This window comes from Methylobacterium sp. 1973 (assembly GCF_040545035.1).
Classification (GTDB): domain Bacteria; phylum Pseudomonadota; class Alphaproteobacteria; order Rhizobiales; family Beijerinckiaceae; genus Methylobacterium; species Methylobacterium fujisawaense.
The window spans coordinates 1-56,792 of the sequence record NZ_JBEPLA010000017.1 but is presented as its reverse complement, the minus strand read 5'-3'; the positions used below and the strand labels follow the sequence as shown (position 1 = coordinate 56,792).

At 70.5% G+C, this 56,792-nt stretch carries 47 protein-coding genes (1 of these 47 running past the window's edge); 19 read left to right on the top strand and 28 right to left on the bottom strand.

What is annotated here, in order from left to right; translation table 11 throughout:
* From ABIC70_RS24965 to ABIC70_RS24950, 4 genes are all read right to left on the bottom strand, one after another.
* On the bottom strand, positions 1–1,122 hold the 5' portion of the coding sequence (locus ABIC70_RS24965) for an acyl-CoA dehydrogenase family protein (protein ID WP_274926550.1). The gene continues 561 nt to the left of window position 1, outside the view; only the first 1,122 of its 1,683 coding nucleotides appear in the window; its start codon is at positions 1,120–1,122; its stop codon lies off the left edge, out of view.
* 233 nt (positions 1,123–1,355) lie between these two features.
* Entirely contained in the window at positions 1,356–1,562 is a 207-nt protein-coding gene (locus tag ABIC70_RS24960) for a hypothetical protein (protein ID WP_043357188.1), read from the bottom strand.
* 128 nt (positions 1,563–1,690) lie between these two features.
* Entirely contained in the window at positions 1,691–3,256 is a 1,566-nt protein-coding gene (locus ABIC70_RS24955; RefSeq protein WP_354441704.1) for an FAD-dependent oxidoreductase, read from the bottom strand.
* Positions 3,257–3,341: 85 nt separating this feature from the next.
* Positions 3,342–4,250, bottom strand: coding sequence for a DMT family transporter (locus tag ABIC70_RS24950; RefSeq protein WP_354441702.1), 909 nt, complete (start codon positions 4,248–4,250; stop codon positions 3,342–3,344).
* A gap of 230 nt (positions 4,251–4,480) precedes the next feature.
* Between ABIC70_RS24950 and ABIC70_RS24945 the strand changes: the two genes are divergently transcribed.
* Complete coding sequence (locus ABIC70_RS24945) at positions 4,481–5,353, top strand: YihY/virulence factor BrkB family protein (protein WP_043384854.1); 873 nt, start codon at positions 4,481–4,483, stop codon at positions 5,351–5,353.
* Positions 5,332–6,204 carry an alpha/beta fold hydrolase gene (locus ABIC70_RS24940; RefSeq protein WP_043759626.1) on the top strand — a complete coding sequence of 291 codons (873 nt, stop codon included), beginning with the start codon at positions 5,332–5,334 and terminating at the stop codon, positions 6,202–6,204. Before ABIC70_RS24945 ends, ABIC70_RS24940 begins: the two co-directional genes overlap by 22 nt.
* Before the next feature lie 60 nt (positions 6,205–6,264).
* Here ABIC70_RS24940 and ABIC70_RS24935 read toward each other — a convergent pair whose 3' ends face one another.
* Positions 6,265–8,040 carry a glucan ABC transporter ATP-binding protein/ permease gene (locus ABIC70_RS24935; RefSeq protein ID WP_354441700.1) on the bottom strand — a complete coding sequence of 592 codons (1,776 nt, stop codon included), beginning with the start codon at positions 8,038–8,040 and terminating at the stop codon, positions 6,265–6,267.
* 283 nt (positions 8,041–8,323) lie between these two features.
* Here ABIC70_RS24935 and ABIC70_RS24930 point away from each other — a divergent pair, with 283 nt between their 5' ends.
* Positions 8,324–9,097, top strand: coding sequence for a motility protein A (locus ABIC70_RS24930; protein WP_043384792.1), 774 nt, complete (start codon positions 8,324–8,326; stop codon positions 9,095–9,097).
* A 42-nt stretch (positions 9,098–9,139) separates the two neighbouring features.
* Positions 9,140–9,973, top strand: a complete 834-nt coding sequence (locus tag ABIC70_RS24925) for an OmpA/MotB family protein (RefSeq protein ID WP_354441697.1) — start codon at positions 9,140–9,142, stop codon at positions 9,971–9,973.
* A 36-nt stretch (positions 9,974–10,009) separates the two neighbouring features.
* Here the strand turns inward: ABIC70_RS24925 and ABIC70_RS24920 are convergent, their stop codons facing one another.
* On the bottom strand, positions 10,010–10,504 hold the full coding sequence (locus ABIC70_RS24920; protein ID WP_053611312.1) for a CAP domain-containing protein: 495 nt from the start codon (positions 10,502–10,504) through the stop codon (positions 10,010–10,012).
* A gap of 204 nt (positions 10,505–10,708) precedes the next feature.
* Here ABIC70_RS24920 and ABIC70_RS24915 point away from each other — a divergent pair, with 204 nt between their 5' ends.
* A complete protein-coding gene (locus ABIC70_RS24915; RefSeq protein ID WP_043759623.1) occupies positions 10,709–11,731 on the top strand; it encodes a diguanylate cyclase domain-containing protein in 1,023 nt (340 codons plus the stop codon).
* On the opposite strand, the gene ABIC70_RS24910 is transcribed toward ABIC70_RS24915, so the two are convergent.
* Entirely contained in the window at positions 11,732–14,464 is a 2,733-nt protein-coding gene (locus tag ABIC70_RS24910) for a DUF3772 domain-containing protein (protein ID WP_053611313.1), read from the bottom strand.
* A 509-nt stretch (positions 14,465–14,973) separates the two neighbouring features.
* Between ABIC70_RS24910 and ABIC70_RS24905 the strand changes: the two genes are divergently transcribed.
* A complete protein-coding gene (locus ABIC70_RS24905) occupies positions 14,974–15,522 on the top strand; it encodes an HNH endonuclease (protein ID WP_043346385.1) in 549 nt (182 codons plus the stop codon).
* Positions 15,523–15,538: 16 nt separating this feature from the next.
* Here the strand turns inward: ABIC70_RS24905 and ABIC70_RS24900 are convergent, their stop codons facing one another.
* The 3 genes from ABIC70_RS24900 to ABIC70_RS24890 all read right to left on the bottom strand — a co-directional run bounded on the left by ABIC70_RS24900 (position 15,539) and on the right by ABIC70_RS24890 (position 17,900).
* The gene (locus ABIC70_RS24900; RefSeq protein WP_274926553.1) at positions 15,539–15,775 is read right to left on the bottom strand and encodes a hypothetical protein; all 237 of its coding nucleotides are present in this window, start codon (positions 15,773–15,775) and stop codon (positions 15,539–15,541) included.
* Positions 15,775–16,674, bottom strand: coding sequence for an outer membrane protein (locus ABIC70_RS24895; protein WP_043384804.1), 900 nt, complete (start codon positions 16,672–16,674; stop codon positions 15,775–15,777). Before ABIC70_RS24895 ends, ABIC70_RS24900 begins: the two co-directional genes overlap by 1 nt.
* A gap of 251 nt (positions 16,675–16,925) precedes the next feature.
* Positions 16,926–17,900 (bottom strand): outer membrane protein, encoded by a 975-nt coding sequence (locus tag ABIC70_RS24890; protein ID WP_043346381.1) that lies wholly within the window; start codon positions 17,898–17,900, stop codon positions 16,926–16,928.
* A 277-nt stretch (positions 17,901–18,177) separates the two neighbouring features.
* Here ABIC70_RS24890 and ABIC70_RS24885 point away from each other — a divergent pair, with 277 nt between their 5' ends.
* On the top strand, positions 18,178–18,516 hold the full coding sequence (locus tag ABIC70_RS24885; RefSeq protein WP_043384808.1) for an MmcQ/YjbR family DNA-binding protein: 339 nt from the start codon (positions 18,178–18,180) through the stop codon (positions 18,514–18,516).
* 4 nt (positions 18,517–18,520) lie between these two features.
* On the opposite strand, the gene glmM is transcribed toward ABIC70_RS24885, so the two are convergent.
* From glmM to pal, 6 genes are all read right to left on the bottom strand, one after another.
* Complete coding sequence (gene glmM / locus ABIC70_RS24880; RefSeq protein WP_043384857.1) at positions 18,521–19,861, bottom strand: phosphoglucosamine mutase; 1,341 nt, start codon at positions 19,859–19,861, stop codon at positions 18,521–18,523.
* A gap of 133 nt (positions 19,862–19,994) precedes the next feature.
* Positions 19,995–20,741: a sulfite exporter TauE/SafE family protein gene (locus tag ABIC70_RS24875; RefSeq protein WP_043346365.1), complete on the bottom strand. Its 747-nt coding sequence runs from the start codon at positions 20,739–20,741 to the stop codon at positions 19,995–19,997.
* 223 nt (positions 20,742–20,964) lie between these two features.
* Positions 20,965–22,887: an ATP-dependent zinc metalloprotease FtsH gene (gene ftsH, locus ABIC70_RS24870; RefSeq protein ID WP_043346363.1), complete on the bottom strand. Its 1,923-nt coding sequence runs from the start codon at positions 22,885–22,887 to the stop codon at positions 20,965–20,967.
* Positions 22,888–22,890: 3 nt separating this feature from the next.
* Positions 22,891–24,063 carry a tRNA lysidine(34) synthetase TilS gene (gene tilS, locus ABIC70_RS24865; protein WP_348273026.1) on the bottom strand — a complete coding sequence of 391 codons (1,173 nt, stop codon included), beginning with the start codon at positions 24,061–24,063 and terminating at the stop codon, positions 22,891–22,893.
* Entirely contained in the window at positions 24,051–25,037 is a 987-nt protein-coding gene (gene ybgF / locus ABIC70_RS24860) for a tol-pal system protein YbgF (protein ID WP_043346361.1), read from the bottom strand. The genes tilS and ybgF overlap by 13 nt, the downstream gene beginning before the upstream one ends.
* A gap of 112 nt (positions 25,038–25,149) precedes the next feature.
* On the bottom strand, positions 25,150–25,644 hold the full coding sequence (pal, locus tag ABIC70_RS24855; protein WP_043346359.1) for a peptidoglycan-associated lipoprotein Pal: 495 nt from the start codon (positions 25,642–25,644) through the stop codon (positions 25,150–25,152).
* A gap of 352 nt (positions 25,645–25,996) precedes the next feature.
* On the opposite strand from pal, the gene ABIC70_RS24850 reads away from it, so the two are divergent.
* A complete protein-coding gene (locus ABIC70_RS24850) occupies positions 25,997–26,401 on the top strand; it encodes a response regulator (protein ID WP_043759618.1) in 405 nt (134 codons plus the stop codon).
* A gap of 69 nt (positions 26,402–26,470) precedes the next feature.
* On the opposite strand, the gene ABIC70_RS24845 is transcribed toward ABIC70_RS24850, so the two are convergent.
* The gene (locus tag ABIC70_RS24845) at positions 26,471–27,505 is read right to left on the bottom strand and encodes a WcbI family polysaccharide biosynthesis putative acetyltransferase (protein WP_043384815.1); all 1,035 of its coding nucleotides are present in this window, start codon (positions 27,503–27,505) and stop codon (positions 26,471–26,473) included.
* Between the two features lie 74 nt (positions 27,506–27,579).
* Between ABIC70_RS24845 and ABIC70_RS24840 the strand changes: the two genes are divergently transcribed.
* The 3 genes from ABIC70_RS24840 (at position 27,580) to ABIC70_RS24830 (ending at position 30,370) form a co-directional block, all read left to right on the top strand.
* Positions 27,580–28,647, top strand: a complete 1,068-nt coding sequence (locus ABIC70_RS24840) for a GSCFA domain-containing protein (protein ID WP_043346353.1) — start codon at positions 27,580–27,582, stop codon at positions 28,645–28,647.
* Between the two features lie 115 nt (positions 28,648–28,762).
* Positions 28,763–29,362, top strand: coding sequence for a nitroreductase family protein (locus ABIC70_RS24835; RefSeq protein WP_043346351.1), 600 nt, complete (start codon positions 28,763–28,765; stop codon positions 29,360–29,362).
* Between the two features lie 156 nt (positions 29,363–29,518).
* Complete coding sequence (locus tag ABIC70_RS24830) at positions 29,519–30,370, top strand: SHOCT domain-containing protein (protein ID WP_354441691.1); 852 nt, start codon at positions 29,519–29,521, stop codon at positions 30,368–30,370.
* Positions 30,371–30,493: 123 nt separating this feature from the next.
* Here the strand turns inward: ABIC70_RS24830 and ABIC70_RS24825 are convergent, their stop codons facing one another.
* Complete coding sequence (locus tag ABIC70_RS24825; RefSeq protein ID WP_043759616.1) at positions 30,494–31,519, bottom strand: KpsF/GutQ family sugar-phosphate isomerase; 1,026 nt, start codon at positions 31,517–31,519, stop codon at positions 30,494–30,496.
* A gap of 228 nt (positions 31,520–31,747) precedes the next feature.
* Here ABIC70_RS24825 and ABIC70_RS24820 point away from each other — a divergent pair, with 228 nt between their 5' ends.
* Positions 31,748–33,181, top strand: a complete 1,434-nt coding sequence (locus tag ABIC70_RS24820) for an FAD-linked oxidase C-terminal domain-containing protein (RefSeq protein WP_043759615.1) — start codon at positions 31,748–31,750, stop codon at positions 33,179–33,181.
* Between the two features lie 142 nt (positions 33,182–33,323).
* Here the strand turns inward: ABIC70_RS24820 and ABIC70_RS24815 are convergent, their stop codons facing one another.
* The 4 genes from ABIC70_RS24815 to ABIC70_RS24800 all read right to left on the bottom strand — a co-directional run bounded on the left by ABIC70_RS24815 (position 33,324) and on the right by ABIC70_RS24800 (position 37,341).
* Entirely contained in the window at positions 33,324–33,863 is a 540-nt protein-coding gene (locus ABIC70_RS24815) for a Ros/MucR family transcriptional regulator (RefSeq protein ID WP_043346338.1), read from the bottom strand.
* 393 nt (positions 33,864–34,256) lie between these two features.
* Positions 34,257–35,471 carry an ABC transporter permease gene (locus ABIC70_RS24810; protein WP_354441690.1) on the bottom strand — a complete coding sequence of 405 codons (1,215 nt, stop codon included), beginning with the start codon at positions 35,469–35,471 and terminating at the stop codon, positions 34,257–34,259.
* A 130-nt stretch (positions 35,472–35,601) separates the two neighbouring features.
* A complete protein-coding gene (locus ABIC70_RS24805) occupies positions 35,602–36,090 on the bottom strand; it encodes a DUF4112 domain-containing protein (RefSeq protein WP_043346332.1) in 489 nt (162 codons plus the stop codon).
* An 81-nt stretch (positions 36,091–36,171) separates the two neighbouring features.
* Positions 36,172–37,341 (bottom strand): aminotransferase, encoded by a 1,170-nt coding sequence (locus tag ABIC70_RS24800; RefSeq protein WP_354441754.1) that lies wholly within the window; start codon positions 37,339–37,341, stop codon positions 36,172–36,174.
* A 341-nt stretch (positions 37,342–37,682) separates the two neighbouring features.
* On the opposite strand from ABIC70_RS24800, the gene ABIC70_RS24795 reads away from it, so the two are divergent.
* From ABIC70_RS24795 to zwf, 6 genes are all read left to right on the top strand, one after another.
* Positions 37,683–37,859 carry a hypothetical protein gene (locus tag ABIC70_RS24795; protein WP_236952745.1) on the top strand — a complete coding sequence of 59 codons (177 nt, stop codon included), beginning with the start codon at positions 37,683–37,685 and terminating at the stop codon, positions 37,857–37,859.
* A 322-nt stretch (positions 37,860–38,181) separates the two neighbouring features.
* Positions 38,182–39,576, top strand: a complete 1,395-nt coding sequence (locus tag ABIC70_RS24790; RefSeq protein WP_043384823.1) for an MdtA/MuxA family multidrug efflux RND transporter periplasmic adaptor subunit — start codon at positions 38,182–38,184, stop codon at positions 39,574–39,576.
* A gap of 274 nt (positions 39,577–39,850) precedes the next feature.
* Positions 39,851–42,976 (top strand): MdtB/MuxB family multidrug efflux RND transporter permease subunit, encoded by a 3,126-nt coding sequence (locus ABIC70_RS24785; protein WP_182592656.1) that lies wholly within the window; start codon positions 39,851–39,853, stop codon positions 42,974–42,976.
* Complete coding sequence (locus tag ABIC70_RS24780) at positions 42,973–46,440, top strand: efflux RND transporter permease subunit (RefSeq protein WP_354441687.1); 3,468 nt, start codon at positions 42,973–42,975, stop codon at positions 46,438–46,440. Before ABIC70_RS24785 ends, ABIC70_RS24780 begins: the two co-directional genes overlap by 4 nt.
* A 215-nt stretch (positions 46,441–46,655) precedes the next feature.
* Positions 46,656–48,182, top strand: a complete 1,527-nt coding sequence (locus tag ABIC70_RS24775; RefSeq protein WP_075381027.1) for an efflux transporter outer membrane subunit — start codon at positions 46,656–46,658, stop codon at positions 48,180–48,182.
* A 292-nt stretch (positions 48,183–48,474) separates the two neighbouring features.
* Entirely contained in the window at positions 48,475–50,001 is a 1,527-nt protein-coding gene (zwf, locus tag ABIC70_RS24770) for a glucose-6-phosphate dehydrogenase (RefSeq protein ID WP_043346314.1), read from the top strand.
* A 429-nt stretch (positions 50,002–50,430) separates the two neighbouring features.
* Here the strand turns inward: zwf and rnhA are convergent, their stop codons facing one another.
* The 4 genes from rnhA to ABIC70_RS24750 form a co-directional block, all read right to left on the bottom strand.
* Positions 50,431–50,916 carry a ribonuclease HI gene (rnhA, locus tag ABIC70_RS24765; protein ID WP_179697439.1) on the bottom strand — a complete coding sequence of 162 codons (486 nt, stop codon included), beginning with the start codon at positions 50,914–50,916 and terminating at the stop codon, positions 50,431–50,433.
* A 7-nt stretch (positions 50,917–50,923) separates the two neighbouring features.
* Positions 50,924–51,889, bottom strand: a complete 966-nt coding sequence (thrB, locus tag ABIC70_RS24760; protein WP_053611322.1) for a homoserine kinase — start codon at positions 51,887–51,889, stop codon at positions 50,924–50,926.
* A 102-nt stretch (positions 51,890–51,991) separates the two neighbouring features.
* Positions 51,992–52,993, bottom strand: a complete 1,002-nt coding sequence (ispH, locus tag ABIC70_RS24755; RefSeq protein WP_043346311.1) for a 4-hydroxy-3-methylbut-2-enyl diphosphate reductase — start codon at positions 52,991–52,993, stop codon at positions 51,992–51,994.
* A gap of 224 nt (positions 52,994–53,217) precedes the next feature.
* Positions 53,218–54,063, bottom strand: a complete 846-nt coding sequence (locus tag ABIC70_RS24750) for a C40 family peptidase (protein ID WP_354441683.1) — start codon at positions 54,061–54,063, stop codon at positions 53,218–53,220.
* Between the two features lie 316 nt (positions 54,064–54,379).
* Between ABIC70_RS24750 and ABIC70_RS24745 the strand changes: the two genes are divergently transcribed.
* Entirely contained in the window at positions 54,380–54,712 is a 333-nt protein-coding gene (locus tag ABIC70_RS24745) for a hypothetical protein (RefSeq protein WP_236952744.1), read from the top strand.
* A gap of 21 nt (positions 54,713–54,733) precedes the next feature.
* On the opposite strand, the gene ABIC70_RS24740 is transcribed toward ABIC70_RS24745, so the two are convergent.
* Both ABIC70_RS24740 and ABIC70_RS24735 read right to left on the bottom strand, forming a co-directional pair.
* Positions 54,734–55,420 (bottom strand): SDR family oxidoreductase, encoded by a 687-nt coding sequence (locus tag ABIC70_RS24740; protein WP_287089567.1) that lies wholly within the window; start codon positions 55,418–55,420, stop codon positions 54,734–54,736.
* A gap of 259 nt (positions 55,421–55,679) precedes the next feature.
* A complete protein-coding gene (locus ABIC70_RS24735; protein WP_354441680.1) occupies positions 55,680–56,495 on the bottom strand; it encodes a DUF3658 domain-containing protein in 816 nt (271 codons plus the stop codon).
* Between the last annotated feature and the right edge of the window lie 297 nt (positions 56,496–56,792).

The window sequence follows — 56,792 nt, the reverse complement described above, 5'->3', positions numbered from 1 at the left end:
GCCCGACAGGCCCTGGACCGGGAACGGCTCCGCGTCGGTGCCCCGGGGCTTCTCGGCGATCAGCATGGAGAGGCCCTTGTGGCCCTTCTCCTCGGGCTTGGTGCGGACGAGCACCGTCATGATGTCGGCGCGGACCGGGTGGGTGATCCAGGTCTTGTTGCCGGTGATCTTCCAGCTGTCGCCGTCCTTCACCGCCCGCGTGCGGAGCGAGGCGAGGTCGGAGCCGGTATTCGGCTCGGTGAAGACGGCCGTGGGCAGGATGTCGCCGCTGGCGATCTTGGGCAGGAAGCGCTGCTTCTGCTCCTCGGTGCCGCCGCACAGGATCAGCTCAGCGGCGATCTCCGAGCGGGTGCCGAGCGAGCCGACGCCGATATAGGCGCGCGACAGCTCCTCCGAGACCACGCACATGGCGGTCTTCGGCAGGCCCATGCCGCCGTATTCCTCCGGGATCGTCAGGCCGAAGACGCCGAGCTCGGCCATCTTGGTGACGATCTCCATCGGGATGTAGGCGTTCTTCAGGTGCCACTCGTGCGCCTGATCGACCACCTCGGCCTTGCCGAAGCGGCGCATCTCGGAGCGGATCGCCTCCATGTCCTCGTCGAGGCCCGAGGCGCCGACCGTGGCCGAGCCGCTGCCGTCGCGCATCCGCGCCACCAGGGCGGCGCGGTTCTCGGGGGTGTTCCCCTCGGCGATCAGGGTCTCGACGGCGTCGGTGCGGTACTGCGCCACCTCCTTGGCGGAGAGGCCGAGCGAGCCGGTGAGGCGGACCATCTCGCCCTGGCTCATCGGGATGCCGGAGAACAGCTGGTCGAGATACTCGCCGGCGCCGATCCGGACGAGGAGCGACTCGGTCTCGCCGAACCGGCCCTCGGCCTGGAGGCGCTCGGCGTAGCCGCCGAGTTCGGCGACCGCCTCCGCGTAGGTCGCGAGCCATGCGAGCCCATGGGCGGCATGCTGCTCGCCCTCGAGCTTGGCCGCGTCGATCCGCCCGTCCGTTCCGAGGATCCGCGTGCGGACCCGGCGGGTCGCCTCCGCGACGAGGGCCTTGACGCTCTCACCGGCGGCCCTGGCGAGGGTGGCGATATCCTGCGGCTCGGTCTGGATGGCGGGGGATGCGGACATGGTTTCCTGCTCGCGTGGCGTCTTCTTGGATCGGGTCTTTTAACCTGTCGCGGGCCGGAGCCGAAGCAGATTTCGTTTGGCTCGCCTTGAACTCAAGTTGAATGCCGGAGCTCACGGGCCGATGCGCAGCCCATGAAAGTCAAGGCCGGGCCGGTGCGGCGATACGCGTCGGTCCCGACACTGATGATCCGTCCGCCGCCCTGCCGAAAGCTGTTCGCCAGACCGTGCCCGGCTCAGCGCCTCTGCTCGCAGCGCGTCTTCACGTAGGCCCCGTCCTCGCCCTTGAAGCCTGTACTGGCTGCCAGCACCGGGCCCTGAACGAGGCATTCCTGGAGCGTGTGGGCCGGCCCGGTGACCACGTCGAGGGCGGTCTCGCGGGAGCAGTCCGGGGCCTGGACGGAGGCGGCGCAGATGAGCGCGACGACGATGATCTGGTTCATGGGGCCTCCCGTATGGGCCCGACTCTCGAGACGGCGGGCGGCGTCTACCGAAAGATGGGCCGCCGGAACTGGTTCCATCGGCCCGGACGCCCGTCCTCGCGAGCGGAGCATAGCGATGACGGAGCGGGTCACACCAGCGCGGTGAGATCCGCACCCGACTCGATTGCCTCCGGGCTGGGCACGCGTCCCTCGCCCAGCAGGTGCAGGAACGCCGTGAAGGCCGGGTTGCGGCCGATGCTGCAGGCGGCCACGGCCCGGTCTTGGCGGACATAATAGGCGATGAAGTCCAGCGCCGCCGGATCGCCCTGCAGGATGATCCGATCGAAATCCGGCGCGTAGCCGCCGTAATCCAGGCGCTTGTCGCCCTGGTTGCTCCAGAAGAACGGCGCGCCCGCGAAGGCGCCGCTGGCGCCCAGCATCGCCCGGGCGACGTGGGTGCCGTGCTGCTGCGCCAGACGCCAGTGCTCGATCCGGGCGGTGACGCCGCTGCCGCGCTCCGGGAAGGCCGCGATGTCGCCGGCGATCCAGACGTTGTCGGCGAGCTTCAGATCGGCGCCGACCGGGAGGCCGCCGGTCTCGTCCGGCTCCACCCCGGCGACGATCCCGGTCTCCGGCGCGGCGCCGGCGCCGATCAGCACGAGATCGGCCGGCAGCCGCGTGCCGTCCGCGGTCTCGACGGCCTCGACGGAGCCGGTGCCGGCGATCCGCGCGACCTTGCCGGTCACGAAGGTCACGCCGTTGCCGGCGTGGTAGCGCTTCAGCGCCGCGCCCACGGCCTCGCCGAAGCGCTTGGCGAAGGGGATCTCCTCCCGCGCCAGCACCGTCACCGACAGGCCGCGCTTGGTCAGGAAGGCCGCGGCCTCCAGGCCGATGAAACCCGCGCCGATCACCACCACGCGCTTGGCCTGCTCCGCCGCGGCGCTGAGCCGCACCGCATCGTCGAGGCTGCGGAGCGTCATCACGCCGTCGAGATCGCGGCCGTCGAAGTCTGGCACCACCGCGCGGCTGCCGGTGGCGATCAGCAGCGCGTCGCCGGTGAGCACCCGGCTGTCCGCCAGGGTGACGCTGAGGCGCGCCGGATCGATCCGGACCGCCTCGGCCTCGATCCGCTCGACCTGGTGGGCGGCGGAGAAATCCGGCTCCAGCAGGGTCTTCTCCGCCGGGGTGGGCTTGGCCAGGAACTGCTTGGACAGCTTGGTCCGGTCGTAGGGCGGGTGCCCCTCGCGGCCGACCATCGTGATCGCGCCCGCAAAACCCTCGCGCCGGAGCGTGGTGATGCAGGCGGCCGCCGCCGCCCCGGTGCCGACGATCAGGACCTGTCCGAGGGGCGTCCGGGCGTGCCGGGCCGGAGCGGGCTCGGGGGTCAGCGTCGCCACCGCCTCGCCGCCCTCGATCCGGACGGGATAGCGGGTCAGCGCGTCCAGCGCCGGCGGCTCCTCCAGGCTGCCGTCGGCGAGGGCGAAGGCCGCCTTGTGCCAGGGGCAGTAGAGCCGGCCGCCGCAGATCTCGCCCTTGGCGAGCGGCGCCCCGAGATGCGGGCACTTGGCCTGGAAGGCGCGCACGCCGTCGGCGTCGCGCACGAACAGCACCGCGTCGTCGCCCGCCTTGCCCTCGGCCTTGCCGCCGAGCGGGATCGCGTCGAGGGCGAGGCGGATCTCGCGGGGCTTGCCCGAATCCAGGTGTTCTTGGTCCATCCTCGCCTCGCCCGGTGCCGGCCCGTGCGCACCAAACCGCGAAGCCCCGAAGGGTTTCCGCGCCTTCCGTCGCAGGCCCGGCGCCTCAGCCCCGGCTCGCCACCGCCACGCCGAGGGCGGCGAGCGCCATGCCGGCGCCCTGCAGCGGGGTCAGCACCTCGCCGAACAGCAGGTAGCCGAGCACGGCCGCGACCGGGGGCACCAGGAAGAACAGGGCGGCGACGCCCGCCACTGCCCCCCGCCGGATCAGCACCAGCAGCAGCAGGATCCCCGCGACCGAGTTGACCAGGACCGCCCAGCCGAGGCCGAACCACAGGGCGGGGGCGGGGTCGAACGCGGTGCTGCCGAAGGCCAGCGCCAGCGGGATGGCGCAGGCCATGCCGCCGACGAACTGGAGGGTCGCGCCGGCCAGCAGATCGACCCGGCCGCCGGTGCGCTTCTGCCAGAGCGTGCCGAGGGTCAGCGCCAGCACCGCCAGGAGGCTGACGGCGAGCGCCAGCGGCGGGATCCCGGACGGGTCCGTGGCCCCGAGCTTCGGGGCGAGCACGAGGCCCGTGCCGACAAAGCCCATCATTATGCCCAGGGCCCGCCGCCCGCTGACGCGCTCGCCCAGCAGCGGCTGCGCCAGGAGTGCGGTGAGCAGCGGCTGGAGGCTGCCGACGAGGGCGGCGATGCCGGCCGGCAGCCCGTGGCTCACCGCCCAGAAGACCCCCGACAGGTAGACCCCCTGCATCAGGAAGCCCGCGATGACGGGGTCGCGCCAGCCCGCCCGGTCCCCGGGCCAGCGCACCCGGGAGGCCGTGGCGATCAGCGCCAGCACCAGGGCGACGGCCGTGAAGCGGATTGCCGTGAAGGCCAGCGGATCCACGTGCGGCACCACCGCCCGGGCGGAGATGAAACCCGTGGCCCAGATCGGGATGAACAGCGCCGGAAGGGCGCCGGCCGCGAGCGGCGACGGGCGTGACAGCGTAGGCATGTCCGCCGGACGGAGCATGCCGGCGCGCCGGGCGCAACGGTGATCGCGTCCGCCCGCCGGAGCGCGGCGGCCACCGGGGGCCGGCGTGGCGCGGACGCGTCACCGGGCGGCGATCGGGACCGGATCCGGCCGGCGGCGTTGACGCGCGGGTGCCGGCACCGTTCATCGGCGGGCCTCTCCCCGGGGAGGATCACGAGATCGAGGATCGTTGGACACCCGTGAAACCTCTCCGCAGCGGATTGCAGATCATGGGCGTCGCCGCGCAGCGCTTCGTCTCCCATGACGGCTGGGCGATCGCGAGCCACATCGCGCTCTCGAGCCTGACCTCGCTGTTCCCGTTCCTGATCCTGCTGGCGGCGCTGGCCGGCCTGTTCGGCACGCAGTCGCTCGCCGACGAGGCCGGGGTGCTGATCTTCGACGCCTGGCCCCGGGAGATCGCCAAGCCGATCGTCGGCGAGGTCCACCGGGTGCTCACCGAGCAGCGCAGCGGCGTGCTGACGCTCGGCGCACTGTTCGCCCTGTACTTCTCCTCCTCGGGGGTCGAGAGCCTGCGGGTCGGGCTGAACCGGGCCTACGGGCTGCGCGAGAGCCGGCCCTGGTGGCTGACCCGCCTCGAATCGATCGGCTACGTGATCTGCGGGGCGTTCGCGATGCTGGCCTTCGCGCTGCTCGTGGTGCTGGGGCCGCTGATCTGGCGCAACGTCGTCCTGGTGGCGCCGGGGCTGGAGCCCCTGAGCCTCACCGTGGCGATCGGGCGGATCGCCGTGACGGCCCTGCTGCTGACCGTCGTCCTGGTCATCGCCCACAAGTTCGTCGCGGCCGGACGGCGCTCGATCCTGTCGGTGCTGCCGGGGATCGGGGTGACGCTGGTCCTGTGGTTCTTCGCCGGCCTCGGCTTCGGCTACTACCTCGACCGGTTCTCCAACGCCTACGCGTCGACCTATGGGGGTCTGGCCACCGCGATGGTGTTCCTGGTGTTCCTCTACTGGCTCGCCGCCATGTTCCTGTTCGGCGGCGAGATCAACGGCACGGTGATCGCCGCCCGCCGCAGCCGCCTGCAGGCGAAGATGCTGGCCCGCCGGGCCGAGAGGGAGGGACGATGGACCGGATCGAGCACCTGACGATCCGCGCGAACGGCGCCGATCTGCATGTGGCGCGCTGCGGCACGGGCACGCCGCTGCTGCTGCTCCACGGCTGGCCGGAATTCTGGCTGACCTGGGAGCCCGTGATGGCGCGCCTGGCCGCCCGCCACACCCTGATCGCCCCGGATCTGCGCGGCTTCGGCGACAGCGACAAGCCCGCGGGCGCCTTCGGCCCGCCGGAGCAGGCCGCCGACATGGTGGCGCTCCTCGACGCCCTCGGGATCGACCGCGCCGGCATCGTCGGCCACGATGTCGGCGGAGCGGTGATCCAGGCCCTCGCCCGGTCTCACCCGGAGCGGTGCGCCGGCCTGTTCCTGTTCGACTTCGTCTATCCGGGGATCGGCCCCCGGCTCGGGGCGCCGGACCGCCTCACCGAGATCTGGTACCAGTCCTTCAACCAGATGGACCTGGCGGTGACGCTGGTGGGCGCCAGCCGGGAGAGCTGCGCCGCCTATATCGGCCACTTCCTGCGCCACTGGTCGCACCGGACGGACGCGTTCGACCCGGTGCTGGACGCCTTCGTGGACAATTTCCTGAAGCCCGGAAACCTCGCGGGCGGCTTCGCGCATTACCGGGCCGCCCATGCCGGGCGGATCGCGATGCTCAAGGGCGAGGCCCCGGCCCTGCCGCCGATCGGCGTGCCGACCTGCGTGCGCTGGGCCGAGCACGACCCGATCTTTCCCTTCGCCTGGACCGACCGCCTGGGCGAGACCTTCTCGGATCTCGATCTGGCGCTGTTCCCGGGGGTTGGGCACTTCCCCCACCGGGAGGATCCCGACCGGGCCGCCGCGGAGATCGCGGGGTTCTTCGCGCGGATCGGGTGGGCGTGAGGGCATCCCCTCCCCGCACGGGGAGGCGGACGGCGTGCGCGCAGCGGCGCCCGGGCAGCCTCACGCGGCCAGCGCCAGCCCCTCGTCCTCCTCCGCCTCCGCCGCCATGAACTGGGCCCGGGCGAGCTCGGCGAAGCGCCCATTCTGCCCCACCAGCTGGTCGAAGGTGCCGGCCTCGACGATCCGGCCCTCGTGGAACACCAGGATGCGGTCGGCGTCGCGGATCGTCGCGAGGCGGTGGGCGATCACGAAGGTGGTGCGGCCCTCCATCACGGTCTCCAGGGCGCCCTGGAGCTTGCGCTCGGTGGCCGCGTCCAGCGCCGAGGTCGCCTCGTCGAGGATCAGGATCGGCGGGTTCTTCAGGAGCGCCCGGGCGATCGAGAGCCGCTGGCGCTCGCCCCCCGAGAGCGACCGGCCGCGCTCGCCGATCACCGTGTCGAGCCCGGCGGGCTGGCGCGCCATGAAGGCGCTGGCCTGGGCCCGCTCCAGGGCGTCGAGCATCTCTTCATCCGTGGCGTCGGGGCAGCCGACCTGCAGGTTCTCGCGGATCGAGCGGGCGAACAGCATCGGCTCCTGGAACACCACGCCGATGTTGTGGCGGAGGGACGACAGGCCGACGTCGCGGATATCCATCCCGTCGATGCGGATCGCGCCGGCGGCCGGGTCGAAGCTGCGGTGCAGGAGGCCGAGCGTCGTCGACTTGCCCGATCCGGTGGTGCCCACCAGCGCGATCGTCTCGCCGGGCTTCGCCGAGAACGAGACGCCGTCGAGCGCCTGACGCCGGCCATCGTACGAGAAGGCGACGTCCTCGAAGGTGACCTCGCCGGCAAAGCGCGCCACCTGCCGGGCCTGCGGCCGGTCGGCCACCGCCGGGACGGTGTCGTAGATCTCGAAGAACTCGGCGATCTTGGGCGCCTGCTGGAACAGGCCGTTGACGAAGCCGACCACGTGGTCGAGGCGCGCCACGAAGGCGGTGGCGAGGCTCATGAAGGCCACGACCTCGCCCACCGTGGTGGTGCCGGCCTGATAGAGCCAGATGCCGGTGACGAAGATCGCCGTCATGGTGATGGTCGCCGAGGCGCGGGTCGCCACGTTGGCGAGCGCCCACCAGGACAGGACCGGGATCTGCGCGGCGAGCAGGTTGGTGATGATGCCGCGCATCGCGTCCTTCTCGGCCTTGGCGCGGGTGAAGGACTGGATCACCGCGACGTTGCCGAGCGCGTCCGAGGCGTGGGCGGCCAGACCCGAGTTGAACTCCTCGACCTGCCCCTGGAGCGCCTCGGTCCGGCGCATCACGAAGGTGGTGAGCGCCGTGAAGGCCAGCACCAGCACCACCAGGATCGAGCCGAGCTGCCAGTTGATCAGCAGGGTCATCGGCAGGAGCACGCCGAGCGAGACCAGGGCGACGAGGTGGTCGCGGAAGAAGCCGAGCCACAGCCACGCCATGCCGTTGGTGCCCTCCAGCATCGCCTTGAGCACCCGGCCGGAATGGTTGGCCGAGTGGAAGGCGAGCGGCAGGTCGAGGACGTGCTCGAAGTAGCTCGCCATCGACGACAGCCGGTTGCGGTGGGCGAGCCGGTCGGCGTGGAGCGCGATGAACACGCCCGCCGCGATGGTGAAGAAGCCGAACGCCACCCAGGCGGCCAGCAGCGGCAGCATGGTGCCCACGGCGTCGCCGCCGCGCTTGAGATGGGTCAGCTGGTCGATGATCCGGCCCATCAGCAGGGGCTCGGCGAAGGCCGCGATCGCCAGGACGACGTTGGTTGCGGCCAAGCCTATGGCCAGCCGACGCTCCGCCTTCAGGAAACCCAGGACCCGCCCGTACAGACGAACCATCGTACCGCTCCGCCACCCCTGGCGCGGCCCGTGTGACCCGGGTCTCACGCCGTCTCTGACGGGTTCGCACGGCCGGCTTCAGCGCCGAATCCGGGTCAAACCCCTCTTGGGAAACGGGTATGCCAGCGCCCGCCTGAACGGGCGATGACGGACTGATACAGGTTCGAAACAGTCGCCTTTACGGTCCGTTCAGCCCGATGCCCTAGGCTCGGCGCGGGCCGCCTGCGTCGCGGATGCGAGCGCGGTGCAGCTCTGTCCGGAAAGCCCGTCGGGTCATCGTCCCATGGATCTCGCAACCGGTGTCGGACTGCTGGGCGGCGTCGGCGTGGTGTTCACGCTGATCATGATCGATGGCGGCAACTTCGCCGCCTATTTCGACAAGCATGCGGTCATCGTCATCTTCGGCGGATCGGTCATGGCGACGATCATCCGCTTCCCCTTCGCCACCATCGCCCACGGCCTGCCGATGGGCCTGCGCTACGCCTTCACCATGCGCGCGGTGAGGCCGCACGACCTCATCGAGGAGATCACCACGATCGCCGAGGTGGTCCGCAAGAGCGGGCCCATGGCCCTGGAGAACGTAGAGATCTCCGACCCCTTCCTGGCGCAGGGGGCCCGCTACGTCGCCGACGGCTACGACCGCGAGTTCATCCGCGACACGATGGAGCGCGACCGCGACAACTTCCTCATGCACCTCGACGAAGGCTCGAAGATCTACCGCGCCTTCGGCGACTGCGCCCCGGCCTGGGGCATGATCGGCACGATCCTCGGCATGGTGACGATGTTCGCCAACATGTCCGATCCCTCGAAGCTCGGCCCCGCCATGGCGACCGCGCTTCTGGCCACGCTCTACGGCGCGCTCATCGCCAACCTCGTGGCCCTGCCGATCGCCGACAAGCTGCACGTGAAGCTGGAAGAGGAGGACGTCTCCCGCTCGCTCATCATCGACGGCATCCTGATGATCCGCGACCAGAGGAGCCCGACCCTCGTCCGCGAGATGCTCGTCGCCTACCTGCCGCACCACCACCGTGGGTCGTTCGAGGAGGCGGCCGCGTGACCGCCCGGACAGCCCCGGCGGAGCGCCCGCGGATGGCATGACATGGCCAGGAAGAAGCGCGGCGGCGCGCATGGCGGCCACGGCTGGTTCGTCACCTTCGCCGACCTGATGGCGCTGCTGATGAGCTTCTTCGTGATGATCGCCGCGTATTCGACGCAGGACCAGAAGAAGATGCAGATGGTGGCGGGCTCCATGCGCGACGCCTTCGGCGTGAACACGGAGTCCAAGTTCGCCGGCATCATCGAGACCGACGGCCTGCCGGCCGCCGACCACGTGAAGCACCTGCGCGATATCCCTCCCGAGCAGGCCACCGACCGGACCACGCCGCCGCGGCTCGACAAGAGCAGCGAATTCGGCCTGACCGACACCGGCAAGCCGGAGAATTTCGGCCTCGCGGCCGCCTCCCTGCGGCAGGCCCTGCAGAGCCTGCCGGACTTCGCCGAAGTGTCGAAGAACGTCGTGATCGCCCGGACCGAGCAGGGGCTCGACGTGTCGATCGTCGACCAGGACGGGCGCTCGATGTTCCCGGAAGGCTCGACCCGGCCCAACGACCGCACCCGGCGCCTGCTGGAGAAGCTCGGCCCGGCCCTGCGCCAGATGCCGAACCGGATCGCCGTCACGGGCCACACCGCCACGGACCGCCCCGGCCGGCGTCCCGCCGCGCCCCCGTGGGACTTGTCGGCGGGCCGCGCGGTCAGCGTCCGGGAGATCCTGGCCGGCGCCGGCGTTCCGGACGACCGGTTCGCCACGGTCGCCGGCAAGGCCGACACCGAGCCGATGTTCCGCGACAACCCCTACATGCCCGCCAACCGGCGCGTGACGGTGACGCTGCTCAAGGAGGCCCCGCCGGTCCCGAACGTGAAGGGATTGCCGTGAGGACGCCGCGGCGCCGGGCCCGCCGGTCAACCGCTTCTATCGGGCGGTGAGCAGAGCCCAGTAGACCTTGTACTTCGAGCCCGGGGCGTAGGCGGTGGCGATTCCCATCCGGGTCGCTTCGGGCGCCAGCATGGTGGCGTCGTGGGGCGGGCTCTCGCGCCAGCCGGAGAAGGCTTCGGCCAGGGTGTGGTAGCCGGCCGAGAGGTTGGCGTTCACGTTGGCGTAGCCGAGCCGTTCCACGGCGGCCTTGACGGTCTGCGCCCGGCTCGGCCGGTCGGCCAGGGCCATCGCGGCCGCCTCGGCCTCGGCCAGGCGCTGCAATTCGGGATCGACCGTCAGGGGCGGCGCGCCGCGGTTGCGGCGGTAGGACGAGATCATGTCGCGGGCCGCCGCGACGTCGATCTGCGCGCTGTTGCTGGCGAGGGGCAGGTAGATGCTCGGCAACGCCGCGGTGCTCGGCGCCTGGGTGGCGCAGCCGCCGAGCAGGGCTGCCGCGGTCAGCGCCGCCGAGCCCGTCGCGTGACTCAGCATCCTGCCCGTGATCCGGCCGAGCCCGCGCCCCGCATGCCGACCGTCCCGATCGCGTCTCGTCACGACTTACCCATCCCTGCGACGGTCGAGCCGCCCCGGCGGCATATAGGCGCTGCCGGGCCGTCGCGCATCGGACGATTAGGGCTTCCTCAAAGACCTGTCGTCTAAACGTGCACCGACCTCACGACCGAGCGTTCCCTGACCATGCTGGAGACGCCCCGCGATCGCGCCGTCGATGGGCCTGCCGGCCCGTCGGCCCAGGCCGAATCGGCCACCGATCCCGACGCCGCGGCGACGCTCGCGTTGCAGCAGGCGATCATCCGTGCGCAGGCCGGCCTGCTGGCGCGTCAGGAGCGTTCCCTGGCCGCCGCCGGGACATGGCTGTGGTCGTGCCGCCTGGATGACGGCGCCCTCGATTGGTCCGGGGGAGTCCACGATCTGTTCGGCATCCCCCGGGGCGCGGCGCTGCACCGCCCGCGGATCCTGGAATTCTACGAGCCGGCCTCGCGGCGGCTGCTGGAGTCGATCCGCCGCCGGGCCATCGCCGGGCACGCGAGCTTCCGGCTCGATGCCGAGATCCGCACCGCCTGCGGCCGGCCGCGTTGGATCCGGATCCGCGCGGCGGTCGAGACCGAGGGCGGACGGCCAGCCCGGCTCTTCGGAACCAAGCAGGACGTCACCGAGGAGATCGCCCGGCTGGCCGAGCTGAGCCGGCGCGCCGACCGCGACCCTCTCACCGGACTGGCGAACCGCCACGCCTTCGAGGCGCAGTTCGACGCCGGATCGTCCGGCGCCGGACCGGATCCCCTCGGTGCCCTGATCCTCATCGACCTCGACGGGTTCAAGCCGGTCAACGACCTCCATGGCCATATCGCCGGTGACCAGTGCATCCGGCGCTCCGCCGCGCGGCTCGCCGCCATCTGCCGGGACGCGGCCCTCGTGGCGCGCATCGGCGGCGACGAATTCGCCGTGCTCCTGCGGGCGCCCGTGGATCTCCGCGCGCTGGCGGAGTGCGGCCGGCGCATCGTCGCCGCCCTGAGCCGGCCGATTCCGTATCGCGGACAGATGGTGCGGATCGGCGCCTCCGTGGGCATCGCCCTGGAGGTCAAGACCGGCATCGCGACGGGCGGCAGCCGGACCCGGCTGTTCGAGCGGGCGGATGCGGCGCTCTACGCCGCCAAGGATGCGGGCGGGAACGCCGTCCGCATCGCCGTCGGGAGCGGCTAGTCAGCCGCCTGCGCTCCGCAGGCTGCGGTCGCGCGGAACCCGGGCCGAGTCGCCCCCCTCCGGGACATCCGTCGGCTGGATGAAGCGGCTGGCGATCTCGCCCATGGCGCTCTGCATCGTGTCGAGGCCCTGCACGGTGACGATGCTGGAGCCGGGCCCGAGCGGCGGGATGAAGCCCGCCTCCGAGAGGGTCGAGAACACGGAGAAGTTCAGGTCGGTCACCACCTTCTGGCCGAGGCTCACGTCCACGATCCAGACGAGCAGCTCGAATTCCAGGAAGGGATCGCCGATCTTCTTGAACACCACCCGGGGCGCGGGCTCCTTCAGGACGTCGGAATGGCCCTGCGCGCAGGCCGCGATCATCTCGGCCGCACGGACCGGGTCCTGGTTGCGCAGGACGCTGACCGTGATGCTGACGCGACCCGTCCGGTCGCCCCGCACCCGGTTCTTCACCACCCCGGAGATCAGGTTCGAGTTCGGCACGATCACGGCCGAGCGGTCGAAGGTCTGGATCTCGGTGGAGCGGACCGAGATCCGCTTCACGATGCCCTCCTGATCGCCGATCACCACCTGGTCGCCGACCCGGATCGGGCGCTCCCACAGGAGCAGCAGCCCGGAGACGAAGTTGTTGACGATCGATTGCAGGCCGAAACCGATACCCACCGACAGGGCGCCGGCCACGATGGTGAGCTTCTCCAGGCTCAGGCCCAGATACGAGAAGGCGAGCGCCAGCGCGATCAGGAAGCCGCAATAGCCCGCCACCGTGGTGATCGAGTTGCGCAGGCCCGCATCGAGGTCCGTGGCCGGCAGGTAGGTGTTCTCCAGCCAGCGCTGCACGCCGCGGGTGATGAACACGCCGACCACCAGGATGCCGATCCCGAAGGCGATGCTGGAGAGCGAGATCGTGACGTCGCCGACCTTGAAGCCGAAGAAGGCCTGCCGGACCGAGGAGACGATGTCGGTGGAATCCAGGCCCCAGGGCGCCAGCACGAGGATCGCGGCCGCGAGGAACAGGACGAGACGGGCGGCGCCGGTCGCCAGGACAGAGATCTGGTTCAGCGAGCGCTTGCGCAGGCCCGTATTGGCCTGGAGCGTGGTGGCGAGCCGGGTCTCGTCGCTGAGCGCGCGGCCGACGAAGATGTCGACGCTCTGGACCAGCAGGTAAAGCAGGACCAGGACGCTGGCGTCCCAGATCAGCTGGTCGATCAGGAACGCCGCGAAGGCGACGTAGCCGACCAGCGCGCCGAGCCCGATCAGCGCCACCGCGGCCCAGCCGAGCAGCCGCGCCGGCCCGCCGATGCCCGTGGTGGTCTTGGTCGGCACGTAGGGGCCGAAGCAGGCTTCCTCCTCCTGCTCGGTATCGGCGAAGCGGTGGAGGCCGACGGCCAGGATCAGGGCCGTGGCGACCGCCCCGATGCCCCGCGTGGCGATGGAGATCGGCAGGGCCGCCGAGATCCCGGAATTCAGGGCCTCCACGGACTTCACCACGGTGATCACCGTGGCGATGCCGACCGCGAGCCGGGTCAGGCGCGTGGCCGCCGCGTCGCTCACCGGGGCCGGCCGCCACGCCGGCTTCTCGGGGCTGAGCAGCCCGTCGCAGAGGGCCTCCACGAAGGCGATGAAGGCGAGCCCCCCGAGGATCGCGGCGGCCACCGGCAGGAGCCGGGACGGCAGCAGGTTGGTGGCGTCCAGCGCGTAGTAGACCGCGTAGGACCCGGCCACCGCCGGTACCGTGCCGAGCAGGATCACCCGCCAGGCGGCGAGCATCACGGCGCGCCGCGACGGATCGGTCCGGGCGGCGTCCCGGCGGGCGCCCTTGGGGGCGATGTTGCGCCGGCCGAAATACAGCGCCACCGAGATCCCGAAGGCGAGCCCCAGGAACAGCAGATTGGTGAGGCTGCCGTTGCGCGAGAACAGCAGCCCGATATCCGAGACGGCGCTCTGCAGGGCGCGCGTGTCCCGGGGCACGTCGCCCATCACCTTGGTCCAGAGGCCGGGGCCGACCAGGGGCTGGGAGCGCTGGAGCAGGTCGCGGGTGAAGGATTCGCGGCGGCGGTTCGAGACCCGGTCGACGATCTGATCGCCCTGCACCACCAGGGCGCGGGCGAGGCGCTGGGTCTCGTCGATGCGGGTGACGGCGGCCTCGCGCTCGCCGCGCTCGGCGGCGACATCGGCGCTCTCCTGGGTGTCCTTCGGCTTCGGACCGAGCTGGGCGAGGCGCTCGCGCGCGGCCTCCAGCGGCGCGTCGAGCCGGGTGACCAGGGTGCGGATCTCGTCGGTGACTGTGACGGCGCTGTCGCGGATGGCCGTGAGGTCGGCCACCGTCAGGTCCGTATGCCCGAGCTGCTTCTCGCGGGCGTCGAGCTCGGCCTTGGCGGCGTCGAGCTTGGCCCGGACCTTCTTGAACTGCTCGGGGATCTCGGCCTTGGCGGCCGGCGGGGCTGCGGGCTTCGCGTCGGACGGCTTCGCGCCGGTCGCCTGCGCGTCGGGCGCCTTCGTTTCGGGCGCCTTCGTGTCCGGCGCCTTGCCGTCCGCGGGCTTGGCCTCGGGCGCGGGCTTGCCGTCCGCGGGCTTGTGATCCGCGGGCTTGGCGGCGGGCGCCGGATCCTGGGCGAAGGCCGGCAGGGTCAGGGCCGCCGGGGTTGCGAACACCAGCACGGCGAACAGAACGAGCAGGCGGGACAGGCGCGACGCGCCCTCCGGCTTCCGGATCCGCGCTGGGATATGATGCATGAGCAACCTCTCGTCGGGCGCACGGCGGCCGGCCGGGGTCCGGCATCGGCGAATCGGCGGCGATCGGGGACCGGGCGGGCCTCCTGGCGGCCGGGCGCTCTGGGCGAGCAATAGGGCGAAAGCGTGCCCCTGCCCACCCCGGCGCCGGATCCGGGGCCGGACGGCCGCTGTGGGTGCGTCCCCGCGGCCCATCCGGAAAAGCTTCACAAGGGTGTCACGCTGGGATTAGATGAACACCTGATGGACAGGGCCTTTTCGTCGCTACGCGAAAGGGCGCGGCCGGTGGCGATGCCGGCCCGGCCCGGCCGCGTTCCGGATGCTACCGCATCGACCGGCGCCCCCGCGCGCCGGCCCGCCGCCCTGTTGTTCCCTCCGCCTCTCCCGTCAAGCCGTCGCTCCGCGCGCCGGCTCGTCCTGCATCGGCCGCGGGCCGGTTCGGACGGGCCGGCGGGGCGGCGGCCTGGTCCCGCGCGTTCTCCGCGCCAGAGCTAGTCCGAAGAGTCGCGCCGATGATGGATCTCCAAACCCTCGTCCTCAACGCGGATTATCGGCCGCTCTCGTACAATCCGCTCTCCCTCTGGTCGTGGAAGGACGCCTTCACGGCCCTGTTCCTCGACCGCGTCACCCTGGTGGCGAGCTACGATGTCGAGGCACGGTCGCCCTCGCGCTCCCTGCGGGTCCCGAGCGTGGTGGCGCTGAAGAACTACGTGGCGCTGGCCCGCAGCCCGGCCTTCACCCGCTACAACATCTACCTGCGCGACGGGTTCAGCTGCCAGTATTGCGGCCTGCGGCTGCCCTCGGGGGGCCTGACCTTCGACCACGTGGTGCCGCGCTCCCGGGGCGGGCTGTCGAGCTGGGAGAACGTCGTGGCGGCCTGCTCGCCCTGCAACCTGCGGAAGGCCAACCGCACGCCGGCCGAGGCGGACATGCCGCTGATGACCGAACCCCGGCGGCCGACGCGCTACGAGCTGCACCACCGGCAGCCCGAGTTCGACCACCGCCAGTACCATCACACCTGGCTCGATTACCTGTACTGGGACAGCGAGCTGGAGAACTGAGCGCGGCCCGCGGCCCTTACCAGACGAGCTCGCGGCGGGGCGGCTCGTTGTACATCGGGACGTTGGGGTTGCGCGGCAGGTAGTCCCGTATCAGCACCGGCGGCGGGACGGCCGGCACCGGCCGGACCCGCACGACGCGGCGGACCACGCGCGGTTCGGCCCGTTCTCCCGACCATGCCGGCGAGGATGCGAGAGCAAGAGCGACGCCGGTGAGGAGCAGGCGCCCGGCCCGCAAGCGGAACAAGGCGCGCATCAGAATTTCAGGGCCGCGCCGGCGCGAACGGTATTCAAGTTGACCTTGTGGCCATCGAAATCACTGAACAGCACATATTGATATTCAGCACGCAGGAGTATGTTCGGTGTAATCGCATACTCGATGCCAGCCCCTGCCGCGACACCGCCGACCACCTTGGTTTTCGACTGAGACTGGATCGACGTGTAGGGCGTGCCGTTGTAGGGCGCCGTGGAACTGAAACTCGTGTAGCCGAAGCTGTTCACATAGGTCGGTGTTCCGGCCAGATTCGCATTGTAGGCGTTCAGGTTGAACCCATAGTTCTGATAGGTCGTCGTATCGGCAATCCGCGCCCGTCCGATGGCCACGCCGCCGGTCACATAGGGGAGGAAGTTGCCCAGCGCGTATCCGACTCGCGCGCGGAGCGTGCCGTAATCTTCGACTCGGGTTGCCGTCGATCCGGAGAGATTCACCGCTTGATAGAAGCCTGCTGCGGTGGTCTGGCTGCGCGCAAGCCCATCGCTCGATACGCCCATCCGGTCGAAATAGGTGTAATCGGCCTCGACGCCGAAAACGAACTGGTCGAACTGAGCATTGTAGCCGGTGAAGGCACCGAAGCTCCCGGAGCCCACCCGCGTCGACAGCGGATTGAGCAGCGTCGAAGCGCGAAAATCGGATTCGCCGGTCGTGTCGTGCGAGTCGCGGTAGATCAGCGGCTGCAACGCGCCCCGACTGCCGAGGCCCGCCGACGTGTATCCGCCATGGACGCCCAGATACACGCCGCTCCAGTCGACCACCGGAGCCGGGACCGGATCGTAATCGGCGCCGCGCAGGTAATCGTAGTCCAGATCGGCGGCGCGGGCGGTGTTCACGCCGCAGAGACCGAGAACCGCCAGCAGCGGAAAGGTGACGGTACGCATCGGGATCGTCCTGGGACAGCAAGAGACGGCAGCGGATCGAGCCTCACCCCGGTGATACGTCGGTAACCTTAATTCTCCGTTGCTGAACACGATGACGGATTTCCAATCCGGAGATCGCAATCCCGGCGTGACGCGTCGGGTATTGGGGGCGTTCAGGCCCGGATCGACCGGAACGGGGCGTGGAAACGCGAAACGGCGCGGAGAGCCTCCGCGCCGTTTCGCCTGTCGGTGGGATCGGGACCGAGGCCCGATCAGTACTTGCGCACCAGCGGGCCGGGGATCGGCTCCGGCATCAGCGGCGGCAGCGGGGCCGCCACGAGGCCGCCGAGGTAGTAGCGCAGGCCGATCTTCACATCGTGCGCCTCGATGTCCTTCACCTTGATCGCCTGCAGGCTGCCGGTGCAGCACGGCACGAAGCCCGGTCCCGTCTCGGCCTTGCCGAGGTTCAGGTAGCGGTAGGCCAGTTCGATCTTCAGCGCGTCGGTCACGTTGTAGGCGAGACCGGCATGGAGCGCCCAGGCGAAGCTGCCGGTCGTCTTGTCCTTGTAGAACTTGCTGCCGCTGTTGGTGTTGTACACCGCGTTGCCGTTCGGGTCGTAGACCGGGGCGTACGGGATGCAGCCGCAGCCGGCATTGGTGTAATCGTAGGCGTAGGTCGGGCTCGTGAATTGCTGGTTCGTCGAGTAGCTCGAGACGTGGTTGAAGGCGTAGCCGACGCCGCCGCCGATGAACGGCGTGATGCCGTACCACGTGCCGAGGTCGAAATAGGCGTTGGCGAGCACCACCGCGGAATCGAAATTTCCGCTCGACTTGTTCACGCCGTACGACCCGAGCCCGTTGTCGAAATCGGGACCCTTGTAATACTCGCTGCCGCGCAGGCCGGTCGAGTAGCGGTACTCGCCGGTGATGTCGCCGCGCAGGAACGGGGTGAACTGGTAGCCGACGCCGACGCCGGCAAAGCCGCCGCCGCCGATCGTGTTGCCGAAGGCGCGGTTGGCGTCCGGATAGCCGGTGTAGTCGTAGGCGTCGCTGTAGCGCGGACGGGTGTAGATGCTCGCGCCCACGTCGCCGCGCAGGTACCAGCCGCCGCCGACCTCGATCGGCGGGGGCGGGGGCGGAGGCGGCGGCGGAAGCAGCAGATCCGCGGCCGCGGCGAGGCAGGGCGCGCCGACGCTCGCCGCGAGCGTCAGGCTACGCACCAAAGCGTTCAGCTTGGAGCGGGCCATGGAGATTCCTTCACTGGACTCGTGAGCCGGACGCGCGGCGCGCGGTCCCGGGGTACGCAGCGAAGGATGGAAGCAACGTCTTAAATCCGGCTTAACGTTAAATGTTAGGCTTGCGCATCCGTTGCCGGCCTGTCGAAACCGTTATCCGGACGCGACTTGCTTGCCTCTGCCGCCGGGGATCCCCAGGTTGGTCCGGTTCATCTGTCTTGGATGGGACCCATGCGCCCCCCGACCATAGCCGCCCGGCTGCCCGGGCTCCGCACCGGCTGACATCCCCATGGGTCCCGAGGACGTACGCATCCTGGCCCCGATGTTGCCCGAGACGGTGACGGGCGCGCACAGCGGCAACCCGGATTTCCGGGTCGGCGGCCGGGTCTTCGCGACCCTCTGGGTCGAGGAGGCCCGGGTAGTGCTGCGCCTCGCGCCCGCGGATCAGGCCGCCCTGTGCGCGGCCGAGCCCGATCTGTTCACGCCCCTGGACGGCGCCTGGGGACGCCGGGGCTGGACCAATCTCGACCTCGATCTCTGCGACGAGGAGACCCTGCGGACGGCGCTGCTGGGGGCGTGGCGCGTGACCGCGCCGCCCGATCTGCGCGCCGCCTACGCGGCGGCCTGACCGGTCAGGCCGCGGCGCGGGTCACGGCGTCGACCACCTCGTCGACCACCGCGTTGACGAGGCCGCGGTCGTCGCCCTCGGCCATGACGCGGATCACCGGCTCGGTGCCCGAGGGGCGGATCACCAGGCGGCCGGCATTGCCGAGCCGCTCGCGGGCGTGCTCGATGGCGCTGACCACGCTGTCCTGGCGGAGCGGCTCGCCGCTCCGGTAGCGGACGTTCTTGAGGATCTGCGGCAGCGGGTCGAAGCAGTGGCAGACCTCGCTCACGGGCCGGTTCTGCCGCTGCACCACGCTCAGCAACTGCAGTGCCGCCACGAGGCCGTCACCTGTGGTCGTGTAGTCCGACATGATGATGTGCCCGGACTGCTCGCCCCCGAGATTGTATCCGTGGGCGCGCATGTGCTCGAGGACGTAGCGGTCCCCCACCGCCGTGCGGGCCAGGGTGAGACCGAGGCCGCCGAGATAGCGCTCCAGGCCGAGATTCGACATGATCGTCGCGACCACACCCGGCTGCGTGAGGCGCTCGTCCTCCTGCCAGGAGCGCGCCACGACCGCCATGAGCTGGTCGCCGTCGACCACATGCCCCTTCTCGTCGACGATCAGCACCCGGTCGGCATCGCCGTCCAGCGCGATGCCGATATCGGCCCGGCGCTCGCGCACCTTGTCGATCAGCGCCGCGGGCGCGGTCGAGCCGACATCCCGGTTGATGTTGAAGCCGTCCGGCTCGGTGCCGATGGCGATGACCTCGGCGCCGAGCTCCCACAGGGTCTCGGGGGCGACCCGGTAGGCCGCGCCGTTGGCGCAGTCGACCACCACCCGCAACCCGTCCAGGGTCACCTGCCGCGGCAGGGTCCGCTTGGCGAACTCGATGTAGCGGGCATGCACGCTCTCGATGCGCTTGGCCCGGCCGAGATCGTTGGAGCCGGACAGGCGCTTGTGCATGTCGGCGTCGATCAGCCCCTCGATCTCGTGCTCGATCGCGTCGTTGAGCTTGAACCCGTCGGGCCCGAACAGCTTGATGCCGTTGTCCTCGAACGGGTTGTGCGAGGCCGAGATCATCACGCCGAGATCGGCCCGCATGGAGCGGGTCAGCATCGCCACGGCCGGCGTCGGCACCGGTCCGAGCAGCAGCACGTCCATGCCCACCGAGGTGAAGCCGGCCACCAGCGCGGTCTCGATCATGTAGCCGGAGAGGCGGGTGTCCTTGCCGATCACCACCCGGTGCCGGTGGTCGCCGCGCTGGAACACGAGGCCCGCGGCCTGCCCGACCTTGAGGGCGAGCTCCGGCGTGATCACGCCGTTGGCCCGGCCCCGGATGCCGTCGGTTCCGAAATACTTGCGCACCATGACGTCTCCGAGACCCGAGGGCGGGCCGGGCAGAGCCTAGCAGATTTCGGTGAAATCCGGAGCCGGACGCTCCCCGACGGTGAATCGGTTGCTTCCCGACAAAGGCGTTCGAAATGGGGCGGCGCGGCGTTTACAGGAGCCGGGGCAGCGCCGACGCCAAGAGGGTGAGGCCCGAGAGCGTGAGCAGGCTCAGCACGAGCCTGCGGAACGCCACTTCGCTGATGCCGCCATAGGCCCGGGTCCCGAGGAGCGTGGGGATCAGCATGGCCAGCAGGACCACGGCCAGCATCGGCAGGACCGGCGGGGTGATGATCCCCGAGGCGAGATAGGTGATCATCGTCACCGCGAGCATCGCGAGGTTGAAGTTCTGGACGATCGTGCGCTGCACGTCGCGCTCGTAGCGGCGCAGGGTGCACCAGAGGGTCGGCAGCACGCCCGTGAAGCCGCCGAGGGCGCCCATGACACCGCCGGCAAGGCCGACCGCGGCGTCGGCGATCCGACCGCCCGCCGTGACCCGCGGGAGGTCCCGGGCGAACAGCATCACCGGGCACCAGACCATCAGCAGGAGGCCGAGCAGGGCCTTGAACCGGTCGGCGTCGAGGCTGGGCAGCAGCAGGACACCGAGTGGGATACCGGCGAGGCCGCCGAGCACGAAGGGCGCGAGGCTCTTGAGATCGACGCCACGCCGCACCGAGACGGCGGCGACGATCTGGCCGGCGAGCCCCCCGGCCACCGAGAGGATGGCGGCAAGCTTCGGATCGATCACCCAGGCCCAGAACGACAGGGCCACGAGGCCGAAGGCGAAGCCCGACAGACCCTGCACGAAGCCGGCGACGCCGGCGCCCAGGGCGACGACGAGATAGGTCGAGACCGGCATGGAAGCGTTTCTGCGACGGGGTAAGCGTTTGGCCAGTCCGGCCCAACCCCCGGGTGGGCGGCACCGAAGCTTCGGCCGTGTTGGCGCGGCCGAGTCATAAACGAGCCGTCCGGATTGTCACAGGCGGCTGCCGACGCGCCCCGTGCGCGCGTCGCATCCGGCGCCGGCACGAAAAAGGGCGCCGCGGGGCGCCCTTTCCGGTGGTCGTGCTGTTGTCCGTGCCTCAGGCCTGCGGCTGCGGCTCCAGGCCGCCGTCGCTCTCCTTCGGCCGGCCGCGGCCCGCCGAGGGGACCGAGGAGCCCCGGGCCGGGGTCGGCGGCACGTCGCCGCCGTCGCGGATCGGGGGCTGGCCCTTGAGCAGGTTGCGGATCTCCTCGCCCGAGAGGGTCTCGTATTCGAGGAGACCCTGCGCCAGGGCTTCCAGATCGTCCTTGTGCTCGGCCAGGATGCGGCGCGCCTCCTCCAGACCGGTCTCCACGAGGCGGCGGACCTCGGCGTCGATCTTCTGGGCGGTCGATTCGGAGACCGATTGCTGCCGGCCCATCGACATGCCGAGGAAGACCTCGTCGTTGTTGTCGCCGTACGCGACGGTGCCGAGCTCCGGCGAGAAGCCCCAGCGGGTCACCATCATCTTGGCGAGGCGGGTCGCCTGCTCGATGTCCGACTGGGCGCCCGAGGTGACCTTGTCCTGACCGAAGATCATCTCCTCGGCGATGCGCCCGCCCATCATGATCGCCAGCCGCGAGGTCATCTGCTCGAAGCTCATGGAGAGCTTGTCGCGCTCGGGCAGCTGCATGACCATGCCGAGGGCTCGGCCGCGGGGGATGATCGTCGCCTTGTGCACCGGGTCGGTGGCCGGGACGTTGAGGGCGACGATGGCGTGGCCGCCCTCGTGATAGGCGGTGAGCCGCTTCTCGTCCTCGGTCATCACCAGGGTGCGCCGCTCGGCGCCCATCATGACCTTGTCCTTGGCGTCCTCGAACTCGTGCATCGTGACGATGCGCTTGCCGCGGCGGGCCGCCAGCAGGGCCGATTCGTTGACGAGGTTCATCAGGTCGGCGCCCGAGAAGCCCGGGGTGCCGCGCGCGATGGTCTTCAGGTCGACGTCGGGGGCCAGCGGCACCTTGCGGACGTGGACGCGCAGGATGCGCTCGCGGCCGGTGACGTCCGGGTTCGGCACCATGATCTGGCGGTCGAACCGGCCGGGCCGCAGCAGGGCCGGGTCGAGGACGTCGGGGCGGTTGGTCGCCGCGATGATGATGACGCCCTCGTTGGCCTCGAACCCGTCCATCTCCACGAGGAGCTGGTTCAGGGTCTGCTCGCGCTCGTCGTTGCCGCCGCCGAGGCCGGCGCCGCGGTGGCGGCCGACCGCGTCGATCTCGTCGATGAAGATGATGCAGGGGGCATTCTTCTTGGCCTGCTCGAACATGTCGCGCACGCGGCTGGCGCCGACGCCCACGAACATCTCGACGAAGTCCGAGCCCGAGATGGTGAAGAACGGCACGTTGGCCTCGCCCGCGACCGCCCGGGCGATCAGGGTCTTACCGGTGCCGGGCGGGCCGACGAGCAGCACGCCGCGCGGGATCCGGCCGCCGAGCCGCTGGAATTTTTGGGGGTCGCGGAGGAATTCCACGATCTCCTGGAGGTCTTCCTTGGCCTCCTCGACGCCCGCCACATCGTCGAACGACACGCGGCCATGGGCCTCGTTCAGGAGCTTCGCCTTCGACTTGCCGAACCCCATGGCGCGGCCGGCGCCGGACTGCATCTGGCGCGAGAGGAAGATCCAGGCGCCGATGAAGACCAGGATCGGCAGCCAGCTCACGAGGAGCTGGATGAACCAGGGGGTGTTGTCCGACGGCGGACGGGCGGTGATCTGCACGCCCTTGCCCTGGAGCTTGGAAACCAGGCTCGGGTCGTTGGGCGCGTAGCTCGTGAAGTTGCCGCCGCCGACATAGGTGCCGGACACGTCCTGCCCTGAGATCACCACCGACTGGATCTTGCCGGCATCGGCGTCGTTCAGGAGCTGGCTGTAGGCGATCTCGCTGCCGCCGCCCCGGTGCCCCGGGTTCTGGAACAGGGTGACCAGGGCCAGCACCAGCAGGAAGATGACGACCCACAAGGCAAAGTTGCGAAAATTCGGGTTCATCGATCAATCCTTGGCGCGTGCGACCCCCAGGACGGACATGCCACGCGGCTGTTCCGGTCCATCCGTGCACACGTCACCAATGTAGGCGGGGGGCTCTCCCTTGCCAAGTAATTCGGGAGCCCCTGCGGCGAGGGCAGCACCTGCCCCCCTGCTTCGGCGCGGCGGAGCGGGGGCGAGGCTCACGGCTCCCCCCGAATCGGCGGAGACGAGAAACCCCGCCAGGGTGCGCCGGATCGGTTCACGGCGGCGCAGGGCCGGCAGGAGCGATTCGAGGACCAGGGCCTCAAGGCGTTCGAGGCGGCGCGGTGCCGCGCCGGCCCGGGTCAGGGCGAGATCGAGGCAGCGCAGGACCACGGCATCCGGCAGAACCGCCAGAGCGGCTCCGTCGAGGCGCAGCCCCGTCCCCGCCCCCGTCTCCGGTCCGGACCGCCCCATCCTGTCGAGGGCCTGCTCCGCCGCGCTCCGGAGCGCGGCCTCGTCGCGGGCGGCGCGCTCGGCGAGCCGGGCGAGACGCGCCGGGGTCAGGCCCTCGCGTTCCAGAACCGGCCAAGCCTCGCGCAGGCGGCCGCGGGCGAAGCGCGGATTCCCATTGGCGGGATCGCGGACATACGCGATGCCGCGCTCCTCGCACCACGCCACCAGGGTCGCCTTCGGCAGATGCAGGAACGGGCGCCCGAGGCTGAGGCCGGCGGCCAAGGTCCGCTCCGCGCGCATGCCGGCAAGCCCCGCGAGGCCGCTGCCGGCCGCGAGCCGCATCAGCACCGTCTCGGCCTGGTCATCCTGCGTATGTCCGGTGAGCACGAGACCGGCGCCGATCGTCGCGGCCTGGGCGGCGAGCAGGGCGTAGCGGGCGGTGCGGGCCGCATCCTGCAGGCCGGTGCCGGGCTTCGCGCCCGCCCAGGTCAGGAGTGCATGGGGCAGGCCCAGATCCCGGGCGGCACGGCCGACGCCCTCGGCCTCGGCTTTCGAGCCCGGTCTCAGGCCGTGATCCACGGTGGCGACCTGCACGGCGACCGGGCCAGCGTCGCGCAGGGCAGCGGCGGCATACAGCAGGGCGCTCGAATCGGGGCCGCCCGAGACGGCGAGGAGGACACCCCGCCCGCCGCGCGCGGCCGGATCGAGCCAGGGGCGGAGGGCGCCGAGGACCGGGTCGCCCGGGTCGCTCAGGCGCCGCAGCGGGCGCGCTTCTGTTCGCGGGCGACGCCCTGACGGACGCCGCTGCCGGCATTGGGGAATTTCCGGTCGAGCTCGGCCAGGGTCGCGCAGGCCTGCTCGCGGGCGCCGAGTGCGTTGAGCGTGACGCCGAGCTTCAGCATGGCATCGGGCGCCTGGGAGGAGCGGGCGTAGTCGGTGGAGACCTTCAGGAACTGCTCGGCGGCCTCGCGGTTGCGGCCGCGGGCAAGGTAGCTCTCGCCGAGCCAGTAGGTCGCGCCGGCGACGCGGTTGTCGCGGGGATGCGACTGGATGAACTGGCGCAGGCCCATCTCGGCCTGCTCGTACTGCTTGGCCCGGTACAGCTCGACCGCGGCATCGTAATCGGCGGCCGGATCGCCCGTCCGCGTTGCCGCGACGCTCTCGGAGGGCCGCGCCGGGATCGCCCCGGTCCGGGCCGGCGGCCGCAGGTCCACGGGCTCGTCGTAGCCGGGGGCGCCGGCCTCCGCGTCCTCGTCCTCCCCGTTGATCGCGCCCTGCGGCAGGCGCTGCGGCCGGGGCGCAGCCTCGGCCGCCTCGACGGCCTCCCGGGGCGGCAGCGGCGCCGAGGGCTGGGTGCTGCCGAGCTGCATCGGGGTGCCCGGGGCGCCGGGGGCCTGGGCCGGGTCGAAGGCATCGCCGCGCTTGCCGGGGCGTCCGGCGCCCGGATTCCCGCCGTTGACGGGGCCCGACGGCGCGGGGGCGGCCGAGGGCTTGCCGCCCTTGCCCTCGTTCAGGCGGAACTCGACGTCCTCCTGGAACTTGCGCAGCTGCTCCTTGAGCTGGCGGTTCTCGTACTGGAGGGTCTCGATCTGGCCGGCCATGAGCCGGGACTGGTTCTCGATGCGGCCGAGGCGCACCACCAGCTCGGAGGCGTCCTGCGCGACGGCCGGGTGGCCGAGGAGCACGGCTCCCAGGATCGTGGTGAGCGCGAGGCGAGTGCGAAGACGGGCGGACATGGTGGGGGTGCGATCCGGTGGCGGCGCGAGGCCCTAACAGATGCGCCGCACCGCGGCAAAACTGCGGCGCGGCGGCGGCCGGGGCCGCCTCCGGGTAACGCGTCGCGACGGCTTACGCTCCGGCGCCGCGGTCGAGGACGATCACCGCCCGGCGGTTCTGCGACCAGCAGGAGATGTCGTTGCACACCGCCACCGGCCGCTCCTTGCCGTACGAGACCGTCCGCATGCGGTTGCCCGCGATGCCGCGGGTGGCGAGGTAGTCGTTCACCGCCTGGGCCCGGCGGGCGCCCAGGGAGAAGTTGTACTCGCGGGTGCCGCGCTCGTCGGCATGGCCCTCGATGATGAAGGTGTAGCGCGGGTAGCGCTGCAGCCATGCGGCCTGCTTGTCGAGGGTGGCGGTCGCGGTGGGCGTCAGGTCGGTGGAATCCGATTCGAAGAAGACCCGATCGCCGATATTGACGACGAAGTCCTGCGCGCTGCCCGGGGTCGCGGCGCCGGCCCCGAAGGCGGAGGCGTCGGCGAGGTCCTTGTCGTTGCTGCAGGCGCCGAGGCCGAGGGCGGCGACGAGGGCGAGGCCGAGGGCGGCGGCGCGGAAACGCTGGGGCATGGTCTGAAAAACTCCTCGAGCGGTGCCGAAGGCCGGCTGCGGGTCTTCGAGGCGGGTCCGCATAGTCCTGGCGCCGTTGGTAGGCGGGGATGGTTAAGCGACGGTTCCGTCGCGCGGCGCGGCGGCCGTGGTGACGGTCCGCACCGAGCGATGGCGTGCGCTGACGCACCCGGGACACGCCCGGAATGCGGCGGCGGCGGGGCGGACGGAGGCGAAGGGCCATTTCGGCCGTGTCGGTTGCGGCGCGGCAACAGGCGCGGGGCTTCCGCACCGTAACGGTTCCGGCCGGGACCTTAAGGAATCCTCAACCCTAACGCTTCCTAATCGACGGGCCGAAAACCGGACCTCCGTCATGCGCCCCGCCCAGTGCGTCCTCATCGTCGAGGACAGCTACCTGCTCCTCGAGATCATCGCGAGCCTGTGCGAGACGCACGGCATCCGGGTGATCGAGGCCTCGACGGGCGAGGCGGCGCTGACCGTCCTGCGCGACCGGGGCGATGCGATCGACTGGCTGTTCACCGACATCCACCTGCCGGGGCTGATCGACGGCTGGACCGTGGCCCATGCCTTCCGGGCGATCCATCCGGACCGTCCGGTGGTCTACTCCTCGACGGACACGAACCGCCGCAGCGGCGTGCCGGGCAGCCTGTTCCTGCGCAAGCCCTTCCAGGTGCAGGAGGTCAACCGGCTGGTCCGGATGATGGTCGAGGGCCTCGGCGCGACCGACCGCGACAGCCAACTCTGCACGGCAGGCTGAGACGCCGCCTCCCGGATCACGGGCCGTCCGCATCCTTCGGTCGGACGCCCTTCACGGCCGGAGACGGCCTCAACCGCGCCGGAACAGCGCGACGATCTCCGGCGCGGCGAGCCAAGCGTCCACCCGGGGACAGGCGAGATCCCCAGGGGACGTCGCGTCGTAGATGGCAAAACTCGCCGCGATGAAGCCCGAGAGGTCGTAGAGCACCGGGAAGTCGTCGCCCCGGGGCTTGGCCTTGAACAGGTATGAGCCGGTCAGCCCGAAATGCTCGGCGATGGGCGGGTAGAGCGGCCAGACCACGTCCTGAGCCAGCTCGTCGCCGAGGTAATCCTCGATCTCCACGGGCTCGGGCGTGAGCCCGTTCTCCAGCAGCAGCCGCCGGGCGATGTCGCCGAGGACATGGACCTTGGGATGGTTCATCAGATGCATGAAGGCGCCGCGGCGCGCCCAGCGGGTCACCTCCCGCTCCAGCCCGAAGCCCAGGGCATCCGCCGCGCCGACGAGTTCGCGCACCGCCGGATCCCAATGGTCGAGATAGCCCAGGCGGGCGAACACCTCCTCGCGGAACAGGCCGGCGGTGCGCTGCGGCTCGAGGCCGAGCCGGTGGGCGGTGAGGACGATCGCCGAGTGGTACTGGCCCATCGGCGACGGCGCGAGCTTCAGGGCGGCGAGGTCCGAGGCCTGGCCGGCATAGACCATGTCCGGGTGGAAGGCCGAGAACACGATCGACGGGAAGAGCTTGAGCCGCGGGTCGGCCGCGCGCAGAGTGGCGACGTCGCCGCCCGGGATCAGCCCGGCCGGGAAGGCCTGCGAGAAGACGTGGTCGTGGGCGCGCAGGGTCCGGATCAAGCCGTCGACATGGCCGTGGTCGCGCTTCAGCGAGCCCATGGGCAGGTAGCGGACCGGGCTCTTCGGCGCGAGCAGGCGCATGGCCCGGGCGATGCCCCGCGCCTGGCAATTGCCCAGCACCGCGATGCTCGGCCCGTCACGGGTCGTGGCGGCGCGGGCGCGGTTCCGCCATGGTGTCGCCCAGGTGGGCGCCCAACTGGGTGTCGCGAGGGTGAACGCGCTGCGGGCGCGCCGGGGCAGGTCGTTCAGGGCCACGTCGCGTGCCGGTGTCAGCGGACGGGTCAGCGCCCCCGAGGGCCTGCCGCCGTCGTGAAGAAGAGGGTTCGAAGATGGCGTTGAATCCGTATACGGGTCTACCGGCCGAGCGATTCTGGCGCAAGGTCGTCACCAACGTGCCGCCCTTCGCGGTCAATCCGCACCCGAAGGACACGTTCGTCATCGGGCCGACCGACAAGGTCGCCACCGGCGGCTCCTGCTTCGCGCAGCGGGTGGCCGAGGCGGTGCGCGGCGCCGGCTTCAACTATTACCTGACCGAGCCGCCGCCCCCCGGCATGAGCGCCGAGGAGGCCAATGCCCGGCAGTTCGGCACGTTCTCGGCGCGCTACGGCAACCTCTACTACACGCGCCAGTTCGTGCAGCTGTTCGACCGGGCCTACGGCAAGTTCGAGCCGGAGCTGAAGGCGTGGCTGCGGGACGACGGCCGCTACGTCGACCCGTTCCGCCCCACGGTCGAGCCGGCGGGCTTCGCCAGCGAGGCCGAGGTGGTCGCGGCGCGCGACGCGCATCTCGCCGAGGTGCGCCGCCTGTTCGAGACCCTGGACGTGTTCGTGCTGACACTCGGCCTCACGGAAGGCTGGCGCTGGCGGGCCGACGGGGCGGCGCTGCCGCTCGCCCCCGGGGTCGCGGGCGGGACCTTCGATCCGGACCTCTACGAATGCGTCAATGCCGGCGCGGGCGAGGTGCTCGGCGACCTCAACGGCTTCCTCGACCGGCTCTGGAGCGTGAACCCGAAGGCGCGGGTGATCTTCACGGTCTCGCCGGTGCCGATGATCGCCACCTACATGGACCGGCACGTGATGGAGTCGAACAGCTACTCCAAGTCGGTGCTGCGGGTGGCGGCCGGCGAGGTGGTCGGCCGCGGCGACCCGCGGGCGGTCTACTTCCCCGCCTACGACATCGTCACGAGCAACGTGAATGCCGGGCGCTACTACAACGAGGACCAGCGCACCATCAACGATGCGGGCGTCCGCCACGTGATGCGCCTGTTCCTGGCGACCTTCGCCCGCGACCGGGTCTCGCCGGCGCCGACCCACGCCCCCGTGGACCTCGCGGCGGAGTTCGAGGGCAATGCCGGCGTGATCTGCGACGAGGAGGAGATCGAGCGCAGCGTGGCCTAGGGTCGGCATCGGGTCGGCATCGGGTCGGCATCGGGTCGGCATCGGGTTTGCCTCCGGGCAGGCGTTTCGGGCAAGCTCGGCCGCCCGGGCGCCCCGCCCTTCGGAGACGAATCCCTTGAGCCTGCCCCCGCCCCGCCGCGCCGACCACGACATCGATCCGGTCTTCGTGAAGCGGCACTCGCCCCGCGCCTTCACGGGCGAGGCCGTGCCCGAAGCCGAGCTGATGCGGATGATCGAGGCGGCGCGCTGGTCGCCCTCCGCCTACAACTCGCAGCCCTGGCGCTTCCTCTACGCGCTCCGCGGCGACGCCCACTGGGAGACCTTCCTCGGCCTGCTCGTGCCCGGCAACCAGAAATGGGTATCCGGCACCGGCGCGATCCTGTTCCTGGTCTCGAACGGGCTCATGAAGGTCGGCGACGAGCTGAAGCCCTCCTACAGCCACTCCTTCGACGCCGGCACCGCCTCGCTGGCCTTCCAGCTCCAGGCGATCCACCAGGGCTGGCACGCCCACGGCATGGTCGGCTTCGACCATGTCCGTGCCCCCGAGATCCTGCGCCTGCCCGAGAACCACCGGATCGAGGCCGCCTTCGCGGTCGGCCGCAAGACGCCCGAGGCCGAACTCACCGAGGAGCAGCGGCCCCGCGAGACGCCGAACGGCCGCCGGCCGATCACCGACTTCACCATCGCGGGTCCGTTCCCGCCCGCCGCGGACTGAGACGGGCCGGAACCGGTGCCTTCGACCAGGGATTGTGTCCGCAGCGCAACGTCGTGGCCGGCCTGGGGCTCACCGCCGCAGGTCGGACACGCCGGGTGGCGGATCACCGGGCCTGCACCGATCCGGTCCGCCCTGCGACGAATCGGGAGCTGGCTCATGAACCCGTCCGACAGCGCCCCGCGCGACGGTTTCTTCGATGACGGACCGCTGGACCACGCCTCGGGGCTGCAGAGCGTGGCCGAGCGCCACGGGGTCAGCCTGGATGCGGTGCGCCATCTCGTGCAGGCGCTGGAGCGCGGCCACGGCACGATGGCGCAGTTCGACCATCCGGATCTCGGCGGCATGGGCCAGTGGTTCGCCGGCGGCATGGTGATGGTCGGCCGGATGTTCGACGACGCGCTGAAGGCGCGGGTCGGTGCGCTCTGCACCGAGCTGGCCGGGGCGCTCCCGGCGGGCGGCTTCTCGGATGCGGCCCCTGCGGCCCTCCGGGGCGGCGGCGAGTGGTGGCCGGCCGGTCTCGGGAACCCGGCGAGCACCGGTGCGCAGAACGGGCTGCGCTACGCCTATTTCCCGGACAGCCGGCGGCTCGCGGTCGAATCGGGGGCGGGGGTGGCTCTCTACGACACCGGTGAGCACCGCATCACCGGCGTGTCGCAGGCGGATGGCAGCCTCGGCTTCACCGGGCCGGCCGGGGCCGTCGCCCTCGACCGCCTGCGCCGGATCGAGGCGGAGGTCGCCGCGCCGCGCCAAGCGGATCCACGCCCAGGAGACACTCACCTCGCGGACACTCACCCCGCGGACACTTACCCCGCGGGCACTCACCCGGCGGATCCGCATCCGGTGGATGCGGCCGGGATCCAGGGTCCCGCCGCAGCGCCTGCGCCGGATCGGTCATCATCGGACGACGTGCTCGCCACCATCGAGCGTCTGGCCGCGCTCCATGCGCGCGGCGTGCTCACCGATGCGGAATTCTCGACCAAGAAGGCGGAGCTGCTGGCGCGGCTGTGAGCGGCGCCCGACCGGCGGATCCGGCGCCGGTCGTCCGACCCTCCGTCCTCATCCCGAGGGGCCGCAGCGCGGCGGAGGCCTCAGGACGGGGGCGAGGATCGGACCCGCCGGTTCCGAACGGCCTCAGACGATGCCGACGCGCAGCAGATCGTGGACGTGCACGATGCCCACGGGCCGTCCGTCCGCGACCGCGAAGACCGCCGTGATCAGCCGGCGGTTCATCAGTTCCAGCGCGGTCTGGGCGAGCTTGTGGGGCTCCACGGTGATCGGGTCGCGGGTCATGATGTCCGTGACCGGCGTGTCGAGGATCGCGGGGCCCATGTGGCGGCGCAGGTCGCCGTCCGTGACGATGCCGACGAGGCGCCCGGCCGCGTCCGTGACGCCGACGCAGCCGTAGCGCCGCGCCGCGATCTCGATCAGCACCTCGGACATCAGCGCGGTCTCGTGGACCAGCGGCATGTCCTGGGGGCCGTGCATCACCTGCTGCACGGTCTTGAGGCGGGCGGCCAGGGTGCCGCCGGGATGCAGGGTGTGGAAGCGCGCTGAGGTGAAGCCGCGCCGCTCCAGGAGCGCCACCGCCAGGGCGTCGCCCAGGGCCAGCTGGATCAGGCTGGAGGAGGTCGGCGCGAGGTCGTGCGGGCAGGATTCCCGCACCCGGGGCAGTTCCAGCAGCACGTCGGCGGCCTTGCCCAGCGTGCTCTCGCCGTTGCGGGTGATGGCGACCAGGGGAATCGAGAACCGGCGGCTGAAGCCGACGAGGTCGGACAGCTCCGCGGTCTCCCCCGACCACGACAGGGCGATGATGACGTCGTCCCGGGCGATCATCCCGAGGTCGCCGTGGCTCGCCTCGGTGGGGTGGACGAAGAAGGCGTGCGTGCCGGTGGAGGCCAGCGTCGCGGCGATCTTGCGGCCGACATGGCCGCTCTTGCCGATGCCGCTGACGATGACCCGGCCCTTGCTCTGCAGGATCGTCTGCACCGCCTCCTCGAAGGCCGCGCCGAGCCGGCCCTGGAAGGCCGCGCTCGCCTCCTGCAGGGCCGCGATGCCGAGCTGGAGGCTGCGGATCCCGAGGTCACGGGTGGTGGCGAGATGCGCCGACGGCGCGTCGTAACGATCGTCGCGCAGGGCGCTGGAGGCGGGAGCGTTCATCGTTTCCGTTCTGGACCCGTCGACCGGATCCGGCACCGAGGGCCGGGCTCGCGGATCGGCGCAGCGAAGCGTGTCTGGCGACGCTAGGCAGCCGTCGTGGTTGAAATGTGACGCGGGGACGACGCAGCGCCGCACGCCGGTTGAAGGCGCGGCCGCCGCGGTCCATGCTGCCGGCACGCCATCCCGCATGCCACCCCGCGCCGCGGGCCCAAGGAGGGCACAAGCCCCATGACCATCCGCTTCCCCGACCCCGATCCCGCGATCCTCGCCCGCCGCGACGCGATCCTGGCCGGCCTCGCGCCCCTGGTCGCGCCGGAGGCGCTGGTGGTCAGCGAGGACGAGCGCCGGGCCTTCGAGACCGACGGGCTCACCGCCTACCGGCAGATGCCGCTCGCCGTGGTGCTGCCCTCCACCACCGCGGAAGTGGCCGCCGTGATGGCCTATTGCCACGCCAACAACGTGCGGGTCGTCCCCCGGGGCGCCGGCACCTCGCTCGCGGGCGGAGCCATCGCGCAGGCCGACGCGATCATCCTGGGCGTCGGCAAGATGACCAAGGTCCTCGACCTCGACTTCGCCAACCGCACCGCCCGGGTGCAGAGCGGCATCACCAACCTCGCCATCTCGGGGGCGGTCTCCCACGAGGGCTTCTTCTACGCCCCCGATCCGTCGAGCCAGCTCGCCTGCACGATCGCCGGCAACATCGCGATGAATTCCGGCGGCGCCCACTGCCTGAAATACGGCGTGACCACCAACAACCTGCTCGGCGTCACCCTGGTGCTCAACGACGGCACCGTGGTGGAAATCGGCGGCGAACACCTCGACAGCGGCGGCTACGACCTGCTCGGCCTCGTCTGCGGCTCGGAGGGTCAGCTCGGCATCGTCACCGAGGCCACCGTGCGGATCCTGCGGGCGGCGGAAGGGGCGCGGCCGGTGCTGGTCGGCTTCTCGAAGGTGGAGGATGCGGGCGACTGCGTGGCCGCGATCATCGCGGCCGGCATCATCCCGGTGGCGATCGAGTACATGGACCGCGAGGCGATCCTGATCACCGAGGATTTCGCCCAGGCCGGCTACCCCCGCGACGCCGAGGCGATGCTGATCATCGAGGTCGAGGGCTCGGATGCCGAGTGCGACGCGATGCTGGCGCGGATCGAGACGATCGCCAAGGATTTCCGCCCGACCAGCGTGCGGGTCTCGCGCTCGGAGGCGGAATCGGCCGCGATCTGGAAGGGCCGGAAATCGGCCTTCGGGGCCACCGGCCGGATCTCCGACTACATCTGCATGGACGGCACGATCCCCACCGGCCAGCTCGGTCCGGTGCTGGAGCGGATCGGCGCGATCTGCGCCGGGAAGGGCCTGCGGGTCGCCAACGTGTTCCACGCGGGCGACGGCAACCTGCATCCGCTGATCCTGTTCGACATCAACACGCCCGGCGAATTGCAGAAGGCCGAGGCCGCGGGCGACGAGATCCTGAAGCTCTGCGTCGAGGTGGGCGGGTGCCTCACCGGCGAGCACGGCGTCGGCATCGAGAAGCGCGACCTGATGCGCTTCCAGTACGATCAGGTCGATCTCGAGCAGCAGATGCGGGTGAAGGCGGTGTTCGATCCGGACTGGATGCTGAACCCCGCCAAGGTCTTTCCGCTGGATGGGCGGCTCGCGGCCTGATCGGCGGCCGCGTGACCGTCAGGCCGGACCGCAGCCGGCCTGAATCCACAGCGCGCCAGGGCGCCCTGCAGGACCTGCGGACGGTGAGGACGCGACCGTCTCCGATCGCGCGCCTACGACCGTCCGGCTTCCGCGGCCGCGATCAGGCGGCCTCGACCTTGCGGCCGGCACGCGGCTTGGTCGCGGCGGCCGAAGCCTTGCGCCGGCTCGGGGCGGGGGCGGAGACCGCCTCGTCAGCGGGTTCCGCATCCTTGTCGGCGGACTGAGACCGGCCCGGCTGGCCGAGACCGAGGCTCTTCGCGAGAGCCGAGCGCTGGGCCGAGTAGTTCGCCGAGGTGGTCGGGTAATCGGCCGGCAGGCCGTAGCGCTCCCGATAGCTCTGCGGATCGAGCCCGTGCTTGGTCAGGTGGCGCTTCAGCGTCTTGTACGACTTGCCGTCGATGAAGCTGACCAGTCCGTCAGGGCGGATCGACTTGCGGATCTGAGCCGGCGTCGGCCGCTCGACGCTCTCGGTCGCCGGGGCGACCGGGCCGGATCCGATCGCGTTCAGGGCCTCATGGATGCTCGCGATCAGGGCCGGCAAATCGGCCGAGGGTAGCGAGTTGTTGGAAACGTAGGCCGCGACGACGTCCACGGTCCGTTCGATGTAGTCCAATTGCGATGTCGGCGCAGCTTCTGACATTCTCTCTTTCCTCGGCGCAAAAGCCTGGTTGGATCCTCACTTTTCGCGAGTTAAGACAGCGTCCAGAAAATGCAAGGCGATTCATACAATTATCTGTGATCGTGCAGAAGTCTAAACCTCGATCACGCGGCTGGGCTTACAGGGTATGGTTGCATTGATGGCACTTGAGGCGCACTTCTGAAGCGCTTTATCCCCGCCGGTCCCACGAATGCTAGCCGGATCCTGGAGCCGGGTTTTCGCTGGCGGCAGAGACCTTTACCGCCCGGACCGAGGGCGCACCTAGACGATCGCTCACGATTGCCCTGCGGTCATGCTGGGACAACGCTCGATCTTCGTACAGTTGTGGAAAGACGGGCGGGGCGCCTGCGTCATTTTCGCCCGCCGATCGCGACGTTAGACGAAAGTCTTACGCGGATCGAAGGCGTCGCGCACAGCCTCGCCGGCGAAGACGAGCAGGCTCAACATCACGGCGATGACTAGGAAGCCGGTCAATCCGAGCCACGGCGCGGTGAGATTGTCCTTGCCCTGCGCGAGAAGCTCTCCGAGGGAGGGCGAGCCCGGCGGCAGGCCGAAGCCGAGGAAGTCCAGGGACGTCAGGGTGGTGATCGAGCCGTTCAGGATGAACGGCAGGAAGGTCAGGGTCGCCACCATGGCATTCGGCAGCAGATGAACCGTCATGATGCGGATGTTCGACAGGCCCAGCGCCCGCGCGGCCCGGACGTATTCAAAATTCCGGGCTCGCAGGAACTCGGCGCGCACGACGCTGACCAGCGCCACCCACGAGAACAGCAGCATGATCCCGAGCAGGACGAAGAAGCCCGGGGCAATGAAGGCCGAGATGATGATGATCAGGTAGAGGGTCGGGATGCCACCCCAGACCTCGATGAAGCGCTGGAAGGCGAGATCGACCCAGCCGCCGAAATAACCCTGCACGGCCCCCGCGACGACGCCGATCACCGAGGAGACCGCGGCCAGGATCAGGCCGAACAGCACCGAGATTCGGAAGCCGTAGATCACCCGCGCGAGCACGTCCCGGGTGGTGTTGTCGGTGCCGAGCCAGTGCCAGGGAATGTCCGCGCAGCCCGTGCCGCCGAGCTTCTCGGCCACGGGCCGGCACTGCGCGTCGGTGAGCATCCAGGTGGGCGGGGACGGCGACGGCGTCGGCAGATCCTCGTTGATCGTGTCGTACGAGAACGGGATGGGCGGCCAGAGCGCCCAGCCGTTCGCCGCGATCTCCTTGCGGATCTCCGAGGACCGGTAATCGGTCGTCGCGAGGAAGCCGCCGAACTTCTCCTCGGGATAGTCGACCAGCACCGGGACCAGCCACTCGCCCTTGTAGGACAGCAGGATCGGGCGGTCGTTGGCGATGAATTCCGCGAACAGGCTGAGGACGAACAGGACCGCGAAAATCAGGAACGACCCGTAGCCGAGCCGGTTGCGGCGGAAATTGTCGAGGCGGCGCCGGTTGAGCGGCGACAGGCGGGTGCGCCGGCCCGCGGCAACGACCGGGACCGGTGCCCCCTCGTCCGGCCGCAGGACCAGCGGCTGGGCGCCGGGCATCGGCGCGGGCACGAGCTCGCTCTCGCCGGGACGCGTGACCTCGTTCATCCGTGCTGTCTCCCGGCCCGTGCCGCGCGCCATCCCGCTGTCCCGGGGCTTGCCCAGAGACTTGCCCAGGGACTCGCCCTGAGATTCGGACAGCCCCAGGACCGGCCGGACGGGGAGCGGCTGAGGGGGCTCAGCCGTCGAGCCGGGTCGCGGTGCCCTCGATCTCGGTGGGACGCAGACCGCCGCTGCGCTCCATCCAGCGGCGCAGCAGACGGACATTGCGGCGGTTGGCCTTGAAGGCGGCGTCGAACAGGTCGCCCGCCAGCGGCACCGCACCGATCAGCCCGTCGAAGGCGACGTTCATCCCCATCCGGGCCAGCAGCCAGCGCGGCGCGCCCAGGCGCTTCGCCTCGTAGACGATGAAGGAGGAGATCACCATGCCGGCCACGTCGCCGATCACCGGCACGAGGCCGATCAGCGCGTCGAACCCGACCCGCCGGTTGATGCCCGGGATGACGAAGGCCGTGTCCATCAGGTGGGCCAGCGTCTCCAGCCGGGCGAGGCTCGCCTCCCGGCCGAGATCCGCCTTCAGGAAGGCGGGGTTGGAGGGCGTCGCGCCCCCGGGGAACGTCTCGGCACGGGCGAAACGCCCGGCCTGGGCAGCCTGGGTGAAGTCCATGGTCGGGATCCGTCGGGAAGCCATCGTCCGCAACGATGTGGCCCCCCGGTCGGATCCCCGCAAGGACGGGGCCGCCACGGGTCACGCCGCCCTCCCGGCAAGACCGCTCATGCGGTCGAGGGCCGCATCCAGGGTGGCGTCGTCCTTGGCGAAGCACAGCCGGACGATGTTGCGGACGGCGGCGTCCGGGTAGAAGGCGCTCACGGGGATCGCCGCGACGCCGTGCCGGGTGACGAGCGCCTCGCAGAATGCCGCGTCGTCGGCGTAGCCGAGATTCGCGACGTCGATGTTGAGGAACCACGTGGCCCGGGCCGGCAGCACGGTGAAGCCGAGGCCGCGCAGGCCGTCCGCGAGCCGGTCGCGGGACCGGGCATAGCCGGCGCGCATGGCCTCGAACCACGGGGCCGGCTTGCCCAGCCCGTAGGCCACCGCCTCCTGGAGGTTCGGGGGCGTGGTGAAGGTGAGGAACTGGTGCGCCTTGGCGAGCCCGCGCATCAGACGGGCATCGGCCATCACGAAGCCGACCTTCCAGCCGGTGAGCGATAAGATCTTGCCGGCCGAGCCGATCTTGACGGTCCGCTCCCGCATCCCGGGCAGCGCCATCAGCGGCCGGTGGCGCGCACCGTCGAACACCACGTGCTCCCAGACCTCGTCGCAGAGTGCGGTCACGTCGAACCGCTGGCAGTAGCGGGCGAGCAGGTCGAGATCCTCGGGGGCGAACAGCGTGGCGCTCGGGTTGAGGGGATTGTTCAGCACCACGACGCGGGTCCGCGCCCCGAAGGCCTCCGCCAGCGCGGCCTCGTCGAGGCGGAAGGCCGGGGGTTGCAGCGCCACGATCCGCGCCACGCCGCCCGCCCGCCGCACGAGGGGCAGGTAGGCGTCGTACATGGGCGCGAACAGCACGACCTCGTCGCCGGGCTCGATCAGCGCCAGGAGCGCGCCGGCCAGCGCCTCCGTGGCCCCGGAGGTGACCATCACCTCGGTCTCCGGGTCGAGGACGAGACCCTGGTGCCGCGCGTAATGGGCGGCGACCGCCTCCCGCAGGGCCGGCAGCCCCATCATCGGGGGATACTGGTTCCAGCCGTCGCGGAGCGCCCGCGCGCCCCGCTCGCGCACGTCCTCCGGCCCGGGATCGTCGGGGAAGCCCTGGCCGAGATTGATCGCGCCGTGGACCCGCGCGAGCCGGGACATGGTCTCGAACACCGTCGTGGGGAGGGCGTCGAAGACGGGGTTGATGAAGGCGGGCTTCATGCGGCGCGGCAGGGGGCGCGGCTGTGGGCGCCGGGCATCGAGGGGGTCGGCATCGCCGGCCTGTAGCATGGGCGCCGCGCGTTGCGGAATGTGCGCGGTCGCACAGACCCGGATTCCGACGCGCACGCACCGGCTGACGAATGTTGACATTCATCACCCGTATCTTAGGTTCGGATCACGGCCGGAGCGGCGCACACGCCGACGGAGCTTCGCCCCCTCGCTCCGTCAGCGGGGTTCCGCTCCGGTCCCCAAGAAGGGCCATCGACTTGCGGGTCGGTGGCCCTTTCGGCATGTCCGGAGGCGGCCGCTCCGATCGTCGGGCGGGTCTTCCGGATGCGACGATGCGGCCTTCCTCACGCACGGTCCTCGGCTGCCTGATCCTGGCGCTGCTGATCGGCGGCGTCGGGATCGGCCTGCGCCGCGCCGTGACCGTCACCCCGGTGGATGACGCCTTCCGCGCGGTGCTGCGGGCCTATGCGGCGCCGGATGCGGCCGGCGGGACCCAGCAACACGACTGAAACGTCGCCGCCCTAGTGACGGCGCATTGGCCGGGCACCGGTAAGTGCACCGACAGGTGACCTCGCAGGTGAACCCGCAGGTGAACATGTCGCCGCGGTAACAGGTGAACATGTCGCCGCGGTAAGGAGCCGTTCGGGGCCCGGACAGCTTTATGGGCGTATGCTCCCGCACACGGGATCGGAGCCGTCGGTTCCCGAGGGACAGGGCGGCTTCAGGACAGGTCTTCGGGACGCGGCGTTCCGGAGGCGGAGTGGGGGCTTCGACAGCGAGGGATAGGGTGCCGCCGGTCGCGCAGGCGACCGGCATGTGCTCTAGTCAGGCATGAACGAGAGTTCACCGATCCGGACCGACACGGCCCGGGCTTACCAGCCCGGCGAGGCGCCCGCGCGGGAGGTCCGGACGCGGCGCTTCCGGCCGATCCGCTGGCTCGTGATCCTGATGCTGCTCGCCGGCGCCGGGGCGATCGGTCATCGCTGGTACGAGGCGCGCACCGACAAGGGCGCGGAGCCCGCGACGGCGCACAAGGGCGGCGGCCGCGGCGGCCGGCACGGCGGCGCCGACATGCCGCAGGCGGTGGGCGTCGCGGCGGTCACGACCGGCGACATGCCGGTGGTGCTCCAGGGCCTCGGCACGGTGACGCCGCTGGCCACCGTGACGGTGAAGTCGCAGATCAGCGGCTATCTCACCCAGGTGAAGTTCCGCGAGGGCCAGACCGTGAAGGCCGGCGACGAACTCGCGCAGATCGATTCCCGGCCCTACGAGGCGCTGCTCGCCCAGTACCAGGGCCAGCTCGCCCGCGATCAGGCGCTCCTGCAGAACTCGAAGCTCGACCTGCAGCGCTACCAGACCCTGAACCGGCAGGACTCGATCTCGAAGCAGAACGTCGACACCCAGGGCGCCCTGGTGAAGCAGAACGAGGGCACGGTCGCGGCCGATCAGGCGCTGGTCGACCAGCAGAAGCTCAACATCGCCTACACGCACATCACGTCGCCGGTGGACGGGCGGGTCGGCCTGCGTCAGGTCGACCAGGGCAACTACATCTCGGCCGCCTCCACGGCGATCGTGGTGGTGACCCAGCTCCACCCGATCTCGGTGATCTTCACCCTGCCGGAGGACGACGTGGCGCGGGTGATGCGGCAGGTGCGGGCGGGCGCGAAGCTGACCGTGCGGGCCTACGACCGCGGCGACGCCCACGAGATCGCCGCCGGCCGGCTCGACACGGTCGACAACCAGATCGACACGACCACCGGCACGGTGAAGCTGCGCGCGCTGTTCGACAACGGCGACGAGGAGCTGTTCCCGAACCAGTTCGTGAACGCCAAGCTCACCGTCGACACGGTGCGGGGCGCGGCGCTCGTGCCGAATGCGAGCCTGCTCCAGGGCACGCCCGGCACCTACGTCTACCTGATGGACGGGGACAACAAGGTCACGGTCCGGCCGATCAAGACCGGCGAGACCGACGGGACCAACACCGTGGTGGTCTCGGGCCTGAAGCCCGGGGATCGGGTCGTCACCGACGGCACCGACCGGCTGAAGGACGGCGCCCCGGTGCGGATCACGGAGGGCGCACAGGCGGCGGCAGGGGACGGGAAGGCCGCGGAGGCCAAGCCCGACGGCAAGGGTGAGGTGAAGTCCGGCGCGCCGACCGACGCGGCGGCGGATGCCCAAGGGACAGCGGAGGGCGGTCGTCGGCACCGGCGCCGTCAGGCGCAGTGAGGACGGGTCTGGCGCGCGGGACCCGCGGCCTCCCCTCCCCCTTCCGCGGAGTCGGGGAGAATCCGGAAGGTCAGTCCCAGTCTCCTCCTCATCCTGAGGTGCGGCGACACCGCCTCGAAGGAGGGCTCCAGGGATCGCGCGGCCGGCTGGAGGGCTCCTTCGAGGCCTGCGCTGCGCTTCGGCACCTCAGGATGAGGGCGCGGATGGGACGTCCGTGCCCCCCGATTCAAGCCTTCCTGCAGCGCGGGCTGTCCGGCGCGGAAGGGTCGCGCCCATGAACCCGTCCCGCCTCTTCATCCTGCGCCCGGTGGCGACGACGCTGCTGATGCTGGCGATCCTGATCGTCGGCGGCGTGTCGTACCTGAACCTGCCGGTCTCGGCGCTGCCGGCCGTCGACTACCCGACGATCCAGATCCAGACCTTCTATCCCGGCGCCAGCCCCGAGGTGATGACCTCCTCGGTGACGGCGCCCCTGGAGCGGCAGTTCGGGCAGCTCGCCAACCTCAACCAGATGACCTCGCAATCCTCCGCGGGGGCCTCGGTCATCACCCTGCAGTTCAGCCTGGACCTGTCCCTCGACATCGCCGAGCAGCAGGTCCAGGCGGCGATCAACGCCGCCGGCAACCTGCTGCCCTCGGACCTGCCGGCGCCACCGATCTACGCCAAGGTCAACCCGGCCGACGCGCCGGTCCTCACCCTGGCGCTGACGTCGAAGACCCTGCCGCTCACCCAGGTGCGCGACCTCGCCGAATCGCGCCTCGCGCAGAAGATCAGCCAGGTGGCGGGCGTCGGCCTCGTGAGCATCTCGGGCGGCCAGCGCCCGGCCGTGCGGGTGCGGTTCAACGCCCGGGCGCTCGCCGCCTACGGGCTCAACATCGACGACCTGCGCACCACGATCACCAACCTCAACGTCAACACGCCCAAGGGCACGATCGACGGGCCGACGCAGTCCTACGCGATCAACGCCAACGACCAGATCCGCGACCCGAAGGCCTACAATTCGGCGATCATCGCCTACCGCAACGGCGCCCCGGTGATGCTCTCGGAGGTCGCCGACGTGGTCGAGGGGCCGGAGAACACCAAGCTCGGCGCCTGGGCCGACGCGACGCCGGCGGTGATCCTCAACATCCAGCGCCAGCCCGGCGCCAACGTCATCGCCACCGTCGACAAGATCAAGGCGCTGCTGCCGCAGCTCCAGGCGAGCCTGCCGGCCGCCGTGGCGGTGGCGCCGCTGACCGACCGCACCACCACGATCCGCGCCTCCGTGGAGGACGTGCAGTTCGAGCTGGGCCTCGCCATCGCCCTGGTGGTGCTGGTGATCTTCCTGTTCCTGCGCAGCCTGTCGGCGACCCTGATCCCGAGCCTGTCGGTGCCCCTGTCGCTGATCGGCGCCCTGTCGGTGATGGACCTCTACGGCTTCTCCCTCGACAACCTGTCGCTGATGGCGCTGACCATCGCCACCGGCTTCGTGGTCGACGACGCCATCGTGGTGATCGAGAACATCGCCCGCCACGTGGAGGCGGGCGACTCGCCCCTGGAGGCGGCGCTCAAGGGCTCCCGCGAGATCGGCTTCACCATCATCTCGCTCACCGTCTCGCTGATCGCGGTGCTGATCCCGCTGCTGTTCATGGGCGACGTGGTCGGGCGGCTGTTCCACGAATTCGCCATCACGCTGGCGGCCACCATCATCATCTCGGCGGTGGTCTCGCTGACGCTGGTGCCGATGCTGTGCGCGCGGCTCCTGAAGCACGTGCCCGAGGCCGAGACCCGCCGCCGGGAGGGCGTGCTCTCCCGTCTCGGCCGGCGCGCCATCGACGCCACCATCGCGTCGTACGGACGCTCCCTCCGGGTGGTCCTCGACCACCAGGGCCTGACGCTGCTGGTGGCGCTCGGCACGCTGGGGCTCACCGTCTACCTGTTCGTGGTGATCCCCAAGGGCTTCTTCCCCGTGCAGGACACGGGCGTGATCCAGGGCATCACCCAGGCGGACCAGTCCGTCTCCTACGCGGCCATGGCCGAGCGCCAGCAGCGCATGGCCGAGATCGTCCTCAAGGACCCGGACGTGGCCAGCCTGTCCTCGTTCATCGGGGTCGACGGCCAGAACGTCACGCTCAATTCCGGCCGGATGCTGATCAACCTGAAGCCCCGGGATGAGCGCACGGCCTCGGCCAGCGCGATCATCCGGCGGATCTCGGCGGCGGTCGCGAACGAGCCGGGCATGCGGCTGTACATGCAGCCGGTCCAGGACCTGACCATCGACACGGCGGTCTCGGCGACCCAGTACCAAGTCATCCTCGAGAGCCCGAACATCGACGATTTCGAGACCTGGGTGCCGCGCTTCACCGCGGCGCTGGCGAAGTCGCCCGTGGTGGCGGACGTGGCGAGCGACCACCAGGGCCAGGGGCTCGCCGCCTACGTGACCATCGACCGGCCCACCGCCGGCCGCTACGGCATCACCCCGGCCACGATCGACAACGCCCTCTACGACGCCTTCGGCCAGCGCATCATCTCGACGATCTTCACCCAGTCCAACCAGTACCGGGTGATCCTGGAGGCCGATCCGAAGCTGCACACGACCCTGCGCAGCCTCGACGCGATCTACCTGCCCTCCTCCACGGCGACCAACGGGCAGGTGCCGCTCTCCGCGGTGGCGCGGATCAGCGAGCGGCGGGCGCCGCTCCTGATCTCGCATCTCGGCCAGTTCCCGGCCACCACCGTGTCGTTCAACCTCGCCCCGGGCGCCGCCCTCGGTCAGGCGGTCGAGGCGATCGACACGGTCAAGGCCGAGATCGGCCTGCCGCCCTCGTTCCGGGTGGTGCCGCAGGGCTCGGTCTTCGCCTTCCAGTCGGCTCTCGGCAACGAGCTGTTCCTCGTGCTGGCGGCGATCGTCACCGTCTACATCGTGCTCGGCGTGCTCTACGAGAGCTTCATCCACCCGATCACCATCCTGTCGACCCTGCCGTCGGCGGGGATCGGGGCCCTGCTCGGCCTGATGCTGTTCGGCCTGTCGCTCGACATCATCGCGGTGATCGGCATCGTCCTGCTGATCGGCATCGTGAAGAAGAACGCCATCATGATGATCGACTTCGCGCTCCAGGCTGAGCGCGAGGACGGGCTCGAGCCCCGGGAGGCAATCTTCCAGGCCTGCCTCCTGCGCTTCCGGCCGATCCTGATGACGACGCTGGCGGCTTTGTTCGCCGCGGTGCCGCTGATCCTGGGCACCGGCGTGGGCTCGGAGCTGCGCCAGCCGCTCGGCATCTGCATCGCGGGCGGCCTGATCGTCAGCCAGGTGCTGACGCTGTTCACGACGCCGGTGATCTACCTGGCGTTCGACCGGCTGGAGCGGCGGATTTCCGGGCGGCGGGGGCCCGATCTCGCGGCCGGCGAGGCGCTGCCGTGAACATCTCCGAGCCGTTCATCCGACGGCCGGTGGCGACCACGCTGCTCACGATCGGCGTGCTGCTGGCGGGCGTGTTCGCCTTCCTGAAGCTGCCGGTGGCGCCGCTGCCGCAGATCGACTTCCCGGTCATCCTCGTCCAGGCGCAGATGGCCGGCGCCTCGCCCGAGACCATGGCCACCACCGTGGCGGCGCCGCTCGAACGGCGGCTCGGCGCCATCGCCGACGTCAACGAGATGACGTCGACGAACGCCCTCGGCTCCACCCGGATCGTGCTGCTGTTCGGCCTGAACCGCGACATCGACGGTGCGGCCCGCGACGTCCAGGCCGCCATCAACGCGGCCCGCGCCGACCTGCCGGCCTCGCTCCGGCAGAACCCGACCTACCGGAAGTTCAACCCCGCCGACACGCCGATCATCATCCTCGGCATGACCTCGGAGACGCTCACCCGCGGGCAGGTCTACGATTCCGCCGCCACCGTGGTGCAGCAGAAGCTGTCGCAGCTGCCCGGTGTCGGCAATGTCGATATCGGCGGCTCGTCCCTGCCGGCGGTGCGGGTCGAGCTCGATCCCACGGCCCTGTTCAACTACGGCATCGGCCTCGAAGGCATCCGGGCGGCTTTGGCCTCGGCCAACGCCAACTCGCCCAAGGGCGAGATCGATGCGGGCGACCGCCGCTACCAGCTCTACGCCAACGACCAGGGCCGCAAGGCCGCTGATTACCGCGACATCATCGTGGCCTATCGCAACGGCGCCGCGGTGAAGCTCACCGACGTGGGGGAGGTGCTCGACGGGGTCGAGGACAAGCGCAACCTCGGCATCGTCAACGGCAAGCCCGGCGTGCTGCTGTTCGTCTACAAGCAGCCCGGCGCCAACGTGGTCGAGACCATCAACGCCGTGAAGGAGGCCCTGCCGCAGATCACCGCGGCGCTGCCGGGCGGCATCGACATCAAGCTCACCGGTGACCGCAGCGCCACGATCCGCGCCTCGCTCTCGGCCACCGAGGAGACGCTGCTGGTGGCGGTCGGCCTCGTCATCCTGGTGGTCTTCGCCTTCCTGCGCTCCTGGCGGGCGACCCTGGTCCCGGCGGTCGCCGTGCCGATCTCGATCATCGGCACCTTCTCGGCGATGTACCTGCTCGGCTACTCGCTCAACATCCTGTCGCTGACCGCGCTGATCATCGGCACCGGCTTCGTGGTCGACGACGCCATCGTGGTCTTGGAGAACGTCCAGCGGCACATCGAGGAGGGCAAGCCCCGGCTCCAGGCGGCGCTGATCGGCGCCCGGGAGGTCGGCTTCACGGTGATCTCGATGAGCCTGTCGCTCATCGCGGTGTTCCTGCCGATCCTGCTGATGGGCGGCCTCGTCGGGCGCATCTTCCAGGAATTCTCCGTCACCCTGTCGCTGTCGATCCTGATCTCTTTGGTCCTCTCGCTCACCACGACGCCGATGATGTGCGCCCGGCTACTCCGGGCCGAGGGGCACGGCCCCAACGGCGAACCCCCGGCGGGCGGCCGGCCGAACTGGCTGATCCGGATGCTGGAAGGCGGCTTCTCGCGTCTGCTCGGCGCCTACGAACGGACCCTCGCGGTGGCGCTCGCCCATCCGCGGCTCGTGCTGCTGAGCCTGCTCGCCACAGTCGGCCTCAACGTCTACCTCTACATCATCGTCCCGAAGGGCTTCTTCCCCGAGCAGGATACCGGGCAGATGATGGGCGGCATCCAGGCCGACCAGCGCATCTCGTTCCAGTCCATGGAGAAGAAGCTCAAGCAGGCGACCGCGATCGTCGGCGCGGATCCGGCGGTGGAAAGCGTCGTCGGCTTCACGGGGGGCCGCGGCACCAACTCGGCCAACGTCTTCGTCGGCCTGAAGCCGCTCAACGAGCGGGCGCCGATCTCCGCGGTCATGGCGCGGCTGCGGCCGAAGCTCGCGCAAGTTGCGGGGGCGCGCCTCTACGTCTTCCCGCGCCAGGACCTGCAGATGGGCGGGCGCCAGAGCTTCGCCCAGTACCAGTACACCCTTCAAGGCGACACTGCCGCGGAGCTGTTCGCCGCCGCCCCGAAGCTGGTGGCGGCCCTGCAGAAGGATCCGACCTTCGCGGACGTAACCTCGGACCAGCAGGAGGGCGGGCTGGAGAGCCGGGTCGTGATCGACCGGGCGACCGCGTTCCGCTACGGCATCACGCCGATCAAGATCGACAACACCCTCTACGACGCCTTCGGCCAGCGTCAGGTCTCGACGATCTACAATCCGCTGAACCAGTACCACGTCGTGATGGAGATCGCGCCGCGCTACCTGGAGACGCCGGAGACGCTCAAGCAGATCTACGTCTCGACCTCGGGCGGCAACGCGCCGGGCTCGGCCACCACCAACGCGGTCGCCGGCACGGTGGCGGCGGGCGGGACCGTCAACATCAACACGGCGACCGGCACCAGCAGCCCGGGCAGCGGGTCGTCGGCGAGTGCCGCGACCGGCGCCGCCACCGGCTCCGGGGCGGTGGGCGGCTCGGGCAGCGCGGGCGCCGTCGCGGCGGCGGCCGCCGCCTCCGCCACCAGCACGGCCGACACCGCCTCGAACGCCGCCGCCATCGCGTCCGACTCGGCCCGCAACGCCTCCTCCAACGCCATCGCGGCGAGCAAGGGCGGGGCCTCGTCGAGCGCGCCCGTCTCGGCCGCCAAGGAGACGATGGTGCCGCTCTCGGCCTTCGCGCGGATCGAGCCCGGCAGCGCCCCCGTGCAGGTGAGCCACCAGGGCCTGTTCGTGGCGACGACGATCTCGTTCAACCTCGCGCCGGGCAAGAGCCTGTCGGACGCCACCGACGCCATCGACCGGGCCATGGCCTCCCTGCAGCTCCCGGCCACGATCCACGGCGAGTATGCCGGCGCGGCCAAGAACTACGTCGCCTCGGCCTCCCGCCAGCCGCTCCTGATCCTGGCGGCGATCCTGGCGGTCTACGCGGTCCTGGGGATCCTCTACGAGAGCTTCGTGCACCCGCTGACGATCCTCTCCACCCTGCCCTCGGCCGGCGTCGGCGCCGTGCTGGCGCTGCTGGTGACCGGCACCGACTTCACCATCATCGCGCTGATCGCCGTGTTCCTGCTCATCGGCATCGTGAAGAAGAACGCGATCATGATGATCGACGTGGCGATCGATTCCGAGCGGACCCGGGGCGCGAATCCCGTGGACGCGATCCGCGAGGCCTGTCTCCTGCGCTTCCGGCCGATCATGATGACGACGCTGGCGGCCATGCTCGGCGCCGTGCCGCTGATCCTGGCCAACGGCGAGGGCGCGGAGCTGCGCCGCCCGCTCGGCATCGCCATCGTCGGCGGGTTGATTGTGAGCCAGATCCTGACCCTCTACACCACCCCCGTCGTCTACCTCACCCTCGATCGCCTCCGGCACAGGGTGCTCAACCGGCGCAGGCGCGCGGGACGGGGCGGAGAAGCGGCGCTGCCGGCCGGAGAGTGATGGTTAAGGTTTCACGTGAAACAGCGGCGGCTCCGGTCGGGTGTGAACATCTGTCCAACCCACGCCCTCATCCTGAGGTGCCCGCAGCAGCGGCCCCCGAAGGAGGGTTCCAGGGATCGCGCATCTGGCTGGAGCCGTCCTTCGAGGACACCGCTGCGCTCCGGCACCTCAGCATGAGGGCGCGGGTAGGCATGACGGCTGCGTCCGTCGGATTGTTGAGCCGCGAACCTGCCGCTGCCAATCGCCGGCGCCGCACCCTCGCATCCCTCCTCCTCGCCGCCCCGCTCCTCGCCGGCTGCGTGGTTGGCCCCGACTACACCCGGCCCTCTGTGGAGACGCCCTTCGCCTACAAGCAGGGCGGCGTCCGCGAGGACAGCCCGGCCTATGTCGCGGCGCGCAAGAACGGCTGGCGCGAGGCCCGGCCCAACGACGCCGTGGAGCGCGGCGACTGGTGGCGGGTCTTTCGGGATCCGAATCTCGACCGGCTGATCCGCCTCGTCGACGTCGACAACCAGTCCCTCCGGCAGGCGGTGGCGAATTACCGGCAGGCCCGGGCCCTCGTCGCCTCCGCGCAGGCCGCCCTGTATCCGACGGTGATCGGCGCGCCGAGCATCACCCGGACCGGCAGCGGCACCACCACACGCACCAACGTGGCGCTGCTCGGCCAGGCGAGCTGGGAGCTCGACCTGTTCGGCGGCACGCGCCGGACCATCGAGAGCGAGGCGGCCCTGGCGCAATCCGACGCCGCCACCCTCGCGCTGACCCGCTTGAGCATCCAAGCGGAGATCGCCGCCGACTACCTGACGGTGCGCTACGCGGATTCGCTCCAAAAGGTGCTCGAGGAGAACGTCGAGAATTTCAAGAAGACCTTGGCGATCACCGAGAACCAGTACGCCGCGGGCGTCGCGGCCCGGTCCGACGTGATCACCGCGCAGACCCAGGTCCAGACCATCGAGGCCCAGGCCATCGCGGTGCGCCTGACCCGCGTGCAGTACGTCAACGCCATCGCCACCCTGATCGGGCGCCCGCCCTCGGAGGTGTCGATCCCGGTGGCCGGAATCCCGCGCAATCCACCCGGCGTGCCGGTGGGCATCCCCGGCGACCTCCTGGAACGGCGCCCGGACGTGGCCCAGGCCGAGCGCCTCGTCCAGGCGCAGAGCGAGCGCATCGGCGTAGCGGTGGCGGCCTTCTTCCCCACCGTGACCATCTCGGCCCAGGGCGGCATCTCGGGGGCGACCCGCAACGGCCTGCTCTCGGCCGCCAACCAGGTCTGGTCTGTGGCGGCCTCCGGCAGCGAGGTGTTGTTCGACGGCGGCGCCCGCACGGCGGCCCTGCGCTCGGCCGAGGCCGGCTACGATTCTGCTGTGGCCGGCTACCGGCAGGTGGTGCTGGCCGCCTTCGCCGAGGTCGAGAACCAGATGGCGGCCCTGCGTATCCTCGGCCAGCAGCAGAAGGCGCAGGACACCGCCGTGGACCTGTCGCGCAAGGCCGTGGAGATCACCCTCAACGAGTACCGGGCCGGCACCCAGAACTTCACCACGGTGGTGACCGCGCAGAGCCTGCTCGTGAACAACGAGGTCAACGCCCTCCAGGTGCGGCTGAGCCGCTTCACTGCGGCGGTCACGCTGATCCGCGCCCTCGGCGGCGGGTGGGACGTGCGCTCGCTGCCGAGCGATTCCGAGCTGAAGGGTCCGAGCCTGCCGATCGACCGGGGCGGGCAGGCGGTGCGCCCCGACGAGTAGGGATTTGCGGGCGCGGGCGGCCGGCTTCCGGTCGAGGCCGTCCGGTGATGCAACCCTCCGCATCGGCGCGACGTCGCAAAGCGGCCCAGAGTCCGGCGGCGTCGAAGGGCGTGACGGTGTCGGTCGCCCCGGAAGACGTGGCTGTGGGCTCAGGGTTCGAGGAACCGGGTATGCATGCGGGGTTCCTTGATCCTGGACCCGGCGCAGCATAGCCCCATAGGCGCCGGAACGGGCCTCGCCGTAGCGGGTTGTCAGGCCGGTTTGCCGCACTGCAGCCAGACGGGAGTCAGGGATGGCCGAGCCGACGACAGCCCTCAAGGATACGGCAGCCTGCGGCACGCAGCCGGCACCGCCCTGTACGCTAGTGATCTTCGGGGCCGGTGGCGACCTGACGAAGCGCCTGCTGATGCCCTCGCTCTACAATCTCGCGGGCGCGGGGCTCCTGGCCGAAGGCTTCTCGATCCTCGGCATCGACCACAACGACGGCACTGACGAATCCCTCCGCGACAACCTCACCCAGACCCTGGAGGCGTTCAGCAAGGACCCGACCTCGGAGTTCCACGCCGACCACATCGACCCGAAGAGCTGGGGCTTCATCCGAGACCGGCTCCACTACCTCAAGGGCGATTTCGAGAAGCCCGAGACCTACGCGGCCGTGAAGCAGAGGGTCACCGGCAGCGCGGTGTTCTACTGCGCGGTGGCGGCCCGCTTCTTCGGGACCATCGTGGACGGGCTCGGTCAGGCCGGGCTGCTCAAGCAGGAGGGCGACGGCTTCCGCCGCGTGGTGATCGAGAAGCCGTTCGGCTCCGATCTCGAATCGGCCCGGGCGCTCAATGCCCGGATCCTCAAACAGGGCGACGAGAGCCAGTTCTACCGGATCGACCACTTCCTGGGTAAGGAGACCGTGCAGTCGATCATGGCGTTCCGCTTCGCCAACGGGCTGCTGGAGCCGGTCTGGCGGCGGGAATACATCGACAGCATCCAGATCACGGCGGCCGAGACGGTGGGCGTCGAGGAGCGCGGCGGCTTCTACGAGCCGACCGGGGCGCTGCGCGACATGGTGCCGAACCACATGTTCCAGCTCCTCTGCATGGTCGCCATGGAGCCGCCGAACTCCTTCGACGCGGAGGCCGTGCGCACCGAGAAGGCCAAGCTCGCCGAGGCCGTGAAGCCGATCCCGCCCGAGGATGCGGTGCGCGGCCAGTACACGGCCGGCACCTCGGAGGGGCGCGACGTGCCCGCCTACCGGGACGAGCCGCACGTGGCGAAGGACTCGGTCACCGAGACCTACATCGCCCTGAAGCTCAACATCGAGAACTGGCGCTGGGCCGGGGTGCCGTTCTACGTCCGCACCGGCAAGCGCATGACCGGGCGGCGCACCGAGATCGCGGTGCTGTTCAAGCCGGCGCCGTTCAAGATGTTCGAGGACACGCCCACCGCCGATCTCGCGCCCACCGTGATGCGGATCCAGATCGATCCCGATCACGGGGTCAGCACCGAATTCAACGTTAAGGTACCGGGGCCGCAGATGGCGATCGGCCGGGTCCGGTCCGGCTTCCGCTACAAGGACTTCTTCGCCGACCGGCCGAATGTCGGCTACGAGACGCTGCTCTACGATTGCATGACCGGCGACGCGACGCTGTTCCAGCGCGCCGACAACATCGAGGCCGGCTGGGCGGCGGTCGATCCGCTGCTCAAGGGCTGGCCGCAGGGAGAGGTGACCTTCTATCCGGCGGGCAGTGCCGGCCCGAAGGAAGCCGACGCACTCCTGGCTCGCGACGGCCGCCACTGGCTGGGTCTCGACGGCGAGACCGACTGAGAAGGGGCCGCCTGATCGGTTCTCCGCCAGACGGCCGTACGATAGCCTTCCCCAAAGCCTTCCCCATTCGTGAGGATGCGACAGCCTTCCGGCGTCGAGAGGGTTGCCTCGGGCGGGGGCGCGTCACCGTCGACAGGCGCTTTCCGGACCGCGACGCCATCGACGATCTGACGGCGTTCGACAACCCGGCTCCCGCCATCGCCCTCGACGAGCGGTTGGCGAAGAGCGGCCTGCTGGAGGGATCGTCCCGCGCTCGATCGACCCGGCCGTCTGCCCAGCGGGCGGGAGCCGGTCGTGCACCGTCGTTCCGTCATCGCGCACGATGTGGCCGACGCGGCCATGCGCGTCCTGCACGGCGCTCCGCCGTGGCCGCCGAGCGGGAAACGAGGGCGCGGTCGTGGTCGCGGAGCGCTGAACCCGGATCCGGTTTCAGCGGCGCTTGAACGGCAGCATCGCGGCGACGGCGAGCGCGTCGACCCGGTTGTTGAGCGGGTCGCCGGCATGGCCCTTCACCCAGTGCCACGCCACGTCGTGCCGCTCACGGGCGGCGTCGATCCGCCGCCACAGATCCTCGTTCTTCACCGGCTTCTTGTCGGCGGTGCGCCAGCCCCGGGCCTTCCAGGCGTGGATCCAGCTGGTGATGCCCTGGCGCAGGTACTGGGAGTCCGTGAACAGGTCGACGCGGCAGGGGCGCTTCAGGGCCTCCAGCGCCTCGATCGACGCCAGGATCTCCATGCGGTTGTTGGTGGTGTGGGCCTCGCCCCCCGAGAGCTCCTTCCGGGTGTCGCCGAAGATCAGGATCGCGCCCCAGCCGCCGGGCCCGGGATTCCCCGAGCAGGCGCCGTCCGTGTAGATCGTGACGCGCTTCGGCTCGGCCGCGGCCTTGCCGCCCGGCCCGGTCTCGTCGGCGCTCACCGGGCCCTCAGCGCGGCCGCCCGTAATCCCACGCGTCCCGGGCCTGCCGGTGGAAGGTGAGCCGGCGATCGAATTCCCGCGGATCCTTCGGCTTCACCAGGGCGCCCGGGGGCACGTTCAGCCAGTCCACCAGCCGGGTGAGCATGAAGCGGAGCGCGGCGCCCCGGCACAGGATCGGCAGGGCCGCGACCTCGGCGGATTCGAGCGGCCGCACCGCCTCGTAGCCGGCGATCAGCCCGGCCGCCATGTCCCGGTGGAAGGTGCCGTCGGCCTCGAAGCACCACGCGTTGAGGCAGACCGCGAGGTCGTACGCGAAGGCGTCCGTGCAGGCGAAGTAGAAGTCGATCAGGCCCGACAGGGCATCGCCGATGAAGAAGACGTTGTCGGTGAACAGGTCCGCGTGGATCACGCCGCTTGGCAGATTCCGCGGCCAGTGTGCCTCGAGGACGGCGAGGTCGGACCGGGTGCGCGCCGCGAGACCGGGCTCGACCGAATCGGCCTGGTCCTCGGCCTGCGCGAAGAGCGGCCGCCATGCGGAGACCGAGAGGTTGTTCTCCCGCACCATCGGGAAGTCCCGGCCGGCGGCGTGCAGCTCGGCCAGCGCCCGGCCGAGCGCCCGGCAATGCTCGACGCCCGGCGTCTTGACCGAGACGCCCTCCAGGAAGCTCACGATGGCGGCGGGGCGGCCGCAGAGCTGCCCGAGGGCCTGGCCGGCCCGGTCCCGCACGGGCTGCGGGCAGGCGAGGCCGCGGGCCGAGAGGTGCTCCATCAGCCCGATGAAGAACGGCAGGTCCTGTTCCCGGACCCGCTTCTCGTAGAGGGTCAGGATGTAGGAGCCCTGGGTGGTGTGCAGGAAGAAATTCGAGTTCTCGACCCCCTCGGCGATGCCCTTGAAGGAGAGCAGGCTGCCGATCGCGTAGGCGGACAGGAAGTCGGCGAGCGCCGCGTCGGATACCTCGGTGTAGACGGCCACGTGTTCGCGCTCTGATTTCGGAAGGTCAACATGGCAAGGGGCGCCGAAGCGCCCCCGCATAGAGCATGCCGAGCCTCAGGCCCGCGTGTCGGCCTGGACCGCCTACTCGGCGGCCTCGCTGCGCAGCTCCCGCGGCAGCGGGAAGACCATGTCCTCGATCACCGTCGAGACCGTGTCGACGATCACGTCGTAGCGGGCCGCGAACGCGTCGATGATCTCCTCCACCAGCACCTCGGGCGCCGAGGCGCCGGCGGTCAGGCCGAGCTTGCGGATGCCCTCGAAGGCCGGCCAGTCGATCTCCTCGGCGCGGAGCACCAGACGGGTGATCGGGCAGCCGACGCGTTCGGCGACCTCGCGCAGGCGCTGCGAGTTCGAGGAGTTCGACGAGCCGACGACGATCAGGGCGTCCACCAGCGGGGCCACCTGCTTCACCGCCTCCTGGCGATTCGTGGTGGCGTAGCAGATGTCGTCCTTGTGCGGCCCGGTGATGGTCGGGAACTTCTTCTTCAAGGCGTCGACGATGTGCCTTGTGTCGTCCACCGACAGGGTCGTCTGGGTGACCCAGGCGAGGTTGTCGGGATTGTCCGGGGTGAGAGCCGCGATCTGGTCGAGATCCTCAACCAGGGTGATCGAGCCCTTGGGCAGCTGGCCCATGGTCCCCACCACCTCCGGATGCCCGGAATGGCCGACCAGCAGCACGTGGCGGCCGCGCTTGTGATGGATCTCGGCCTCGCGGTGGACCTTGGTCACCAGCGGGCAGGTGGCGTCGATGGTGGTGAGCCCGCGCGAATCAGCGTTGGCCGGCACGGTCTTCGCCACGCCATGGGCGGAGAAGATCACCGGGGCGCCGCCGTCCGGCACCTCGTCGAGTTCGCGGACGAACACGGCACCCTTCCGCTTCAGGCTCTCGACCACGTACTTGTTGTGCACGATCTCGTGACGGACGTAGACGGGCGGCCCGTAGATGGCGAGAGCCCGTTCCACGACATCGATGGCCCGCACCACGCCGGCGCAGAAGCCGCGGGGGGCGCAGAGCAGGATTTCCAGCGGCGGCTTGCCGGCGGTGCCCGGAACGGGCTCGGTGGTCGCGATTTCGACGGTCATGAGGGGGATGTGGCGAGGGCGGGGCGGTCCTGTCAACAGGACTGGCCCAGGAACCGGGCGGGAAGAGGGAAGCGGAGCCGCTCTGTAGCACGATTGCCGCGGGAATTGGACCCGCGCCGTTCGCAGAGCGTCACGCAGGGCCGCTGCGCCGTCCGCGGTGGGGGACAGACGGTTTTCGTGAGCGACACCCGTCTCGTCTATGCGCAGGGCGCCGGCACAGCCGGCTAAAGCCGCCGGATGCCCGTCACGGCGCCGAAGCTGTGCGCCTCGATGCGGGCGACCGCCTCCGCCAGCGGCTCCGCCGCCACCGCCATGTGGTGGCCGTTGGCGTGGATCAGCGTCTCGGGATCGCGCATCAGCCCGACATGGCCGCGCCAGAACACGAGATCGCCCCGGCGCAGGCGCGCGAGGTCGAGGGGCAATGCCTGCCCGAGAGCCCTCTCCTGCATGTCGGCGTCGCGGGGGCAGGGCAGCCCCGCCATGTCCAGGCAGAGCTGCACCAGACCGGAGCAGTCGAGCCCGAGACTGGTGCGCCCCCCCCAGAGATAGGGGGTCCCGGCCAGCCGCATGGCCGTGGCCACGTAATCCGGTTCGCGGCTCTCCACGGGGGCGCAATGCCGGGCGAACACATAGCCGCCCCGGGTCTCCAGATACGCGCCCGACTCACCGGTCGCCACGAGGCGGGCGCCGAGGCTGAGATGCCCGAGGACCGGCCGTTTCAGGTCCGGTTCGGGGTAGAGGAAGGTGCGCACGGCCGTGACGCGATGCGTCGGCTCCGGATCGGCCGGGCCCAGGCTGTCAGCGGGCAGGTAGCCGACATAGCCGTCGCGGGCGAGCTGCACGAAGGCGAAGCCCTCGGCCGCGTCGTAGAGATCGACCGCGTCGCCGAGGAGCGCCTCGGTGTCGAGCCCCGCGCCGGGATCGGGCTCGCGGCGCAGCGGCGCGGACGGCGCGGTCACGCGCCGCGGCGTACCGGCGACGTAGCGCGCCGCCGTGACGCGGTCCCGCAGGCGGAGATCGGCGACATGCGGCCGGGCCGGAGTCAGCCGGGGATCGAGGGGTTCGCTCATGCGCAGATCCTACCATGAATCCGACCCTGCCAGGCTGACGGGCGGGTCAGCGCGGTCGCGCCGGAGCGACGCTTCCGGACGCTCCTCTGCGCCACTATGCCGCGCCGAGCGGTACAGGGGCCTGGACGGCCCGGATTCCGCCGCCGGATTGCTCGGATGCCCGGCAGATGAGGCGTCGGATGCCCCGGGGCGCGTCACATCTCCGTTCCGGATCCGCGAGACATGTGCCCAAGGCGCCCATCACACGTTTTTGATGCACTGCACAACCCGCGCGGAAGGCGCTATGTTCGGAGTTATGAAGACCGCGAGTCGCCCCGTGAAGAAGACACAGAAGAGCTTCGCCGACCTGCCGCCGATCCGCGTCCGCCGCGAGCCGCCGACGGTGAACGAGGCGGTCGCCGCCGCGCAGGACCTCGCCGACGATGTCGAGCAGCAGGTCGAGATCGCCGCCGGCCTGATGGGCCTGCCGGCCGACGAGGTCCGCCCGCACGTCCTGGCGGCCAAGAAGGCCAAGCCGGAGCGCGTCCCCGAGCGGATCCTGACCCATGCGAGCCCGAGCCGGGCACCCCGCACCGTGGTGGTCGAGCGCCGCACCCGCCCGACCGTGGTGATCGAGCGGCGCAGCCGCCCCCTCGACCCGCGCCGCTGACCGGCCGTCAGGACGACCGCGTCACCACGCCAGCGTCTCGCCCCGGTAGTCGAGGTAGTGGGCGCCCGGCCGGCCGAGTTGCGCCCCGATCACGTCGGCGAGGCCTGTGACGCTGGTCGCCACGTCGATGTCGGCCTCCGCCCCGCCCATCTCGGTGCGCACCCAGCCCGGATGCAGGATCAGCACGGAGACGTTCTCCGCCCGGTGCCGGATCTCGAAGCTGCGCGCCAGGGTGTTCAGCGCCGCCTTGCTGGCCCGGTAGGTCTCCCAGCCACCGGTCTCGTTCAGGCCGACGCTGCCGAGGATCGAACTCATCAGCGCGATGCTGCCGCCAGGGACGAGGCGATCCAGGAAGGCCTCGGCGAAGCGGATCGGACTGATCGCGTTGGTGAGGTAGACCTGCGCGGCGACATCCCGGGGCACCGCGTGCGCCGGGTCGTGCGCCAGGGTGGCGACACCGGCCACCACGAAGATCAGGTCGAAGCGCTCGGAGGCCAGCCGGTCGTGCAGGGCGGTGACGCCGGGATCGTCGTCGATGTCGGCGGTCTCGACGCGCAGGGCCTCAGAGCCGAGGCGTGCGAGGGCCGGGGACGGCCTGCGCTGGGTGGCGGTGACGCGCCAGCCGCGGGCCAGGAATGTCTCGACGAGGCCGAGCCCCAGGCCCCGCGAGGCCCCGACGATCAGCGCGTGCTTCTGCGATTGGGTCATGGTCGGTCTCCGGGTCTCGGCCGGATAAGGTTCGATCGGCCGCGGAGGTTGCGTGACCGGGGCTCGGTCTCGAACGGGCCGAGCCCGGGGTTCGCACGTGATCCGCGTGACCGGACGAATGTCCGGGTCGGGTGGTTTTCCGCCGGTCTCCTTTGGAGGATCAGCGGCGCAGAACGAGACGTCCGCTCAATTTACCATCCAGACCCGCTACAAGAGCCTCGGTATGCGGATGCCGGGCAGCCGCCCCTCATCTGACACCTCAGGCTGTTAAACTGGCGGTGGGCTTCCTGATCTCGTAATCGCGCATTCCCGGTCCCGGTCCTTTGATCTCAAGGTTTCCCGCATCCCCGAGGGCCTGGATACGACCGAACAGCACGATATCGCTGACGCCCTGACCCGGCGGATCAACCTCAACGGCGAGGTGGTGCAAGGTGCGACCGATCACCCTCGCCGCGACCTCCCAGTCTGTCGCGGCCTGAGCGATGAGCACGGCGTCGTAGTGTGTCAGCGGTGCCGATACCAAGCGGCCATTGCGCACGATGCGCAGCGGTGCATCCTCGCTCCTCAATGCTGCCCACCTCGCTGCGGCAGCATTGCACTCGGAGCGAGAGAAGACACGTCGCCTGTCCCTCAGGCGGGACGCGATGATGTCCTCGCGACGCATGATCCCGAGCGACCAGGGCCTTCGGACGCCGTCACGCGTGACGAAGTCGAGGGCTGTGGCGTCGATGATGTCGAAGGGGCGGCCATTCATGCGGAACGCAAATTCGAGGAAACTGGCGTGCTCGGTGGCGTCGCTCATGCAAACCCAATAGACGGGATGCACGCGGGTCGACGTGGCTTCCATCCATGGCTCCTCTGCCTCGCGCTGGTCGGCGTAGGGATCGGGTCGCAGGACGGCTCTGAGCCACGCGTGTTGAACATCTGGGTCCGGCGGATTGATGGGGCCGAAATTTAGGTCGCCCGAGAGCGCGATGACCCGCGCTTCGTCGCCCTGTGACCGAAGAGCGTCACGGATGGTGTCCGCCCTGCTTGCACCCCACGCCACGTGGATGACTTCGGCCTCATCGGGCATCTGTGATCCTCCATCGCCGCATAGTGGTCAGGGCGGCTGGAAGCTTTGTCACCACGCGACGTAGCTGCGGTGTGACCCTGCTGGGCTTCTGTGTAACGTTCGGTGACAGCACCCCGGGTCTCGTGAGCCCTCGTCGCCAAGCGTCGGTCTCGCGTCCGGTTTCGGGCAAAGGGGAGACGCGTCTGGGCGACCATGTTGGGTCTGACCTTGCCCCCTGGTCTGCCCTCATTCTGAAGCTAGAGTCCGTCGATCAGGAGACGGACGATGAAGAAGAGCCGGTTCAGCGAAGAGCAGATC

What these genes read in the sequence shown, in the direction of transcription:
- ABIC70_RS24960 (WP_043357188.1), bottom strand. Translation starts at nt 1,562, where the DNA reads ATGAACCAGATCATCGTCGTCGCGCTCATCTGCGCCGCCTCCGTCCAG.
- ABIC70_RS24955 (WP_354441704.1), bottom strand. Translation starts at nt 3,256, where the DNA reads ATGGACCAAGAACACCTGGATTCGGGCAAGCCCCGCGAGATCCGCCTC.
- ABIC70_RS24950 (WP_354441702.1), bottom strand. Translation starts at nt 4,250, where the DNA reads ATGCTCCGTCCGGCGGACATGCCTACGCTGTCACGCCCGTCGCCGCTC.
- ABIC70_RS24945 (WP_043384854.1), top strand. Translation starts at nt 4,481, where the DNA reads ATGGGCGTCGCCGCGCAGCGCTTCGTCTCCCATGACGGCTGGGCGATC.
- ABIC70_RS24940 (WP_043759626.1), top strand. Translation starts at nt 5,332, where the DNA reads ATGGACCGGATCGAGCACCTGACGATCCGCGCGAACGGCGCCGATCTG.
- ABIC70_RS24935 (WP_354441700.1), bottom strand. Translation starts at nt 8,040, where the DNA reads ATGGTTCGTCTGTACGGGCGGGTCCTGGGTTTCCTGAAGGCGGAGCGT.
- ABIC70_RS24930 (WP_043384792.1), top strand. Translation starts at nt 8,324, where the DNA reads ATGGATCTCGCAACCGGTGTCGGACTGCTGGGCGGCGTCGGCGTGGTG.
- ABIC70_RS24925 (WP_354441697.1), top strand. Translation starts at nt 9,140, where the DNA reads ATGGCCAGGAAGAAGCGCGGCGGCGCGCATGGCGGCCACGGCTGGTTC.
- ABIC70_RS24920 (WP_053611312.1), bottom strand. Translation starts at nt 10,504, where the DNA reads ATGCTGAGTCACGCGACGGGCTCGGCGGCGCTGACCGCGGCAGCCCTG.
- ABIC70_RS24915 (WP_043759623.1), top strand. Translation starts at nt 10,709, where the DNA reads ATGCTGGAGACGCCCCGCGATCGCGCCGTCGATGGGCCTGCCGGCCCG.
- ABIC70_RS24910 (WP_053611313.1), bottom strand. Translation starts at nt 14,464, where the DNA reads ATGCATCATATCCCAGCGCGGATCCGGAAGCCGGAGGGCGCGTCGCGC.
- ABIC70_RS24905 (WP_043346385.1), top strand. Translation starts at nt 14,974, where the DNA reads ATGATGGATCTCCAAACCCTCGTCCTCAACGCGGATTATCGGCCGCTC.
- ABIC70_RS24900 (WP_274926553.1), bottom strand. Translation starts at nt 15,775, where the DNA reads ATGCGCGCCTTGTTCCGCTTGCGGGCCGGGCGCCTGCTCCTCACCGGC.
- ABIC70_RS24895 (WP_043384804.1), bottom strand. Translation starts at nt 16,674, where the DNA reads ATGCGTACCGTCACCTTTCCGCTGCTGGCGGTTCTCGGTCTCTGCGGC.
- ABIC70_RS24890 (WP_043346381.1), bottom strand. Translation starts at nt 17,900, where the DNA reads ATGGCCCGCTCCAAGCTGAACGCTTTGGTGCGTAGCCTGACGCTCGCG.
- ABIC70_RS24885 (WP_043384808.1), top strand. Translation starts at nt 18,178, where the DNA reads ATGGGTCCCGAGGACGTACGCATCCTGGCCCCGATGTTGCCCGAGACG.
- ABIC70_RS24875 (WP_043346365.1), bottom strand. Translation starts at nt 20,741, where the DNA reads ATGCCGGTCTCGACCTATCTCGTCGTCGCCCTGGGCGCCGGCGTCGCC.
- ftsH (WP_043346363.1), bottom strand. Translation starts at nt 22,887, where the DNA reads ATGAACCCGAATTTTCGCAACTTTGCCTTGTGGGTCGTCATCTTCCTG.
- ybgF (WP_043346361.1), bottom strand. Translation starts at nt 25,037, where the DNA reads ATGTCCGCCCGTCTTCGCACTCGCCTCGCGCTCACCACGATCCTGGGA.
- pal (WP_043346359.1), bottom strand. Translation starts at nt 25,644, where the DNA reads ATGCCCCAGCGTTTCCGCGCCGCCGCCCTCGGCCTCGCCCTCGTCGCC.
- ABIC70_RS24850 (WP_043759618.1), top strand. Translation starts at nt 25,997, where the DNA reads ATGCGCCCCGCCCAGTGCGTCCTCATCGTCGAGGACAGCTACCTGCTC.
- ABIC70_RS24840 (WP_043346353.1), top strand. Translation starts at nt 27,580, where the DNA reads ATGGCGTTGAATCCGTATACGGGTCTACCGGCCGAGCGATTCTGGCGC.
- ABIC70_RS24830 (WP_354441691.1), top strand. Translation starts at nt 29,519, where the DNA reads ATGAACCCGTCCGACAGCGCCCCGCGCGACGGTTTCTTCGATGACGGA.
- ABIC70_RS24825 (WP_043759616.1), bottom strand. Translation starts at nt 31,519, where the DNA reads ATGAACGCTCCCGCCTCCAGCGCCCTGCGCGACGATCGTTACGACGCG.
- ABIC70_RS24820 (WP_043759615.1), top strand. Translation starts at nt 31,748, where the DNA reads ATGACCATCCGCTTCCCCGACCCCGATCCCGCGATCCTCGCCCGCCGC.
- ABIC70_RS24815 (WP_043346338.1), bottom strand. Translation starts at nt 33,863, where the DNA reads ATGTCAGAAGCTGCGCCGACATCGCAATTGGACTACATCGAACGGACC.
- ABIC70_RS24810 (WP_354441690.1), bottom strand. Translation starts at nt 35,471, where the DNA reads ATGAACGAGGTCACGCGTCCCGGCGAGAGCGAGCTCGTGCCCGCGCCG.
- ABIC70_RS24805 (WP_043346332.1), bottom strand. Translation starts at nt 36,090, where the DNA reads ATGGACTTCACCCAGGCTGCCCAGGCCGGGCGTTTCGCCCGTGCCGAG.
- ABIC70_RS24800 (WP_354441754.1), bottom strand. Translation starts at nt 37,341, where the DNA reads ATGAAGCCCGCCTTCATCAACCCCGTCTTCGACGCCCTCCCCACGACG.
- ABIC70_RS24795 (WP_236952745.1), top strand. Translation starts at nt 37,683, where the DNA reads ATGCGGCCTTCCTCACGCACGGTCCTCGGCTGCCTGATCCTGGCGCTG.
- ABIC70_RS24790 (WP_043384823.1), top strand. Translation starts at nt 38,182, where the DNA reads ATGAACGAGAGTTCACCGATCCGGACCGACACGGCCCGGGCTTACCAG.
- ABIC70_RS24785 (WP_182592656.1), top strand. Translation starts at nt 39,851, where the DNA reads ATGAACCCGTCCCGCCTCTTCATCCTGCGCCCGGTGGCGACGACGCTG.
- zwf (WP_043346314.1), top strand. Translation starts at nt 48,475, where the DNA reads ATGGCCGAGCCGACGACAGCCCTCAAGGATACGGCAGCCTGCGGCACG.
- ispH (WP_043346311.1), bottom strand. Translation starts at nt 52,993, where the DNA reads ATGACCGTCGAAATCGCGACCACCGAGCCCGTTCCGGGCACCGCCGGC.
- ABIC70_RS24750 (WP_354441683.1), bottom strand. Translation starts at nt 54,063, where the DNA reads ATGAGCGAACCCCTCGATCCCCGGCTGACTCCGGCCCGGCCGCATGTC.
- ABIC70_RS24740 (WP_287089567.1), bottom strand. Translation starts at nt 55,420, where the DNA reads ATGACCCAATCGCAGAAGCACGCGCTGATCGTCGGGGCCTCGCGGGGC.
- ABIC70_RS24735 (WP_354441680.1), bottom strand. Translation starts at nt 56,495, where the DNA reads ATGCCCGATGAGGCCGAAGTCATCCACGTGGCGTGGGGTGCAAGCAGG.